Annotated in this window: 46 protein-coding genes and 1 pseudogene; 35 read left to right on the plus strand and 12 right to left on the minus strand. The window is 70.4% G+C overall.

The window, feature by feature from the left end:
* Positions 1-2,765: RNA polymerase sigma factor (locus VGS97_RS13430; protein ID WP_414641706.1), on the plus strand; the 2,765-nt coding region annotated here is incomplete at its 5' end.
* On the opposite strand, the gene VGS97_RS13435 is transcribed toward VGS97_RS13430, so the two are convergent.
* Positions 2,759-3,514 (minus strand): hypothetical protein, encoded by a 756-nt coding sequence (locus VGS97_RS13435; protein ID WP_326853754.1) that lies wholly within the window; start codon positions 3,512-3,514, stop codon positions 2,759-2,761. The genes VGS97_RS13430 and VGS97_RS13435 overlap by 7 nt on opposite strands.
* A gap of 265 nt (positions 3,515-3,779) precedes the next feature.
* Here VGS97_RS13435 and VGS97_RS13440 point away from each other — a divergent pair, with 265 nt between their 5' ends.
* The 11 genes from VGS97_RS13440 (at position 3,780) to VGS97_RS13490 (ending at position 14,444) form a co-directional block, all read left to right on the plus strand.
* Positions 3,780-4,718 (plus strand): Ppx/GppA phosphatase family protein, encoded by a 939-nt coding sequence (locus VGS97_RS13440; protein WP_326853755.1) that lies wholly within the window; start codon positions 3,780-3,782, stop codon positions 4,716-4,718.
* Positions 4,719-4,752: 34 nt separating this feature from the next.
* Positions 4,753-5,694, plus strand: coding sequence for a sugar phosphate isomerase/epimerase (locus tag VGS97_RS13445; RefSeq protein ID WP_326853756.1), 942 nt, complete (start codon positions 4,753-4,755; stop codon positions 5,692-5,694).
* An 86-nt stretch (positions 5,695-5,780) separates the two neighbouring features.
* Positions 5,781-6,632 (plus strand): pyrroline-5-carboxylate reductase, encoded by an 852-nt coding sequence (gene proC / locus VGS97_RS13450; RefSeq protein WP_326853757.1) that lies wholly within the window; start codon positions 5,781-5,783, stop codon positions 6,630-6,632.
* A gap of 329 nt (positions 6,633-6,961) precedes the next feature.
* On the plus strand, positions 6,962-8,365 hold the full coding sequence (locus tag VGS97_RS13455) for an efflux RND transporter periplasmic adaptor subunit (RefSeq protein WP_326853758.1): 1,404 nt from the start codon (positions 6,962-6,964) through the stop codon (positions 8,363-8,365).
* A complete protein-coding gene (locus VGS97_RS13460; protein ID WP_326853759.1) occupies positions 8,362-9,204 on the plus strand; it encodes an ABC transporter ATP-binding protein in 843 nt (280 codons plus the stop codon). Before VGS97_RS13455 ends, VGS97_RS13460 begins: the two co-directional genes overlap by 4 nt.
* Positions 9,201-10,385 (plus strand): ABC transporter permease, encoded by a 1,185-nt coding sequence (locus VGS97_RS13465; protein WP_326853760.1) that lies wholly within the window; start codon positions 9,201-9,203, stop codon positions 10,383-10,385. Before VGS97_RS13460 ends, VGS97_RS13465 begins: the two co-directional genes overlap by 4 nt.
* 142 nt (positions 10,386-10,527) lie before the next feature.
* Positions 10,528-11,370 carry a phosphatase gene (locus VGS97_RS13470; protein ID WP_326853761.1) on the plus strand — a complete coding sequence of 281 codons (843 nt, stop codon included), beginning with the start codon at positions 10,528-10,530 and terminating at the stop codon, positions 11,368-11,370.
* Between the two features lie 255 nt (positions 11,371-11,625).
* Positions 11,626-11,889, plus strand: coding sequence for a helix-turn-helix domain-containing protein (locus VGS97_RS13475; protein ID WP_326853763.1), 264 nt, complete (start codon positions 11,626-11,628; stop codon positions 11,887-11,889).
* A gap of 125 nt (positions 11,890-12,014) precedes the next feature.
* Positions 12,015-12,113: a 30S ribosomal protein bS22 gene (locus tag VGS97_RS13480; RefSeq protein ID WP_018654693.1), complete on the plus strand. Its 99-nt coding sequence runs from the start codon at positions 12,015-12,017 to the stop codon at positions 12,111-12,113.
* 313 nt (positions 12,114-12,426) lie between these two features.
* Positions 12,427-13,524 carry an NAD-dependent epimerase/dehydratase family protein gene (locus VGS97_RS13485; RefSeq protein ID WP_326853764.1) on the plus strand — a complete coding sequence of 366 codons (1,098 nt, stop codon included), beginning with the start codon at positions 12,427-12,429 and terminating at the stop codon, positions 13,522-13,524.
* A complete protein-coding gene (locus VGS97_RS13490; protein WP_414641709.1) occupies positions 13,506-14,444 on the plus strand; it encodes a lysophospholipid acyltransferase family protein in 939 nt (312 codons plus the stop codon). Before VGS97_RS13485 ends, VGS97_RS13490 begins: the two co-directional genes overlap by 19 nt.
* Before the next feature lie 110 nt (positions 14,445-14,554).
* Here the strand turns inward: VGS97_RS13490 and VGS97_RS13495 are convergent, their stop codons facing one another.
* From VGS97_RS13495 to VGS97_RS13505, 3 genes are all read right to left on the minus strand, one after another.
* On the minus strand, positions 14,555-15,976 hold the full coding sequence (locus VGS97_RS13495) for a DUF5667 domain-containing protein (RefSeq protein WP_326853767.1): 1,422 nt from the start codon (positions 15,974-15,976) through the stop codon (positions 14,555-14,557).
* Positions 15,977-16,367: 391 nt separating this feature from the next.
* The gene (locus tag VGS97_RS13500; RefSeq protein ID WP_326853768.1) at positions 16,368-17,180 is read right to left on the minus strand and encodes an ECF subfamily RNA polymerase sigma factor, BldN family; all 813 of its coding nucleotides are present in this window, start codon (positions 17,178-17,180) and stop codon (positions 16,368-16,370) included.
* A 659-nt stretch (positions 17,181-17,839) separates the two neighbouring features.
* The gene (locus VGS97_RS13505; RefSeq protein ID WP_326853770.1) at positions 17,840-18,835 is read right to left on the minus strand and encodes an HAD-IB family hydrolase; all 996 of its coding nucleotides are present in this window, start codon (positions 18,833-18,835) and stop codon (positions 17,840-17,842) included.
* A 152-nt stretch (positions 18,836-18,987) separates the two neighbouring features.
* Between VGS97_RS13505 and VGS97_RS13510 the strand changes: the two genes are divergently transcribed.
* The 6 genes and pseudogenes from VGS97_RS13510 (at position 18,988) to hemB (ending at position 25,946) form a co-directional block, all read left to right on the plus strand.
* Positions 18,988-19,230, plus strand: coding sequence for a glutaredoxin family protein (locus VGS97_RS13510; RefSeq protein WP_326853771.1), 243 nt, complete (start codon positions 18,988-18,990; stop codon positions 19,228-19,230).
* 414 nt (positions 19,231-19,644) lie between these two features.
* Positions 19,645-20,346 (plus strand): annotated as a pseudogene (locus VGS97_RS13515) (redox-sensing transcriptional repressor Rex); the annotation flags it as partial.
* Between the two features lie 233 nt (positions 20,347-20,579).
* Positions 20,580-21,992 (plus strand): glutamyl-tRNA reductase, encoded by a 1,413-nt coding sequence (locus tag VGS97_RS13520; protein WP_326853773.1) that lies wholly within the window; start codon positions 20,580-20,582, stop codon positions 21,990-21,992.
* On the plus strand, positions 21,989-22,936 hold the full coding sequence (hemC, locus tag VGS97_RS13525) for a hydroxymethylbilane synthase (protein WP_326853774.1): 948 nt from the start codon (positions 21,989-21,991) through the stop codon (positions 22,934-22,936). The genes VGS97_RS13520 and hemC overlap by 4 nt, the downstream gene beginning before the upstream one ends.
* Positions 22,937-23,115: 179 nt before the next feature.
* Positions 23,116-24,852 (plus strand): uroporphyrinogen-III synthase, encoded by a 1,737-nt coding sequence (locus VGS97_RS13530; protein WP_414641710.1) that lies wholly within the window; start codon positions 23,116-23,118, stop codon positions 24,850-24,852.
* Positions 24,853-24,962: 110 nt separating this feature from the next.
* A complete protein-coding gene (gene hemB, locus VGS97_RS13535; protein WP_326853776.1) occupies positions 24,963-25,946 on the plus strand; it encodes a porphobilinogen synthase in 984 nt (327 codons plus the stop codon).
* Here hemB and VGS97_RS13540 read toward each other — a convergent pair.
* Positions 25,900-26,601 (minus strand): ABC transporter ATP-binding protein, encoded by a 702-nt coding sequence (locus tag VGS97_RS13540; protein ID WP_326853777.1) that lies wholly within the window; start codon positions 26,599-26,601, stop codon positions 25,900-25,902. The two genes, hemB and VGS97_RS13540, sit on opposite strands and share 47 nt — an antisense overlap.
* A gap of 128 nt (positions 26,602-26,729) precedes the next feature.
* Here VGS97_RS13540 and VGS97_RS13545 point away from each other — a divergent pair, with 128 nt between their 5' ends.
* Positions 26,730-28,013, plus strand: coding sequence for a type II CAAX prenyl endopeptidase Rce1 family protein (locus VGS97_RS13545; RefSeq protein WP_326853778.1), 1,284 nt, complete (start codon positions 26,730-26,732; stop codon positions 28,011-28,013).
* A 164-nt stretch (positions 28,014-28,177) separates the two neighbouring features.
* On the opposite strand, the gene VGS97_RS13550 is transcribed toward VGS97_RS13545, so the two are convergent.
* Together VGS97_RS13550 and VGS97_RS13555 are read right to left on the minus strand one after the other, a co-directional pair.
* On the minus strand, positions 28,178-28,819 hold the full coding sequence (locus tag VGS97_RS13550) for a TetR family transcriptional regulator (RefSeq protein ID WP_326853780.1): 642 nt from the start codon (positions 28,817-28,819) through the stop codon (positions 28,178-28,180).
* A gap of 278 nt (positions 28,820-29,097) precedes the next feature.
* Complete coding sequence (locus VGS97_RS13555) at positions 29,098-31,404, minus strand: FdhF/YdeP family oxidoreductase (protein ID WP_326853781.1); 2,307 nt, start codon at positions 31,402-31,404, stop codon at positions 29,098-29,100.
* A 230-nt stretch (positions 31,405-31,634) separates the two neighbouring features.
* Here VGS97_RS13555 and VGS97_RS13560 point away from each other — a divergent pair, with 230 nt between their 5' ends.
* The 12 genes from VGS97_RS13560 to VGS97_RS13615 all read left to right on the plus strand — a co-directional run bounded on the left by VGS97_RS13560 (position 31,635) and on the right by VGS97_RS13615 (position 42,846).
* Positions 31,635-32,324 (plus strand): hypothetical protein, encoded by a 690-nt coding sequence (locus tag VGS97_RS13560; protein ID WP_326853782.1) that lies wholly within the window; start codon positions 31,635-31,637, stop codon positions 32,322-32,324.
* A gap of 213 nt (positions 32,325-32,537) precedes the next feature.
* On the plus strand, positions 32,538-33,080 hold the full coding sequence (locus VGS97_RS13565) for a hypothetical protein (RefSeq protein WP_326853783.1): 543 nt from the start codon (positions 32,538-32,540) through the stop codon (positions 33,078-33,080).
* Complete coding sequence (locus VGS97_RS13570) at positions 33,077-33,664, plus strand: hypothetical protein (RefSeq protein WP_326853784.1); 588 nt, start codon at positions 33,077-33,079, stop codon at positions 33,662-33,664. Before VGS97_RS13565 ends, VGS97_RS13570 begins: the two co-directional genes overlap by 4 nt.
* A 2-nt stretch (positions 33,665-33,666) precedes the next feature.
* Positions 33,667-33,981 (plus strand): hypothetical protein, encoded by a 315-nt coding sequence (locus VGS97_RS13575; RefSeq protein ID WP_326853785.1) that lies wholly within the window; start codon positions 33,667-33,669, stop codon positions 33,979-33,981.
* 206 nt (positions 33,982-34,187) lie between these two features.
* Positions 34,188-35,276 (plus strand): PLP-dependent cysteine synthase family protein, encoded by a 1,089-nt coding sequence (locus VGS97_RS13580; protein ID WP_326853786.1) that lies wholly within the window; start codon positions 34,188-34,190, stop codon positions 35,274-35,276.
* Positions 35,277-35,464: 188 nt separating this feature from the next.
* Positions 35,465-36,976 carry an efflux RND transporter periplasmic adaptor subunit gene (locus VGS97_RS13585; RefSeq protein WP_326853788.1) on the plus strand — a complete coding sequence of 504 codons (1,512 nt, stop codon included), beginning with the start codon at positions 35,465-35,467 and terminating at the stop codon, positions 36,974-36,976.
* Positions 36,977-36,978: 2 nt separating this feature from the next.
* Positions 36,979-37,854, plus strand: coding sequence for an ABC transporter ATP-binding protein (locus tag VGS97_RS13590; RefSeq protein ID WP_326853789.1), 876 nt, complete (start codon positions 36,979-36,981; stop codon positions 37,852-37,854).
* Complete coding sequence (locus tag VGS97_RS13595; RefSeq protein WP_326853790.1) at positions 37,854-39,083, plus strand: ABC transporter permease; 1,230 nt, start codon at positions 37,854-37,856, stop codon at positions 39,081-39,083. The genes VGS97_RS13590 and VGS97_RS13595 overlap by 1 nt, the downstream gene beginning before the upstream one ends.
* Positions 39,076-39,756, plus strand: a complete 681-nt coding sequence (locus VGS97_RS13600; RefSeq protein ID WP_326853791.1) for a hypothetical protein — start codon at positions 39,076-39,078, stop codon at positions 39,754-39,756. The genes VGS97_RS13595 and VGS97_RS13600 overlap by 8 nt, the downstream gene beginning before the upstream one ends.
* Positions 39,757-39,776: 20 nt before the next feature.
* A complete protein-coding gene (locus tag VGS97_RS13605) occupies positions 39,777-40,400 on the plus strand; it encodes a hypothetical protein (protein ID WP_326853792.1) in 624 nt (207 codons plus the stop codon).
* Positions 40,401-40,678: 278 nt separating this feature from the next.
* Complete coding sequence (locus VGS97_RS13610; protein WP_326853793.1) at positions 40,679-41,380, plus strand: response regulator transcription factor; 702 nt, start codon at positions 40,679-40,681, stop codon at positions 41,378-41,380.
* A 2-nt stretch (positions 41,381-41,382) separates the two neighbouring features.
* Positions 41,383-42,846 carry a HAMP domain-containing sensor histidine kinase gene (locus tag VGS97_RS13615; protein ID WP_326853794.1) on the plus strand — a complete coding sequence of 488 codons (1,464 nt, stop codon included), beginning with the start codon at positions 41,383-41,385 and terminating at the stop codon, positions 42,844-42,846.
* Here VGS97_RS13615 and VGS97_RS13620 read toward each other — a convergent pair.
* The gene (locus tag VGS97_RS13620; protein WP_414641711.1) at positions 42,754-45,009 is read right to left on the minus strand and encodes an MMPL family transporter; all 2,256 of its coding nucleotides are present in this window, start codon (positions 45,007-45,009) and stop codon (positions 42,754-42,756) included. The genes VGS97_RS13615 and VGS97_RS13620 overlap by 93 nt on opposite strands.
* 395 nt (positions 45,010-45,404) lie before the next feature.
* Here VGS97_RS13620 and VGS97_RS13625 point away from each other — a divergent pair, with 395 nt between their 5' ends.
* Together VGS97_RS13625 and VGS97_RS13630 are read left to right on the plus strand one after the other, a co-directional pair.
* Positions 45,405-46,730, plus strand: a complete 1,326-nt coding sequence (locus VGS97_RS13625) for a sensor histidine kinase (protein ID WP_326853796.1) — start codon at positions 45,405-45,407, stop codon at positions 46,728-46,730.
* On the plus strand, positions 46,694-47,338 hold the full coding sequence (locus tag VGS97_RS13630; protein ID WP_326853798.1) for a response regulator transcription factor: 645 nt from the start codon (positions 46,694-46,696) through the stop codon (positions 47,336-47,338). Before VGS97_RS13625 ends, VGS97_RS13630 begins: the two co-directional genes overlap by 37 nt.
* Here VGS97_RS13630 and VGS97_RS13635 read toward each other — a convergent pair.
* Positions 47,323-48,972: a DUF5941 domain-containing protein gene (locus VGS97_RS13635; RefSeq protein ID WP_326853799.1), complete on the minus strand. Its 1,650-nt coding sequence runs from the start codon at positions 48,970-48,972 to the stop codon at positions 47,323-47,325. The two genes, VGS97_RS13630 and VGS97_RS13635, sit on opposite strands and share 16 nt — an antisense overlap.
* A 167-nt stretch (positions 48,973-49,139) precedes the next feature.
* On the opposite strand from VGS97_RS13635, the gene galE reads away from it, so the two are divergent.
* The gene (galE, locus tag VGS97_RS13640) at positions 49,140-50,108 is read left to right on the plus strand and encodes a UDP-glucose 4-epimerase GalE (RefSeq protein WP_326853800.1); all 969 of its coding nucleotides are present in this window, start codon (positions 49,140-49,142) and stop codon (positions 50,106-50,108) included.
* Positions 50,109-50,211: 103 nt separating this feature from the next.
* The gene (locus VGS97_RS13645; RefSeq protein WP_326853801.1) at positions 50,212-51,978 is read left to right on the plus strand and encodes an NAD-binding protein; all 1,767 of its coding nucleotides are present in this window, start codon (positions 50,212-50,214) and stop codon (positions 51,976-51,978) included.
* A gap of 96 nt (positions 51,979-52,074) precedes the next feature.
* Here the strand turns inward: VGS97_RS13645 and VGS97_RS13650 are convergent, their stop codons facing one another.
* The 3 genes from VGS97_RS13650 to VGS97_RS13660 are packed head-to-tail and all read right to left on the minus strand — an operon-like array spanning position 52,075 to position 53,935.
* Entirely contained in the window at positions 52,075-52,464 is a 390-nt protein-coding gene (locus tag VGS97_RS13650) for a hypothetical protein (protein WP_326853803.1), read from the minus strand.
* The gene (locus VGS97_RS13655; RefSeq protein ID WP_326853804.1) at positions 52,458-53,225 is read right to left on the minus strand and encodes a hypothetical protein; all 768 of its coding nucleotides are present in this window, start codon (positions 53,223-53,225) and stop codon (positions 52,458-52,460) included. Before VGS97_RS13655 ends, VGS97_RS13650 begins: the two co-directional genes overlap by 7 nt.
* On the minus strand, positions 53,222-53,935 hold the full coding sequence (locus VGS97_RS13660; protein ID WP_326853806.1) for a 5'-methylthioadenosine/S-adenosylhomocysteine nucleosidase: 714 nt from the start codon (positions 53,933-53,935) through the stop codon (positions 53,222-53,224). Before VGS97_RS13660 ends, VGS97_RS13655 begins: the two co-directional genes overlap by 4 nt.
* Positions 53,936-54,098: the final 163 nt, after the last annotated feature.

Below are 54,098 nucleotides of genomic sequence, written 5' to 3' on the forward strand. Positions count from 1 at the left end.
CACCGTTCGATGATCGGCCGCTGCGTACCGAGCCGATCAGGCCCTCCGGCGATGCGGGAGATGGCTGGGGACGCGCTTCGGCGTATGACGCGTATGCGGACGGTCTGCACACGTACGCCATATGGTCGCTGCGGGATCACGACGCTGCGGCGGATGCGCTGTACTGCACGTTCGTCATCGCCGACCGCCACATCACACAGCTTCGGCAGCCTGAGCACGTCCAGCCGTGGCTCTACGCGATCATGCGGCGCGAGTGCATGACGCGGGCGGCAGATTCAGCGTCAGGGTCAGCCGTAGCCTCGGTTTCCGAGGCGTCACCGGAATCGTCGTCGCCATCCGCATCGTTGGCATCGCCGACGTCGTCCTTGGCGGCGTCTTCGCCGAATGCGGGCGGGTCGCCGAGCCCGGTCTCGGGTCGGCTGCGGCCGCCGAGCGGTTCGGCCGATCCCAGCGGATCGTTGGCCTCGCTGGAGCGGAATCTGCGCCGCGCCGAGTTCCACTCACTGGAGTGGCCCGAGTCGGAGGGCCTCGCACCGGCGCACCGGGAGATCCTGGAGCTGACGATTCGTCACGGGCTCGACAGCCAGGGGCTCGGGCTGGTGCTCGGACTCGGCCAGTCCGGTTGGGCGGGAAGGTTCGGCGGTGGTGAGGCCGGTGGAGTCATCGGCTCGGCCGGGTCGCAGGGCTTCGGCGTTCTCGCGGACGCGTGGCGGGAACTGGAGCGTTCGCTTGCCGCGGTCGCTGTCGCGAAAGCGTCGCGCGAGCACTGCGCGCAGCTGGCGGAACTCACTTTCGGCTGGTCGGGGCGGCTCGACGCGACGTTGCGCGCGCCGCTGACGGATCACGTGGACGGCTGCACGCGCTGCCAGCATTATCTGCACACTGTCATCGGCACTCCGGCGGCGCCGACGATCCTGCCGTTCGTGGCCGCTCCGCGTGCGTTGCGGGAGATCGTGCTCAGCGAGCTGCACGACCCGCGGATTGCATTACGCCTCGGGATTGACCACGACGCCATCGCGGCGCGCATTCAGCGGTTCACGCCCGACGGGTTCCCGATGGCGGCGAAGCCCGCATCGGCGCGTCGTCGCAGTGGTCGGCGGGCAGTGCCGCGGGGAACCGTCGGCGCGACGCGTACGAGCATCGGCATGGACCAGCCGATGCGGGGCGGGGATGGGCAAGCGGCGGAAACGCGGGCGCCTGTGGCGAGCGACACGTCCGTCGCTGCGGACGCAGTGTCGGAACTACCGCGCCGGACGCCGGGTGCCAACGGAATGCGTGACGACGTGTCTGCGACGGTAGGTCGATCCGACAACGACGATGTTCCCTGGGCTAGACCCACGTCCAAGCACAGAGCCAGGGTGGATGACGATACGGACGCCACCGGCGTGTATCGGTCACCGGGAAGCTGGGCGGCGCGCGTTCTTCCGCCCGATACAACGATGGCGTGGCGACCAGTGGACGGGCGGGACGCCGAGCGTTCGTTGCAATCGGTGAGGTCGGGTGAGAGGCGCCGTGCTTCGTCCGGCAGCTTCATCTCGACGCCGTCCGGTCGGTTCGCATTCCGTGCGCCGAACGTGGCTGGAGAGGCGATCGCTGGTACGGCCGCTGCGTCCACGGCTGCGGGTGCTGCGGGTGCTGCGGGTGCTGCGGGTGCTGCGGGTGCTGCGGGTGCTGCGGATCGCGGCGGCGCGCGGTTACCGCGCCTTGCTGCGCCGACGCCCGAAGCGCCTCGCGACCAGGACGGTAAACCGCGACCGCGTCCACGCCACAAGTCGCGACCGGTGCGACAGGCCGTGCTGTCCGCCACCGTCCTCGGCGCGGCGGGTGCCGCCGCCGCTGCCTCGGCGGCGCTGCTCGGGGCGGTCTCCGAGAATCACTCGCACGTGCTCCCGGGCGCCGAACCCGCGCAGCAGGACGCTGTCAACGGGCCGAATGGCGGCGGCGGGTTGTCCGTCGCGGTGAGCACTCCGTCGGCGCCCGGTGCGCGATCCGGCACGCATGGCCCGAACTCGCCCGGCTCCGGTGAGAACGGTCTGGCGCCGGGAACCGGCGGCGTGAGTGGCACGGTCGGCGATGCGACGGGTCCGGGCGCGGCTACTCCCGGCTCCGGCGTGAACGCCGCCGACTTTCGCGTCAGCGTCAACCAGCGCGACGCGGACCCGAGCAGCGTCAGCATCCTGCTGCGCAATGTCGGTGGCGCGCCGACCACGTGGAGCGCCGCGCCGCGCGACCGGTGGATCACGCTGAGTCAGAGCTCTGGCACGCTTGGCGCCGGGCAGTCCCAGGCGATCACCGCGACCGCGACGAGCGCGGCGCCATCCGGCCCGTGGACGAGCGCGGTGACGTTCTCGCCGGGCGGCTCGGTCGTCACCTTGCGCGGCGGCTACGGCCCCACCTCCGGGCCGTCCACGCCACCTTCGAGCGCTCCGCCCACCGGCGCGACGCCTGGTTCGCCCGGTCAGTCCAGCAATCCGCCGTCCTCCGGACCGTCGCCGACCCCGACGCCGAGCGCCGGTTCGTCCTCGGCGAGCGGGGTCGGGCCGTCCGCCACGGTGCGGCCGTCGCGCAGTGCCTCACCTGGCGGCGGCCCGAGCACCGCGCCAGGGTCGGGCTCCGGGCCGGGATCTGGGTCCGGAGCCGGGCCGGGGCCGGGCTCGACGCCTAGCGCATCCGCTTCATCCACAGCCTCATCCACAGCCGCAGTCGGCTCGTCGAATGGCCCTGCATCGGCCGCGCCGCGCCCTCACCGCGCGGGCGGCTACTGAGGCGACGCCGGGTGCCGGGCGACCGGGGCCTTCGTGTCGAGGTGGTCGGCGCAGAACTGCACGAGCACGTCATACGCGGGCCGTCCCATCAGCTCGACGAGTTCCGGCGCGTAGGAGACGTACACCGGATCGGCGGCGATGTGCGCCTCGGTGTTGCCGGTGCACCACCAGTTGAGGTCGTGGCCGCCCGGCCCCCAGCCGCGGCGGTCGTACTCGCTGATCGTGATCATCAGGATCTTGCTGTCGTCTAGCCGCTCCACATGGTCGTAGGTGCGGCGGATCGGCAGTTGCCAGCAGACGTCCGGCTTGGTCTCCAGCGGATGCCGGCCTTCGCGCAGCGCCAGCGCGTGCAGCGCGCAGCCGGCGCCGCCGGGGAAGCCCGGGCGGTTGAGGAAGATGCACGCGTTCTCGTGCACGCGGGTCTGCCGGTCGCCGTCCTGGTCGGTCTCGCTGATCGACAGCCGGCTGCCGCGCTTGGCCGCCTCGCCGTGGAACTGCCAGGTCTCCGGGGTCAATCGGCGCGCGGCCTGCTTCACCCGCTTTTCGTCCGCCGAGTCGGAGTAGTGCGCACCGAGCGAGCAGCAGCCGTCGTCCGGCCGTCCGGCGTGGATGCCCTGGCAGCCGGAGCCCCAGATGCATCGCCAACGCGAGCACAGCCAGGTCAGGTCCGCGCGGAACACCTGCTCGGGGTTGTCCGGATCGGGGAACTCGACCCACGCTCGGGGGAAGTCCAGCGGTACTTCAGGCACGGACAAGAGCCTAGGAGCGGCTCGGCGAACCGACCATCCGCCGCGCCGGAAAATCTTTCGCGGTCCGGCTGGAGCCCGGACCTGCGCTCGGGCGCGTCAAGTGCGTACGGTACGCGGGGTGCCCGGGGCGCCGGGCGCCGGTGGCCGTTCGAAGAGGCTCGATGGCACGGTGTCGATGGCGCTGCGCAGCGAAGTTGTGCCTCGATTCGGTGAAGATCACGGCGGCCGCCAGCGGCGCGACCCGGCGTGGTCTAGCGTCGTGAGCATGCGGCTAGGGGTTTTGGATATCGGGTCGAACACGCTGCACCTGTTGGTGGTGGACGCTTATGAGGGCGCGCGTCCGCTGCCGGCGTTCTCGCACAAGATCGAGCTGCAACTGGTCGAGCTGATCGGCGAGGACGGTGCCATAACCCCGGACGGCGCCGAGCGGCTCGAATCGTTCGCGGCCGAATGCGTCGACATCGCGGAGGACAAGGGGGTCGAGGAGTTCATCGGCTTCGCCACCTCGGCCATCCGCGACGCGACCAACGGCGAGCAGATCCTGCGCGGGATCCGTGAGCGCACCGGGCTGAACCTGGCCGTGCTCGACGGCGCGGACGAGGCCCGGATGACCTTCCTCGCGGTACGCCGCTGGTTCGGCTGGTCCGCCGGGCGGCTGCTGGTGCTGGACATCGGCGGCGGCTCGCTCGAAATGGCCTCCGGGTTCGACGAGATGCCCGAGGTGGCCCGCTCGGCGCCGTTCGGCGCGGCGCGGCTGACCAAGGACTGGCTGTCCGGCGACCCGCCGGACGAGGACTCGGTCCGTGCGCTACGCCGGCACGTGCGCAGCGGCATCGCCAAGGTCGTCGGCGAACTGGTCCGCTACGGCCGGCCGGATCGGGTGGTGGCGACCTCGAAGACCTTCCGGCAGCTGGCCCGGGTGTGCGGGGCCGCGCCGAGCACGGAGGGCTTCTACACCCCGCGCAGCCTGCGCCGCGCGGACTTGGTGGAATGGCTGCCCAAGCTGTCCCGGATGCGCACGGCGGAGCGGGCCGAACTGCCCGGGGTCTCGGCCGCGCGCGCCGGTCAGCTGCTGGCCGGAGCGATCGTGGCCGATGCGGCGCTCGACCTGTTCGGCGCCGACCACGTGGACATCTGTCCGTGGGCACTGCGCGAGGGCGTCATCCTGCGACGCCTGGACGGCTTGCAGGACCAGTGGCTGTAGGAGACCCAGCCGACTGGTATGTAGTCTCGGTCAGGTGACGTGGGCGGTCGGCAGCAGCGGCGAGGCGGCTCGGGTCAACGTGCCCAAGGTCGCGCTATCGACGATCTCGGTGTACCCGGCGAGCACGGCCACCGGCTTCGCCGCGGCGGCCCGGCTGGGCTACGACGGCGTCGAGGTGATGGTCACCAACGACCCGGTGAGCCAGTCGATCGACTCGCTGAGGCGGCTGCGTGACGGGCTCGGTCTGCCGATCCTCGCTATTCACGCGCCGTGCCTGTTCTGGCTTAACCTCCAGCGGGTCTGGGGCACCGAGCCGTGGGCGAAGCTGGTCAAGGCGCGTGAGGCGGCTGATGCCCTCGGCGCCAAGGTCGTGGTCGTGCACCCGCCCTTCGTCTGGCAGCCCAAGTACGCGGCTGACTTCGTCGCCGGGATCAGGCGGATGCAGGAGGAGACGGACATCCGGTTTGCCGTCGAGAACATGTACCCGTGGCGCACACCGCGCAACCGGATCGTGGGTGAACGCGGGGTTGAGGCGTACGCTCCGGGCTGGGATCCGACCGAGCAGGACTACCCGTACTACACCCTCGACCTGTCGCACTCGGCCACCTCGCGCATCGAGACGCTCTCAATGCTCGAACGCATGGGCCCGCGGCTCGCCCACCTGCACCTGGCCGACGGCAGCGGCTCCAACGCCGACGAGCATCTCGTGCCGGGCCGGGGCAACCAGCCCTGCGCGCAGATCCTCGGCCTGCTCGGGCGCAACGACTTCGATGGCAGTGTGGTGCTTGAGGTCAACACCCGCCGTGCGGTGAATCAGGACGAGCGGGACGTCGACCTGCAAGAGGCGCTGTTTTTCGCCCGCAGGCACCTCGCGGGCGCAGCGGTGGCGGTTGAACGGAAGGGCGATGTCGCGCAGCTCGCCGGGCCGGGCGGCGCCGGGCCGGATGGCGTCGACGTCGACGTCGATCAGACATAGGACACGCGGATACCGCGCATGGGACGGATACTGCGCATGAGACACCGTTGTGCACGGACACCGTGGACGAGATCAAGGAAAAGCGCGTGACTGGTCAGAGTGTTGGCTACGGCGATACGGAACGGCACAGCGGCAGCCGACTGGCCGTGCTGGGCGCCGGCAAGATGGGTGAGGCACTGGTCTCCGGCGTGTTGCGCGCCGGGAAGTCCGCCGACGAAGTCGTGATCACCGCACGGCGAGCCGAGCGGGCTGCGGAGCTCACCGCGCGTTACGGCGTTGCGGCGCTCTCCAACGCCGAGGCGGCCAAGAGTGCCGACACGCTCATCCTCACGGTCAAGCCGCAGGACATGGCGGCTCTGCTGGAGGAGCTTGCGCCGCACGTCCCGGCCGACCGCCTGGTGATCTCGGGCGCGGCGGGCATCACGACCGCGTTCGTCGCGGACCGGCTCGGCGTGCCGGGGCTGCCGGTGGTGCGGGTCATGACGAACACCCCAGTGCTCGTGGACGAGGCGATGTCCGCGATCTCGGCGGGCGCGCACGCGACCGACGCGCATCTGCGCCGGGCCGAGGAGATCTTCCGGCCGGTCGGCAAGACCGTCCGGGTCCCCGAATCGCAACAGGACGCCGTCACGGCGCTCTCCGGCTCCGGCCCGGCCTACTTCTATTACCTGGTCGAGGCCATGATCGACGCCGGGATCCTGCTCGGCCTGCCGCGCGCCACCGCGCACGAGCTGATCGTCCAGTCCGCGATCGGCGCGGCGGTCATGCTGCGCGACTCCGGAGAACACCCGGTCAAGCTGCGCGAGGCGGTGACTTCTCCGGCCGGCACCACTATCTCGGCGATCCGCGAACTGGAACGGCACTCGGTGCGCGCCGCCCTGCTCGCGGCGTTGGAAGCGGCCCGTGACCGCTCCCGTGAGCTGGCCTCAGGGGTGTGACGCGGGCGTTGTCGAGCCGTTGTCGAGCCAGTGTGCTGCGCATATATCGGGCATGTTCCGCGCATTAGGAGCATGATGCGTTTATTACCGGCGTGTCACGGTTGGGACACGAGGGTTCTGGTGATTCACAGGTTGGCTTAATGTAGGGCCAATCGGCGTCCCACCGGACGCGCTGGACGCTCCGGTGGGGCGGCGAAAAGTTCGAAACCTTCCGGTGGGGACCTCTGGCGGGGACCTTCAGCACAGATCTCTGGCACAGATCTCTGGCGAAGACCTGCGGCGGACCCCGGCCGTGAACCGCCGAACCCGCACTGCATACGATGTATCGCGTGAGCGGAGTATGGGCTCGGACAGGGCTCTTCCTGGCACTCGGTTGCGTCACTGTGGTCGTCACGGTGACCGGTTGCACGTCGAATGCCGATTCGGGGATCCAGGTCGCCCCGATCGGGTACGGGACCGTGGCGCAGGTCGTGCAGGCCCCCGCGAACATCGTCCCCAAGGCTCAAGTCACTCTCTCGGCGGCTTCGGACGGCACCGTCGCGAAGCTCGCGGTGCAGGACGGCCAGCGCGTCACGAAGGGCCAGCTGCTCGGCGTCATCTCCTCTCCGGCCGCGCAGCAGCAGCTCGACCAGGCCAAGCAGGCCGCCGCGCAGGCCGCTGACTCGGGCGGCGGCGCAGTGCAGCCCACTGATGATGGTTTCACTGCGGCCGCGTCGTCGGCGCGCAGTAGCGCCGACCGGGCGTTCCGGCAGGCAAGGCAGGCAGCGAATCAGATCACCGATCCGACGCTGCGTAAGGCGCTGCTCGACCAGATCTCTGCGACGCAGAGCTCATACGACTCGGCGATCAGTGCGGTCACCGGCACGATCGCGCAGTTCCAGCAGGGCCTCGCCTCCGCGTCGCAGGTGCTCGCGGCGCTCGGGCAGGCGCAGCAGACGCAGGCGCAGGCCGTGGTGGACGTCGCACAGCGCACCGTGGACGCGCTGACGGTGACCGCCCCGATCTCCGGCGTCGTCACGCTCGGCAGCGGTCAGGCGGGTGCGGGCGCGAACGGCCTCGGTTCGCTCAGCCAGTTGCTGGCCGGGGCGGCGGGTTCGAGCGGCGCGTCCGCGCTCGGCGCGGTGGCCGGCGGGAGTTCGGGCTCGGGTTCCGGCGGCTCGGCCGGATCCTCCGGCTCGGGCGGCTCGGTCATCTCCGTCGGAAGCCCCGTCTCCAGCGGCGGCGCGCTGTTCACGGTCACCGACGCGTCGAGCCTCTCGGTCACCGCGCAGGTCGACGAGACCGACGTGCTCAACGTCGCGACCGGAGTCGTCGCGCACATCCAGCTCAACGCGGTCCCCGGCGCCGATTACCAGGGCACGGTCACCGCGGTCGACCCGGACTCCACCACCTCGGCGCAGGGCGGCGTGACGTACACGGTGCGGATCAGGCTCGGCGCGGGCACGCTGTCCGACGGCTCCGCGGCGCCGACCCCGCTGCCGGGGATGAGCGCCATCGCAGACCTCGATGTCCGTACCGTGCAGCACGCGCTCTCGGTGCCCTCCGCCGCGCTGGTGACGGACGGCAACGTCACCAGCGTGTGGATCGTCACCGGCGGCGTCGCGCACAAACAGGCGATACGGCTCGGCGCGCAGGGCGACAAGTCGGTGCAGGTTCTCACCGGTCTCAGTGCGGGGGACCGGATCGTCGTCGCCGGCGCCGACAAGGTCGCCGACGGGGATCACGTCGGTTGACCGCGGAGAATGCGCAGAACGTCGTGACTACAGCCGCCGTCGCGATCGAGGCGCTCGACGTGCACCGGGTGTACCGGTTGGACGGGGTCGAGGTCGCGGCGTTGCGCGGCGTCTCGCTGCGCATCGAAGAGGGCGAATACGTCGCGATAACCGGGCCGTCAGGTTCCGGCAAGTCCACGCTGATGCACCTGCTCGGCTGCCTGGACCGGCCGAGCGCGGGCTCCCTGCTGATCGGCGGCAGCGACATCACGAAGCTCGGCGACGCCGAGCTGGCCAGGCTGCGCAACGAGTCGATCGGCTTCGTCTTCCAGTCCTTCCAGCTGCTCGCGCGCACCTCGGCGCTGGACAACGTGGCGCTGCCGCTGGTCTATCGCGGCGTGGGCCGCGGCGAACGGCGGCGGCGGGCGACCGCCGCGCTTGAGGCGGTGCACCTCGGGCACCGGCTCGGGCACCGGCCCACACAGCTGTCCGGCGGAGAGCAGCAGCGGGTGGCCATCGCGCGTGCACTGGTCGGCGAACCACGCGTGCTGCTGGCGGACGAGCCGACCGGGAACCTGGACACGGTCAACGGCGAGCAGGTCATGGCGATCCTGGAGGAGCTGAACCGGGAACGCGGCGTCGCCGTGGTCCTGGTCACTCACGAAGCGGAGATCGCCGCGCGGGCACGGAGGCTGATACGGATCCGGGACGGCCTGGTCGTCGAGGACCTGGTCGTAGAGGACACCGTCTCGGGCATCGCGCAGATCGATACAGAGATCGACAATGCGATCATCGACAATGCTGTGCTCGGCGACTCCGTGCTCGGCGAGTCCGTGACGGGGAAGGCGGAGAACGGGTGAACCCGCTGGAGTCCCTGCGCGTCGCGGGCGAGTCGCTGGCCGCGAACCGGTTGCGCTCGCTGCTGACCATGGTCGGCGTGATCATCGGCGTCGCGGCGGTGGTCGTGCTGGTCGCCATCGGCGGCGGCGCGCGCAACATGGTGGAGAACGAGGTCGAGGGCCTGGGCTCCAACATCATCCTGGTCGTGCCGGGCAAGTTCGCCTTCGGCACCGCGCCCTCGGTCTCCCGGCTCCAGCTCTCCGACCTCGACCTGGCCGCGCGGGTCGTCGGCTCCCCGGACGACGTGACCGCCAGCATCACCTCCGGCGAGGAGGTCCGGGCCGGCGGGCTCGGCTACTTCGCCACCGTCCAGGGCCTGACCCAGACCGTGCCGCAGATCTTCAACCGGCCGATGGCCGAGGGCACGTACCTCACCAAGGCCGACGTGGACACCAGCACCCGCGTCGCGGTGCTCGGCGCCGATGTCGCGTCGACGCTTTTCCCCGGCGAGGATCCGGTGGGCCGGCCGGTGACGATCGCCGGCGTGCGCTTCCGAGTCGTCGGCGTGGCCGTGCGCCGCGGCTCGGCTTTCGGGATCAGCCAGGACAGTCAGGTGGACATACCGATCACCGCGGCGCAGCGGCTGTTCGGGATGGCGGCGGTGCAGGACCTCGCGGTCAAGGCGCCCACCCCGGACCGGATCGGGCCGCTGTCCGACCAGCTGGTCGCCGAGCTGTCCGCCAAGTACCCGGGCCAGCAGTTCTCCGCGGTGACCCAGGACCAGATCCTCGGCACCATCGGCAAGATCCTCTCGCTGCTCACCCTGGTGCTCGCGGCCATCGCCGGCATCTCGCTGCTGGTCGGCGGGGTCGGAGTCTCCAACATCATGCTGGTCGGCGTCCGGGAGCGCACTCGCGAGATCGGGCTGCGCAAGGCCCTCGGCGCGCGGCAGCGCGACGTGATCCTCCAGTTCCTGGTCGAGGCGGTACTGCTGACCGCGGTCGGCGGCACGATCGGCATCCTGCTCGGCGTCGGAGTCTCGGTCGCGGTCGGCGCGTTCAGCCCGCTGCCCACGGCGATCGCCTGGTGGTCACCGGCCGTGGCCTTCGGCGTCTCGGTGGCGGTCGGCGTGATCTTCGGGGTCGTCCCGGCCCGGCGGGCGGGACGGCTCGACCCGGTCGTGGCGCTGCGGACCGACTGAGCCGCGGACCGACTCGGCTGTGAACCGGCTGCTCGGGCAAGCACCGCCGCTTCGGCGGCCGGGCTGACCAGGGTTTGCCAAACGTGCCGGGCGTCGATTCGTTTCCCGTCCCGACGCGGTGCGGCCCGCTACTCTCGGGACCATGAGCGCTCTGGTCCCGGTCGTCGGAGAACAGCTCGACCCCACCCGCGAGGAACTGGTCGAGCATCTGACGGCGACCGGAATGGCCGGCCGGGTCCGCACGCCGCGCGAGAACAACCTGCTGCACTACCGGCTGCTGGCCGATCGTGACCCCTACTACCTGCTCGGCCTCGACCCCGCCGGGCACTGGACCGGCGACTCCGTCCTGGAGTTGATGGCCCGCAAGGTCGGCGTCAGTCCTCTGCTCAACCACCGGAACGGGCAGGACACCATCGACCCCGAGCGCACCGCCGACGCGCTGGACCGCTACGCCGAGCGCTTCGCCGCCGCGCTGAGCGAACGTCAGCGGGTGCTGTTCGCCACCGGCCACCCCCGCAATCTCGGCCCGCTCTACCAGCGCTTCGCCGCCGTGCTGCGTGCGGCGGGGGGAACCGTGGTCGAGGCTGCTGACGGCTGGTCGTACGAGGCGACCTCGTCCCACGGCCGCAAGCGCCTGGAGGTCAGGTACCACCAGGGTGTCGCAATGGTCGAAGACATCGGCGGCACGGCGCACAGCCACGCGGCCCGGCCGATCCGGGCGGTGCTGGCCGAGCTGGCCGCGCGGCACGAACCGCTGCCCGACCTGGTGCTCGCCGACCACGGCTGGTGCGGCGGCGCGGCCCAGGCCGGGGTGGACGCGATCGGGTTCGCGGACTGCAACGACCCGGCGCTGTTCGTCGGCGAGGACGAGGGCACCGTGCAAGTTGCAGTCCCTCTCGACGACGGGCTCGATCCGGAGCAGTATGAGCTCCTCGGTGACTACGTGCTCGCACGCGTCGGGAGCGCGCAAATCCGGCGCGACTGAGCCGTCTGACACTACTGCGCCGTGCAGTACCTCTGTGCGACCCTACGTGCCCTTAGCGCGCAAAACGGCGCAACTTTCACTTCAGCAGCGTAAGACTGCGTAATGAGGTGGTAGGGATATCCCCATAATTCGGAATCGCTCTCCCCATTCGCATCACGGGCAACTACTGTGGGAGACGGAACGCACACGCGTATGGACTATCGGACGGAGGGGATGCCGGTGTCAACGCGTCTGCGCGAAAGGTGGTTGACCCAGATGCCCAATGCCCATTCCGCCGACACCGAACAGGTCGCAGGCGCATCTCGTCCGCAGCTGTTCGGCGACGGGACGGCGCTCGAGGACGTGAGCTTCCTCACGGTTGCCGAGGTGGCCGGGGTGATGCGGGTCTCCAAGATGACCGTCTACCGGATGGTTCACTCGGGAGAGCTGACCGCGGTACGTGTAGGTCGCTCGTTCCGGGTACCCTCGAAGGCGGTCCGCGAATACCTCTCCGGCGCGTACGTCGGCAGCACCGAGTGACCGCGTGAGCGCGCGGCGGCGCGAGTGAGTCCGAGGCGGCGATCGAGTCCGCGGTCCTGAGTTCGCCCTCCGGGCGGGTACCCTGGATCCCTGTCACATCCGTGCATAGTGAGCGAGGGTTCCAAGTGGGCTCGGTCATCAAGAAGCGCCGCAAGCGCATGGCCAAGAAGAAGCACCGCAAGCTGCTGAAGAAGACGCGCATCCAGCGTCGCAACAAGAAGTAGTCGCGCGGTCGCGTCCGAGGTCGCAGTGCTCTTGGCGGCTCTTCGAACCCAACCGGTGCCTTTGTGGCGGCTGTAGGCCCGTCCGTCGCTTTGTGTCGGACCCTGCGCCGCCGGCCCCGATTACGTTCGAAGAGGGCTCTTGGTGGCTCTTCGAACCCGACCGGTGCTTTCGTGGCGGCTGTGGGCTCGCCTGCCGCCGCGCGTCGGCCGACCCTGCGTCGCCGGCCCCGGTCATGTTCGAGGAGGGTCTTGGTCTTGGCTTGCGGGACCGGGAGGCGGTAGCGCGGGTTTGAACGACTCCGGGACCATTCTGGTGACGGGCGCGGCGCGCAGGCTCGGCGCGGCCGTGCTGCGTGACCTGCTGCGCCACGGCGTGGCCGGAGAGTTCCCGGTGGACCGGATCGTCGCGGTCGACCTGCGCGAGCCGCGGCCCGAGGACCGGGTCGAGGGCGTGGAGACGGTCCGCGCCGACCTGCGCACGCCCGAAGTCGCCTCGCTGATCGCCCGGGTGCGCCCGCACACCGTGCTGCATCTCGACGTGCTCGCCGCCCCGGCCCAGGCCGGCGGCCGCACCGCGATGAAGGAACGCAACGTCATCGGCACGATGCAGCTGCTCGCGGCCTGCCAGAAGTCGCCCAGCGTGCGGCGCCTCGTGGTGAAGTCCTCCGCGGCGGTCTACGGCTGCGCCTCGCGCGATCCCGCCCTGTTCACCGAGGAAACCGAGCCGCACCGCCCGCCCCGCTCCGGCTACGGCAAGGACGTCACCGAGGTCGAGGGTTACGTGCGCGGCTTCGCCCGCCGCCGTCCCGACGTCGCGATCACCATCCTGCGTTTCGCCAACTTCCTCGGGCCGGACGTGCAGACCGCCTTCGTCGACTACCTCTCGCTGCCCGTGCTGCCGACCGTGCTCGGCTTCGATCCGCGGCTCCAGTTCGTGCACATCGACGACGTGGTGCAGACCATCCGGGCCGCCGCGGGGGAGACCCGCCCCGGCACGTACAACGTCGCCGGGGCTGGCGTGCTGACGCTCTCCCAGATCGCCCGCCGCCTCGGCCGGCCGACCTTCCCGGTGCCCGCCTTCACGACCTCCACGCTCGGTGCCGTGCTCAAGCGCACCGGGCTCGCCGACTTCACCGCCGATCAGCTCAGCCTGCTGACCTACGGCCGGGTGCTCGACACCACGCGGCTCGGCTCCCGGCTTGGTGTGACGCTGCGTTACAGCACTGCGGAGGCGGTTACCGCACACGCCGGGGCCGCCGGACTGCGTCCGCTGATCTCACGGACTGCGGTCGCCACGGCCGAGCAGCGGCTGACCGACATGCTTGCCGATCGCGCCGTGCGCCGACAGAACGGTGTATTCGGGGAGGATGAAGGGAGTAACGGGGTCGGCGACTGGAAGGAGGACGGGTGAGCGAGCAGCCGCAGGAGCGCCGGACGGCCGTGCGGCCGCCGACGGACCCGATCGACACCGTCGGCCGACTGCTCGGCGGTGCCGACTGGGAGCGGCGCGCCGCGCGTGGCCTGGCCTTCCTGCGCCGGCGGATCACCGGTGACTACGAGGTCGACGAGTTCGGCTTCGACCCGGAGCTGACCGAGAACGTGCTGCTCGGCGTGTTCCGCCCACTGTACGAGCGGTACTTCCGGGTGGAGACCCGGGGCATCGACCAGGTGCCGGACAAGGGCGGCGTGCTGATCGTCGCCAACCACTCCGGCACCCTGCCGCTCGACGCGCTGATGACGCAGATCGCCCTCGCCGACCACCACCCGGCCCGCCGGCACCTGCGCATGCTGGCCGCCGACGTGGTGTTCAGCATGCCGTTCGTCGGTGAGCTCGCCCGTAAAGCCGGGCACACGCTGGCCTGCAACCCGGACGCCGAGCGGCTGCTGACCGGGGGCGAGGTGGTCGGCGTGTGGCCCGAGGGCTTCAAGGGCATCGGCAAGCCCTTCGCCGACCGCTACCGGCTCCAGCGCTTCGGCCGCGGCGGGTTCGTCTCGGCGGCGCTGCGCACCGGCACGCCGATCGTCCCGACCGCGATCGTCGGCGCCGAGGAGATCTACCCGAAGATCGGCGACATCAGGCCGCTGGCCCGGCTGCTCAACCTGCCGTACATCCCGGTGACCCCGACCTTCCCGTGGTTCGGGCCGCTCGGGCTGATCCCGCTGCCGTCCAAGTGGTACATCGCCTTCGGCGAGCCGATCGACACCTCCGGCTACGACCCGGGCGCCGCGGACGACCCGATGCTCGTGTTCAACCTGACCGACCAGGTCCGCGAGACGATTCAGGACACGCTGTACCGGCTGCTGTTGCAGCGCCGCTCGGTCTTCTTCTGAGCCGCCCTCTTCTGAGCCGCCCTCTTCTGAGCCGCCTTTTTCCGAGCCGCCTTTTTCGCCCGAGCGGCGCTGCTTCTCTGTCGAGGCCCTGCTCGCGCTGCGCGGAGCCGTCAGTGGCCGGGTGTGGCGCTCGGATTCGAGCCGGAGCCGCCGAGCCCGAGGTTGATTCCGGGCAGGATGAGCAGCGGCGGCAGGTCGATGCTTATCGACGGCAGTATCGGCAGCGGCAGGTGCACGTTTATCGGCGGCGGCGTCGACGCGGACGGCGAGGCGCTGGGGCTTGCCCCCGGGCTGCCCGAGGCTCCGGCGGACCGCTGCCCGGACGGGCTGACGCCGTGTGAATCACCAGGCCGCCCGCCACGGGCGTGCGAGGCCGACGTGCTGCCGCCCTGGCCGGCGCCGGCGCTCGAATTCGTGCCGTCGTCCGGCTGCGGGCCGGTGGACGGCGTCGGCGTCGCGCTGCCGGGAGGCGGTAGCGCGGCCACCGCCGCCTGGAGCTGGAGGTAGAGGGTGTCCATCGTGGCCACGATGTGCGTCGGACGGTTCTGCAACGTCAGCGGCAACTGCCAGGCCAGGTCGGCGACCCGCTGGCGTTCGGTGAGCAGGAAGTCGGACAGCAGATGTACCGCCTGCTGGTCGCCTTGCGTGCGTACCTGGCCGAGCAGGACGTTCCCGCCGTCGGCGATCATGGTCTGTAGATCGGTGAGGTCCTGGTCGAGGTAGGCCGTGGTCGGCGAGCCGGGCACGTCGGCGTCCCGGCGGGAGAGCAGTGCCTCGATCTCGGACAGCCGGGTGTCGGCCAGCTTCAGGTACTCGCCGCCGCGGTCGGTCGGCGAACCGGAGAGCGAGAGCTGGATGTTCTCGAACATCTTCTTCGCGCTGTACAGCGGGTCGCCCGGCACCGCCCCGGCCGAGGCGATCGCGATGCCGCCGACGGAGCCGGTGGCCACCGCCACGCCGACTCCCGCCGCCAGCAGCCGTCGCCGCCAGGACGCCGAGATGCCGCCACCGCTGTGCGACGGGCGTGCCGTGACCGGCTTGCGCAGTCCGGCGTGCCGTCCGCCGCGCTGGGCCGGGACCTGACCCTTGGCCGGGGCGGCGGCCAGTTCCGGGGTGAGCCGGACCAGTCGCGCGCGCAGCTGGGCCCGGAAGGCTTCGTCCATGCCGGACAGCGCCGTCCCGGCGTCCTCGACCCGGCGGGTCAACGCCACCAGGGAGTTGATCGGATCGGCGGGCGTGGCCGACGAAGACTCCCGCGACTCCCGCCGCGCCCTCGCGTCGTATCCGTCGTGCGCGGCCCCGTTCAACCGGCCATCGTCCAACGGGCCGTTGCTCGGCCCGCCGTTGTAAGACGCTTCGTCGTATGACGGCTCGTCATACGAGCGTCGACGCGACTGCGGACTGCCTTTGCCGGAACCGCCGCGTCCCGAACCGTCGGCTGTCGCCGCGCTCAGTGCGAGGTCGAACTCCTCCGCGAGTCGGCGCTCATTGGACGGGGACGGCCATGGGCCACCACTGCGGCGCTGTGCCATTCGCCTGCCACCTCCCATCCCTTCCAGGGCAGCCATTTCGCCGCCGACGCAAGTTTGACTCGTCCCGACTGGGCAAGGTTGTGCCCGGGTCGGCCTTGGGCACGCGGTCGTGCCGCAATTTCACCCGGACGAGTGGATCGTGCAATTGCCCCTGCACATCCGGTGTTTTCGCGTATCCACACGGTTACCCGGTGTAACGACTGTGATACGGACGGAGTTACGCCACCGCACCCCTCCGGGGGTCGGTACGCGGAGCGCGCCATCCGGTATATCAGGCTCTTCGAACCTGACCGATGCTTTTGTGCGGCCGTGCGCTCGCCCGCCGCTGTGCGTCGGCCGACCCTGCGCCGCGGCCCCGGCGAAGTTCGAAGAGTGCGTATCGCGGCCTCGGTCACCGGAGGGCGTCCGCCGGGAGCAGCCTGGCCAGGGTGCGGATCGCGCGGTACTGGAGCGTCTTGATCGCGCCGTCGTTCTTGCCCATGATCTTCGCGGTCTCGGCCACCGAAAGGCCGTGCAGGAACCGCAGCGTGACGCACTCCTGCTGCTGGGAGTTGAGCTGGCAGACCGCGTCGAGCAGCGCTTTGTTGGACAGGTATGCCAGCACGCTGTCCTCGGGGCTCGACTCTGTCTGGTCGGAGTCGAGCATCTCCCCGGTGGGCACTTCGAGGCGGTAGCGGCTGGACTTGAAATGGTCGGCGACCAGGTTGCGGGCGATGGTCACCAGCCAGGCGCCGAAGTCGCGGCCCTGCCAGGTGAAGGTGGAGATGCGGCGCAGCGCGCGCAGGAAGGTCTCGCTGGTCAGGTCCTCGGCCAGCGGCTTGTTGGAGACGCGGTAGTAGATGTAGCGGTAGACGGTGTCCGAGTAGGCGTCGTAGAGCTGGCCGAAGGCCTCGCCGTCGCCGTCCTGCGCCAGCCGGACCAGGGCCAGCATCCGCATCGACTCGGCGTCCTGGCCGCGTTCGTCGTGACGGCCGTTGTTGTGCTGGCCGTTGTTGCGTCGGCCACCGTCCTGCTGCCGTGGCCGGTACGGCTCGGCGGCGGGCTCGTGCCGCGGCGCGGGCAGCTCCCCGGGCGGTGAGGCCGGGGATTCGAGCGAACGCGGCGTGGCCGTCGGCCGGTCCGGGACCGCCGAGGCCGCCATCGCGACCACGGCCATCCGCAGACCGGTCAAGCCGACGGCGTCGGCCCTGACGTCTCGATGCACGGGACTCCAGCTGTTCGGGGGCTGCGTCAGCCCGCCGCGTGAGGGTGCTGCACGAATCCTCTCGGGCAGGTCTGCCTAACCATGGCCACGCCGCCGTGGAGGACGACGTAGCAGTGCGGCGCCGTTGCACCGGTCCGCGTGGGATGCGGGCCGCCGGTCGTGATCGGAGGGCCGATCATGACCGAGCGTGCGGAGGCGATCACCGCTCGTGGGCCGTTCCCACATCGTAGGGAAAATCGCTCCCCTCGTGTGTGGGTTTGGCACGACAGGCCCGGACTGACCGAGGTCCGCCGAGGATATCGCTTCGTGTCGGCGACGTTACTGCACGTGTCGGAGGGCAGTGAAAGCGCACGGTCTAAGCATGGACGAACGTTTGATGGCGTGTCATCCGCCAGTCAGACCAATGCGGTCGGATCAACTACGGTCATATCAACACTGGCTGACCCGATTGTCGACTCCGGACCCGTTTCGCGAATGCCGAACGGCTCGAATGCCCGACGACCAAAGATTCGACGTCGGTACGCAAAAGCTCGACGATGGGGAGTGGCGTGCCGTGGCGCGGCTCAACTGGCGGCCGAGGCAGTGTCTTCGTGTATCAGCGAATGGCTGAAGCAGTGTCTTTGTGGCTCGGCCGACGGCCGAGGCAGCAGCTTTGGGACTCAGCCGATGGCGGAGTCGGTGGCTTCGCGCCGCCGCTGGGAGCGGCGCAGTGCGGCACCGGCCGCCATGGCGCCCGCCGTCGCGCCGATCGCGGCTGAGCTCGGGATGCCGGCCCGCATCAGGCGCACCCCGGCGCGGTACTCGACGACCGGCCAGCCACGTTGCAACGCGTAGTGCCGCAGCTTGCGGTCCGGGTTGACCGCGTGGGGGTAACCGACCGAGGTAAGCATCGGCAGGTCATTGGCCGAGTCCGAATACGCGTGGCAGGCGTGCAACGTGTATCCCTCGCGCTCGGCGAGTTCACGCATCGCGGCGCCCTTCGCTGGTCCGTGCAGCACCTGGCCGCAGATGCGGCCTGAGTAGACGCCGTCGACGGACTCGGCGACGGTGCCCAGCGCCCCGGTGAAGCCGAGCCGGTGCGCGATGATGTTCGCCAACTCGTCGGGAGCGGCGGTCAGCAGCCAGACCGGTTCGCCCCGGTTGAGGTGCGCCTGGGCCAGCGCCCTGGTGCCCGGCCAGATCTTGCGCTCAAGGTAGTCGTCGAAGATCGCATGGCAGATCGCGATGATCTCGCTGACGGTGTGCCCGGCGGCGAAGGACAGCGCCCGGTCGCGCGTCGACTCCATCGTCCCGGCTCGCTCGCCGCGGAACCGGAAGGTCAACTGGCCCCAGCCGAACCTGGCGATGTCCCGGCCGCTGAGTATCCGGTGCGCGGCCATCCCGCGGGCCACGTGGAACAGCGAGGCGCCCTGGATCAGGGTATTGTCCAGGTCGAAGAACGCGGCCGGTCCGCCGCCCCGGGGCCCGGTGAAGCCGGTGAACGGCGTGACCGTGCTGACGGTCCCGGGCCGGCGCGGTTCGAGCTGCGCCGACGGTCCGGCGACTCTGGGCCCGGCTGCGGCGGGCACACCGGACAGGGCTGCGCCGTCGGCCTGCGCCGCGGCGGTCTGGGCGGCCTGACCGGTCGTGAGCTGCGCGACTGTTCGGGGTGCCATGGGAGTAGACCATACTCGCCGCTAGGTAACTCCACGTCCGGCTTTGATGCCCGCTTGGTTACGGCCCGGCGACTAGTGAACTCGGGTACGTATCCGGATATGTATCCGGGTCCGGTGCGCCGGCCCCGGCGCGAGTCGTTACTGTGTTCGGCATGGAGACCACCCGGATCACCTTGATCGGCAAGCCCGGCTGCCACCTGTGCGACGACGCCCGCGCCGTGGTCGTCCGCGTCGCCGAGGATCTGGGCGTCGGCTGGACCGAACTGGACATCACGCAGGACCGAGAGCTGGCCGAACAGTACTGGGAGCAGATCCCGGTGACCCTCGTCGACGGGCACAGGCACGACTTCTGGCGAGTGGACGAGGCGCGGCTGCGCGCTGCGCTGAGCGTCTGACGACACCAGCCTTTGGCGCTTGACTCATGCGACGCAGTCCTCCTGTGGCACTGCGCTCATCTGAGATCGACACTGATCCGGCCGGCACTGCACCGGCGCCGCTGTGGATTGCCTGGCATCGCGCTGGCAGGCTGCTGGCAGCACACTGTGACTTCGGTTGAGGCCTAACGTCGGCCGTTGTGACTTCGGTCGCATCCAGCGGCCCGCCGGGCGAGGGCTGGTTCGTCCAGCGCTGGTCAACGCCGCAGCCGGATGACAAAGGGAAGATAGTAGTCTTTCCGGACAATTCGGATGTGCACTTTGTGCGCGCGTTCACAAAGTCCTACGCTGTCGGGCAGGTGCTGAGGCAGGCCCACCATTCGTGGGGCGCGCTCCGGCAACAAGTCCCACCGCGACAGCGCCTACAGGAGCACGATGGCCACATTGCGTACCCCAGGCCCCCCGGGCCGTGGCGGCGAGGGGCCCTCGGGCCGTGCCGCCTCGGCGATCCCTGAGGCGACGGTGGCCCGGCTCCCGGTGTACCTGCGTGCACTGCGCGCACTGGAGGAGCGCGGCATAGCGACCGCGTCCTCCGAGGAACTCGCGGTCATCGCCGGGGTCAACTCCGCGAAGCTGCGCAAGGACCTGTCGTATCTGGGCTCTTACGGGACACGCGGCGTCGGCTACGACGTCGAGTACCTCGTGTACCAGATCTCCCGCGAGCTCGGACTGTCCCAGGACTGGCCGGTCGCGATCATAGGCATCGGCAATCTCGGCCACGCCCTGGCGAACTACGGCGGCTTTGTCAGCCGCGGCTTCCGCATCGCGGCCCTGCTCGACGCCGACCCGCGGCTGTCCGGCAACCGGGTGGCCGGGCTGGTGATCCGGCACATCGACGAGCTCGACGAGGTCATCGTGGAGAACGGCATCTCCATCGCCGTGCTCGCGGTGCCGCCGACCGCCGCCCAGGAGGTGGCGGACCGGCTTGTCGCGGCGGGCGTCACCTCCATCCTCAACTTCGCCCCCGCCGTGGTGTCCGTGCCGCCCGGAGTGGACCTGCGCAAGGTGGACCTTTCCATCGAGCTCCAGATCCTCGCGTTCCACGAGCAGCGCAAGACCGCCAACAACCACGCCGCACCCGGCGTCGTGCGGACCCGTCGCGTGCGGCGGCTGCGCGAGGATCCGGTGAACCCCGGCGAGTTCGACGACGCGAGCGTCGCAGGCGCCGCCGACGCGTACGCAGAGATCGACACGAACGCAGAGAACACGTTCCCGGAAGCCGCCCGGTACTCGGAGGCGGCGCAGTACGCGGACTCGGCGGCTGACAGCGAGCCGATGCCGCGCTACGGCTATGACGAAGTGAGGCCGGCATGAGCCTTCTCGTGATCGGGCTGTCCCACCGTTCCGCACCCATCCCGCTGCTGGAGCGGGCCGCGCTGCCGCCGGAGCAGGTGGCCAAGCTGGTCGGCGACGCTGTCGGCACCGAGCATGTCGTCGAGGCGATCGCGGTCGTGACCTGCAACAGGCTTGAGGTCTACGCCGACGTGACCCGGTTCCACGGCGCGCTCACCGACCTGTCCGCGCTGATCAGCGCGTACACCGAGGTGCCGGCCGAGGAGCTGAACGAGCACCTGTACGTCCACTACGACAACCGCGCCGCGCAGCACCTGTTCAACGTCGCCTGCGGCCTGGATTCGATGGTCGTCGGCGAGCCGCAAGTGCTCGGCCAGCTGCGCGGCGCCCTCGCCAACGGGCAGGCGGAGGGCACCGTCGGACGGGTGCTCAATGACCTGGCGCAGACGGCGCTGCGGGTCGGCAAGCGGGCGCACAGCGAGACGGGCCTCGACCGTGCGGGCCAGTCCCTGGTGACCGCGGCGCTCGACCTGGCCCTGCCGCTGCTGGACGGCGGACGCCCGCAGCACGCGGTGGTCGTCGGCGCGGGCTCGATGTCCTCGCTGGCCGCCACGACGCTTTCCCGGATGTACCCGGGCCTCGACTTGACCGTGGTCAACCGCACACCAGACCGTGCGGGCCGGCTCGCCGAGGCGGTGGGCGGCCGCGCGCTCGGACTGGACCGGCTGGCCGAGAGCCTGGCCGGCGCCGACCTGATCGTCTCGTGCACCGGCGCCATCGGCACGATGATCACAACCGACACGCTGTCGGCAACTGACGCCGCGTCGAGTGACACTGGGTTGAGTAACACTGCGTCGTTGAGTGACACAGTGTCATTGAGTAACACTGCGTCGAGTAACACCGCACCGGATACTGCTCGGCGCCGGGTCGTGGTCGACCTCGCGCTGCCGCGTGATGTGGCCCCCGAGGTCGGAGCCCTGCCCGGCGTCAGTCTGATCGACCTGGAGCGGATCGCCGACGCCGAGCGCGTTGGCGCGGCCCGGGCGGAGCAGGGCAGCGTCGAGGCGGTGCGGCGGATAGTCGCCGAGGAGGTCGCCGCCTACGACTCCGCACAGCGGGCCGCGACCGTCGGGCCCACCGTGACCGCGCTGCGCGGCATGGCCGCGGAGGTCGTCGAGGCCGAACTCGCCCGCTTCGACGGCCGGGTGCCCGAGCTCGACGCCAAGACTCGCGCCGAGGTGGCCAACACGGTGCGGCGCGTCGTGGACAAGCTGCTGCACGAGCCGACCGTGCGGGTCAAGCAGCTGGCGTCCGACCCCGGCGGCACTTCCTACGCGGTCGCGCTGCGGGAACTTTTCAACCTCGATCCGGCCGCGCCCGCTGCGGTCAGCCGGGCCGAGGTCGTCACCGGAGGAGAAGACGGCGCATGACGAACCGACCACTCAGGCTGGGAACAAGGCGCTCCGCGCTCGCGCTCGTGCAGTCCGGGCTGGTCGCCGCGGCGGTGACCGAAGCCACCGGCCGGCCGGTCGAACTGGTGGAGATCACCACCTTCGGCGACGTCTCCAGGGAGGCGCTGAGCCAGATCGGCGGCACCGGCGTTTTCGTCAACGCACTGCGTGACGCGCTGCTCGCGCACGAGGTGGACCTCGCGGTGCACTCGCTCAAGGATCTGCCCACGGCTGCGGCCGTGGGACTCGCGCTGGCCGCCGTGCCTGAACGCGAGGACGTGCGCGACGTGCTGGTCGCCCGCGATCAGCTCAAGTTCGCCGACCTGCCGTCCGGCGCGCGGGTGGGCACCGGCTCCGCGCGCCGCGCCGCGCAGCTGCGGCTGCTGCGCCAGGATGTGGAGGTCGTGCCGGTCCGCGGGAACGTCGACACTCGGGTCGGCTACGTGGTCAAGGGCGAGTTGGACGCCGTCGTCCTCGCCTACGCGGGCCTGAGCCGGCTTGGACGGATCGGCGAGGCGACCGACTGCTTCGACCCGTCGGAGATGCTCCCGTCTCCCGGTCAGGGCGCCCTCGCGGTCGAGTGCCGGGCCGCCGACGCCGGGCTCGTGGCCGAACTGGCAGCCCTGGACCACGCGCCCACCCGGGCCGCGGTCCAGGCCGAGCGCGCACTGCTCGCCGCGCTCGAAGCGGGGTGTTCAGCGCCCGTGGGCGGCTACGCCGTCGCGGTCGGGCGCGAACTGCAATTGACCGGGACCGTCGCCGAGGTCGAGATCGCGACCGAGGATGTCACACCGGGCACGGTCCCCCGGTCGATCAGGATGTCCGCCACCGGAACCGTGGACGAGGCCGAGCGGCTCGGGCGTGAGCTCGCCGCGCGGATGCTCGACCAGGGCGCCGCCGGCTTGATGGGGAAGCAGCCGTGACTCTCACGACCGGATCCGTTTCCGCACAGAACCTCATTGCACACACGAACGGGCACGCGACTACTGCCACTGCGCTCCCCGACGCTCTGCGTTCGGACGACCAGGGGCGTACCGCGGCGAACGCTATGGATACGCGGATAGCGGTGGCGGACGAAGCGATCGTCGAGCACTCCGCGTCTATCGCCGACACGGAGTCCGAGGCCACCGAGTCGCAGAGGCCGAACAACGCCGCGCGTGCGCGAGTCAGTTTCGTGGGCGCCGGTCCCGGCGACCCGGATCTGCTGACCGTGCGCGCCGCCGCATTGCTTGCCGACGCCGACGTGCTCGTCGTCGACCCGGTTCTGCTCGACCGCTTCGCGCCGCGCTGCCGGCACGGCATCGAGGTGATCGAGATCGAGCCCGCCTCGTTCGACGACGCTCTCCCGCCGACGAACGGCCATTCAGGCAACGGCGACGGCGCCAGGTTCGGCGCGGCGTCCGCGCCGCCGCTGGTCTGCTTCGACCAGATCAGCGCGGCGGTGCGGGCAGGCAAGTCGGTGGTGCGCCTGCTCGACGGCGACCCCGGGCTCTTCGGCTCGTTCGAGGCGGAGGCCGCGGCCTGCGCGCAGGCGGGACTGCCCTTCGAGGTCGTGCCCGGACTGGCCCGCGCCACCGCGGTCCCGGTGTTCGCCGGGATCCCGCTGACCAAGGGCTCGATCGGCGACGTGCGGCTGCTGTCCGCGCCGCGCCTGGACGACCACGCCGACTTCACCGCCTGGTCCGACTGGCACCGGCAGCTCGGCGAGGCGGGCACGACCACCTCGACGCTCGTGCTGATGGGCATCGGCGACCGGATCGACGAGGTCGCCGCCGAGTTGCTCGCGGCCGGCCGGTCGGCCGACACCCCGGTGGCCGTGACCGTCGACGGCTCGCTCACCTCGCAGCGCACCATCACCGGCACGCTCGACCGGATCGCGGCCGGGCTCAAGGCCGAACACATGATCAAGCCGTCCCCGGATACCGTGGTGGTCGTGGGTTCGGTAGTGGAACGCCGCTCCGAACTGTCCTGGTACGAGACCAGGCCGCTGTTCGGCTGGCGGGTGCTGGTCCCGCGCACCAAGGAGCAGGCCGGGGCGCTCAGCGAGCAGTTGCAGTCCTACGGCGCGGTGCCGCACGAGGTGCCGACCATCGCCGTGGAGCCGCCGCGCACTCCGCAGCAGATGGAGCGTGCGGTCAAGGGACTGGTCACCGGCCGGTACGAGTGGGTCGCCTTCACTTCGGCCAACGCGGTCAAGGCGGTCGCCGAGAAGTTCGGCGAGTACGGCCTCGACGCGCGCGCGTTCGCCGGGATCAAGGTGGCGGCGGTCGGCGAGCAGACCGCGAGGGCGCTGCGGGCCTTCGGGGTCGTGCCGGATCTGGTCCCCTCGGGCGAGCAGTCGGCGGCGGGCCTGCTGGAGGACTTCCCCGCGTACGACCCGGCCTTCGACCCGATCGAGCGGGTGTTCCTGCCGCGCGCCGACATCGCGACGGAGACGCTGGTCGCGGGGCTGGTCGAACTCGGCTGGGAGGTGGACGACGTGACCGCGTACCGCACGGTGCGCGCGGCGCCTCCGCCCGCCGAGGTGCGTGAGGCGATCAAGGGCGGCGGCTTCGACGCGGTGCTGTTCACCTCCTCGTCTACGGTCAAGAACCTCGTTGGCATCGCGGGCAAGCCGCACGCCTCCACGGTGATCGCGTGCATCGGCCCGCAGACCGCGAAGACGGCCGAGGAGCACGGGCTGCGCGTGGACGTGCTCGCGCCGGAGCCGAGCGCCGCGGTGCTGGCCGAGGCGCTGGCCGCGTTCGGCAGGGCGCGGCGTGAGGCGGCGATCGCGGCCGGAGAGCCGGTGCTGCGGCCCTCTGAGCGGCGCTCCTCGCGTGCCCGCCGCGCGAAGTAACGCTGTGTTGGATTGACGCTGTGTTGAATTGACGGCGCGAACATGTGATGAGGTGAGCGGCTGTCCAAAGCCGCCACCTGGGTTCACCCGATTGGAATAGGCTGGTCGTCATGACTGCGGCTCAGTTCCCGAACGTCAGGCCGCGCCGGCTGCGGCGTACCCCGGCGCTGCGCCGGATGGTGGCTGAGACTCGCCTGCACCCGGCCGAGTTCGTGCTGCCGATGTTCGTGAAGGAGGGCTTGCTGGAGCCCGCGCCGATCGCGTCGATGCCCGGCGTCGTGCAGCACTCGCTCTCCAGCCTGCGTAAGGCGGCGCACGAGGCGGTGACCGCCGGAGTCGGCGGCCTGATGCTGTTCGCGGTGCCCGAGGAGCGCGACGCCATCGGCTCGGCCGGGGTCGATCCGGACGGCATCCTTCAGCGGGCGATCCGTGAAGTTGCCGGCGAGGTCGGCGACTCGACCGTGATCATGAGCGATCTGTGCCTCGACGAGTTTACCGACCACGGGCACTGCGGCGTCCTGCGCGCCGACGGCACCGTCGACAACGACGCGACGCTGGAGATCTACGGCGAGATGGCGCTCGCTCAGGCCGGGGCCGGGGCGCACATGCTCGGCGCCAGCGGGATGATGGACGGTCAGGTCGGCTTCGTGCGGCGGGCGCTGGACGCGGCCGGGTACCAGGACACCGCGATATTGGCGTACGCGGCGAAGTACTCGTCGGCGTTCTTCGGCCCGTTCCGCCAAGCGGTGGAGTCGCAGCTGACCGGCGACCGCAAGACCTATCAGCAGAACCCGGCGAACGCGGTCGAGTCGCTGCGCGAGGTGCGGCTCGACGTGGCCGAGGGCGCTGACCTGGTGATGGTCAAGCCGGCGATGTCGTACCTGGACATCGTGCGGCAGGTTGCCGACGCGGTGGAGGTCCCGGTGGCGGCCTACCAGATCTCCGGCGAGTACGCGATGGTCGAGGCGGCCGCGGCGAACGGCTGGATCGACCGGGAGCAGGCGATCCTGGAGACGCTGACCTCGATCCGCCGCGCCGGTGCCTCCGTCATCCTGACGTACTGGGCGCTGGACGCGATCCGGCTGCTCGGCTGAGCACGCCTCGCTGAAGGCCGAGTTCGTACACCTCGTCGCACACCGCGCCGACCAGCTCGGGATCGTGCTCGACCAGCACCACGGAAAGCCCGTCGCCGCGCAGTGCGCGCACGGTGCCGGCGAACTCGCGTACCTGCTGCTCGCTCATGCCCGAGGACGGCTCGTCCAGCAGCAGCATCCGCGCCCCGGCCGCCAGTGCCCGCGCGATCTCCACGATCCGGGCCACTGCGGTCGGCACAGCGGCCAGCGGCTGCCCGGCGAAGTCCACCAGGCCGAAGCGGCGCAGCAGCGCGTGCACGGCCTGCTTCGCCTGCTCTTCGCCGCCCCCGGCCTGTTCCGCCGCGACCAGCAGGTTGTCGGCGATGCTCAGCGAGCTGAACGGTTCGAGCCGCTGGAACGTGCGCCCGAGCCCCAGGCGCGCGCGCCGATGTACCGGGAGCTTCGTGACGTCCCGGCCGAACAGCCATACTCGCCCGGTGGTCGGCCGCAACGAACCGCAGATCACGTCCAGCAGCGTCGATTTACCCGCGCCGTTCGGGCCGACCAGGCCCACGACCTGCCCGGTTTCGACGGTCAACGTGACGTCGCGCAGTACCGGCACCCCGCGATATCCCGCGGTGACGCCCTCAACGCGCAGCGGCTCCAGCTGAGCCAACTCTCATCTCCCTGAACGCCTTGTCCCAGCGTCTCGGCATAGGCTCGACGTGATACAAAGGCAGACTCTCGCCTATTCGGGGTAGTTGTCACGCCGACGAGCGATGACGATCAGAGCTTGGAGCGCCGGTGGACCAGACTCAGGAACAGGGCCCGCAGCCGGGCCCGGTCGACGGCGCCGCGACGCCCTTCCCGGCGCCCGCCGTGCCGGCTGCGCCGCCGCCGCTCCCTCCGGGCCCGGACGCCGTCCCGCCGCAGCAGCCTCCGGCCGAGGCGCGCAGCGCGCAGCCCGGGCCGATCTCCCCGCTGCGCGCGTTCGGCGAGATCGGCGCGGTCTACTTCGTCGCCTTCGGGCTCGGCGTGATCAGCGCGGTCGGCCTGCTCACGAATCCCGACCTGAGCGACAACCAGCAGATCCGCAACTGGCTCGAAGCCGGCAGCGAGATGATGCAGTACATCATGCAGGCCTCGACGGTCGTCTTCGGCGTGGCGTATTTCAGCCTGCGCCGCGGCGTCACGCTGCGCTCGGTCTTCGGTCGCTTCGCCAGGCCGACCCCGCCGCCCATGCACTATCAGGGCTACGCCGCCTACCAGGGCTATGCCGCATACCCTGCACCGACGTACCAGAGCTCCACAGCCCAGTACCCGAATCAGTACCCGGCCCAGTACCCGCACTCAGCCCAGTACCCGCACACGGCCCAATATCAGCCGACAGCGCAGTACCCGTATCCGACGCAGACTCAGCTGTACGCGCCGCCTTACTCCGCGCCGCCGCAGCCCGGTTACCCCGTCTACGCTCCGTACCCGCAGATGGGTTACCTCCCGAACCGGCCGCGCGATCGCGGTCCGGGCTGGCAGTTCGTCCGGGCGTTCTTCCTCTCGATGGCCGGCGTGCTCGGATTCCTGCTGGCCGTGGTCGTGTACGTGAACGTCACCGGCCGCAACACCGGCGCGCCGGACCAGGGCAGCAGCCTGTGGATGATCCCGGTCGGGATCGTGGTCGCGCTGGCGGCCGGATTCGGCGAGGAAGTGCTGATCACCGGGATGGTGGTCACCACGCTGGAGCAGGCCGGGTTCGCCAGGCGAGCGTGGGTGATATACCTCGTCGCCATCGCGCTGCGCATCCCGTTCCATCTGTACTACGGATGGGCCTCGCTCGCGGTGATCTTCTTCACCGTCGGCAACATCTGGGTCTACCGGCGCTGGCGGCTGCTCTGGCCGATCGTGCTCGCACACGCGGCCTACGACGCGACCGAGTTCGCCGGCTCGCTCTCGCCGAAGCTGGCCGGGCTTGGGCTGCTCGTGCTGGGACTCGGCACCTTCGTCATGGTCATCGTGATCGCCAGCATCGAACTGTCCGACCGGTCGGCCCGCCGCCGGTTCGACCAGTGGCGGGCGGCTGTCGGGGTCTGATGTGCGCGCTGCTCAATGCGGACGCGGTTCAACGCGCACGGGCCCCGATGGACACGGCTCTGCTGAGCACGGCTCTGATCGACGCAGCGCCGATGCACGCAGCTCTGATGCGCACAGCCTGACCCGCGTGAGGTAGCTGCTCAGCCGCTGCACCGCGGCTCGGCTCAGCTCGGCTTGCGGCCGGTCACGCCCCAGGCGACCAGCCGGGTCAGCCCGGAGCGCAGTTCGCCGTCCTTGACCGACCAGCTGTCGAAGGCCTTGGTGTGCGCCGCGCTGGCCGCCAGCATGGTCACCAGCGCCCCCGCGGTCGCCGCCGCGTGCACCTCTGGGTCGACCTTTCCACTGCGCTGGAGCTGCGAAATCGCCTCGGTGAGCGCCTGGACCACCGAGTTGAGCAGCTTCATGCGTATCCGGGAGAACCGCCGGTCGCCCTCCGCGGCCGCCAGGTCGACGACCCGCAGGATCGCGTCGTGCTGCCGCCAGAAGTCCAGGAAGCCGTCCACCAGGGCCGCGGCCGCGGCCGAGCCGCCGCGGCCGGTCCAGCTCTGTTCGGAGGCCAGGTCCTTGAGCGTCCCGGCCTCCTTCAGCACCTCGTTCGCCAGCTCGACGACCGCGGTCTGGATGTCCGGGAAGTACTGGTAGAAGGTCGCCGGGGAGGTGCCCGCCTGCCGCGCCACGTCGATGACCGTTACGTCCCGGTACGAGGTGGAAGCGATCAGCTCGCCGAGGCATTCGAGCAGCCGGGTCCGGGTGGCCTGTCCTCGGCGGCCGGCGATCCGCCCGTCAACGGTACGTACTTGTGTCATACCGTCAGTTTATATATGGCTGGATAGTTTGCATTTGTGACGGTGCATCGGTTGCGCCATCTGGTGGAGAATCACCTCAAGAAACGGTTCCGGCCATCGGCGCCGACTGCGGTGCGTGCACCTGCGCTCGCTCTAGGGCGTGTTTGAGACGTAGGGCCGGGGTCGTGGCGCCTGGCGTGCATGCTCGCCGCGTTGTCGGGTCGCGCCCGTACCGCCAGCATGGACACGACCCGACGCCTTGCGATCGCACGCGCCAGGCACCGCGCCCTGATCCGGCCCTACTTCTCAACACGCTCTAGTCGCACCACGATCGACTTGGACGTGGGCGTGTTCGACACCTGCGCGGTCGAGTCGAGCGGGACCAGCACGTTGGTCTCCGGGAAGTACGCGGCCGCACATCCACGCGCGGTCGGGTAACTGACGACGCGGAACCGCTCGGCGCGCCGTTCGACCCCGTCCCGCCACACCGAGACCAGGTCCACGTGGTCGCCGTCGGCGAACCCGAGCACGGCCAGGTCGTCGGGATTCACGAAAACCACCCGTCGTCCCTGCTTGATGCCGCGATAGCGATCGTCGAGCCCGTAGATGGTCGTGTTGTACTGGTCGTGCGAGCGGACGGTCTGCAACAGCAGGTGCCCGTCGGGGACGCGCAGGACTTCGAGCTCGTTGACGGTGAAGTTGGCCTTTCCGGTAGCGGTGGGGAAGGTGCGCGAGTCGCGCGGGCCGTGCGGCAGCCGGAAGCCGTCCGGCGTTCGCACGCGCGCGTTGAAGTCCGCGAAACCGGGCACCACCCGGGCGATCCGGTCCCTGATCCGGTCGTAGTCCGCGGCCAACCCCTCCCAGTCGATGCCCTCGTAGTCGTCGTCGAGGCTCGGGCCGAACAGTTCCCGCGCCAGCGCGGCGATGATCGCGACCTCGCTCTTGAGCTGCGGCGAGGCCGGGGCCAGCCGGCCGCGTGAGGCGTGCACCATCGACATCGAGTCCTCGACGGTGACGAACTGCTCGCCGCCGCCCTGCACGTCGCGCTCGGTGCGGCCGAGGCAGGGCAGGATCAGCGCGGCCTGGCCGGTCACCGCGTGCGAGCGGTTCAGCTTCGTCGAGACGTGCACGGTCAGCGCGCAGCGGCGCATCGCCGCCTCGGTCACGGCCGAGTCCGGCGTGGCCGTGACGAAGTTGCCGCCGACCGCGAAGAAGACCGAAACCTTCCCGTCGCGCATGGCCCGGATCGCGTCGACCGTGTCGTAGCCCGGCTCGCGCGGCGGTTCGAACCCGAACTCCGCGGCGAGCGCGTCCAGGAAGCGCGCCGGGGGCTTCTCGTAAATGCCCATGGTGCGGTCGCCCTGGACGTTCGAGTGCCCGCGCACCGGGCAGACTCCGGCGCCGGGGCGGCCGACGTTCCCGCGCAGCAGCAGGAAGTTGACGAGCTCGCGGATGGTGGGCACCGAGTTGCGGTGCTGAGTCAGCCCCATCGCCCAGCAGACGATGACGCGCTTCGACGCGATCACCCGTTCGGCCAGCGACTCGATCCGCTCGCGCGAAAGGCCGGTCGCGTCCCGTACCTCGTCCCAGGACGTCTGACGGACGTCCTTCTCGTACGCGGAGAAACCGTGCGTGTATTCGTCGATGAAAGCGCGGTCCAATACGGTGCCGGGCGCGCCGTCCTCGGCCTCCAGCAGCAGTCTGCCGAGCGCGCGGAACAGCGCCAGGTCGCCGTTGACGCGGATCTGTAGGAAGTCGTCCGCGAGCGCGGTGCCCGAACCGATCAGGCCCCTGGCGTGCTGCGGGTTCTTGAAGCGGATCAGCCCGGCTTCCGGCAGCGGGTTGACCGCCACGATCGAGGCTCCCGCGCGCTTGGCCTTTTCGAGCGCGGTGAGCATCCGAGGGTGGTTCGTGCCCGGGTTCTGCCCGAGGACGACGATCAGATCGGCCTGGTACAGGTCGTCGAGCGAGACCGAGCCCTTGCCCACGCCGAGCGTCTCGGTCAGCGCGGAGCCGCTCGACTCGTGGCACATGTTCGAGCAGTCCGGCAGGTTGTTGGTGCCGTAGCGGCGCACCATCAGCTGGTAGAGGAAGGCCGCCTCATTCGACGTGCGACCGGAGGTGTAGAAGACGGCCTCGTCCGGTTCGCACGAGCGCAGCGCCTCGGCGGCGATCCGGATGGCCTCGGGCCAGCCGACCGGACGGTAGTGGTCCGCGTCCGGCGCCTTGTACATCGGCTCGGTGAGGCGGCCCTGCTGGCCGAGCCAGTAGTCGGACTTCGCGGCCAGCTCGCCGGCCGGGTGCTCGGCGAAGAACCCGGGACCGACCCTGCGCAGCGTCGCCTCCTCGGCCACCGCCTTCGCGCCGTTCTCGCAGAACTCGAAGTGGCTGCGCTCACCGGGCTCCGGCCAGGCGCAGCCGGGACAGTCGAAGCCGCCCGGCTGGTTGACCCGCAAGAGGGTCAGTGCGGTACGCCTGGTCCCCATCTGCCGCTCGGCGACCCGCAGCGACTCGGCCACCGCGGGCGCCCCGGCGGCCCAGGTCTTCCGGCTGCTGACGGAAAGGTCCTCGTCGGAGGGATCCTGGCGGGGTGCTGGAGTGGCCATCGACGTCTCCTAGCCCGGTGCGGTGCTGCCTGCGTCGTCCTTCGGTCTTCTGTCTGCACTGTACCGCTCCGCACGGATCACCCCATTGAGTGAATTGTCTGTTATTCGACCTACGTCCTTTCCTGGCTCTCACTGGAATGGAAGCTCCATTGGGCGGCCGGGCGCGGGTGTCCTCGGCGGCGCAAGCGGCCGTCCGGACCGCGTCGAGCCTGGCCAGAAGGGACTTTCTGATGGGAAGCCATGCCAAACCCAGGACACGGGTCCGCTCGGCCGCGCTCGGTACCCTCGCCGTCGGAGCGACCCTGACCGGGGTGGGCCTGACCGCGGCGGCGCTCGACCCGGGCGACGCCACTCTGGCCGACGGGACGATCGGCACCGATCCGGTCGACTTCGCGGCCAGCGGCCTCGGCGCCCCGGTGCCGGTGGTCGGCGTCAACTCGTCGGACGGCGTTGCCGCGAGCAACGGCACAGTCAGCAGTTCGGCCGGCACCAAGAGCGGAGCCAACGACGAGGTCTCATCCGCCACCCCGGGAGATGGTCATGTCTCTGGTGGCGGTGGCACGGGCTCGTATACCGCGGAGCGGATGGCGCTTCCCGTCGGCGCGAGCGCGCAGCAGTTGAAGCGTGCCGAGGCGGCTGGCGCTGCGGTCGTCCGCAGTTCCCGCACCGGCGCATCGTCAGGCAGCGCGTCGGCGGGCTTTGCCGCGCAGGGCGCGCGGTCCGCTCTCGTGCCTTCGGGCGCCGGCGCCTCCTCCGGCGGCACGGCGCCGCTGGGGCTTCCGCCCTTCGACACGAGCCTGCCGATCGACACCGCCCTGCCGGTGCCGAGCCTGACCTCGGCCTCCAGCCTGTCGACCACGGTGGGTCAGACCAAGTCGACCGTGGCGAGGCTGCTCGACGAACTCGCCCGGCTGGTCTGATCAGCGAACCAGCGCCACGGCTCGAACACCTCCTCGTTCGCTGATCGCCTGGTTCGGTCAGTAGTCGATGCACACCGCCGGGGGACGGCTGTCACTCTCGGGAATGAAGATCGCTGAAGACGGTCACCCCACTTGGCAGGATGGTCGCCGCCCGTGGCCTTGAACACGGCTTACGGGCAGCGGCCAGTCCCGGAAGGCGGTGGATCCCGACCCTTGTCCGCACTCGCGCTCCTGCCCGGCTTCTCGACCACGCTGCCGACCACCGGCCTGCTCGGCGTCCTGGACGTCGCGGGCATCGACTCGTTCGTGCACCGCGACTATTCGGCGCTGTTCGCCTCGGTTCCCGTGATCGCCGTGGGATCGATCGCGTATTTCATGCTGAAGGACTATTGCGCAAGCGGGAGATCGAAGGGTGTCCGCGCCGCCGCGCCCACAGGCGGCATCGAGGAGGTCCTCGGGTCGTGGCTTCGTGCGGGTGCGGCGTCGCTGCGTCCTGACGAGGAACTCGCGCTGACGGGAATCGTGCTCGCGGCCATGGCGGAGTGCCTGGAGCACGACCCTGCCGCGTATCCGCTGCTGGCCTGTGCTGCGGCGCGCCTTGTACCCGCATTCACGGATGCGTCGGGTTGGCGTGGCTGGACGGGTCTGACCGAGCGGGCACGGCGAGCGGCCGTCGACGTGTTGCGGCCGACCGCGCTCTGCGTCCTGGTACGGGCCGCCACCTGGGGACTGGTGTCGACGGGGGATGAGCCGTGACGACTTCTGACACGAATGCGACCGCCGAGCCGGAGCCGTGGACGAACAAGACGCAGTCCGCGCCGGCGCCGATCCCAGTGTCGATCCCAGCGCCGATCCCGGTGCTCGCGCCATACCTGGGGCTTGTCGCGTCGGTGTTGTGCACGTTTGGCGGCGCCTGGCTGCTGCTCGCGCCTTATGCGCTCGACTTCCGGCACGGCGCCGCACACCTCCCGCGCACCGCGGTCGTCGATCTCGGCAGCGGTGCCGCGATCGCCGTCGCGGGGATCGCCACAGCCTTGCTCTTCTCGACGAATCTGGTGAAGCGTCTGCGGGCCGATTCGAGCGCGGCCCCGGAGAGCAGGCCGGCGAAGTCGGCGGGCGCGGCGGCCGAACGCCAGTCTGAGTCCGAGTCCGAGCCAGAGTCCGAACTCGAACCTGAACCAGCGCCCGGATCCGAACCAGCGCCCGAACCCGCGCCGAGCGCGAGCACGCAGGAGACCGATCCGGGTGGCGCGTTGCGCGAGTTGCTCACCCCGCTCGTCGCCGCGCTGGCAGCGGATCTGCGCAGCCACGACGAAGAGCGCCGACGACAGGAGCCGTGACGATGTCCGCAACCGTTCCCGCCCAGCGAAGCGAGCGGATCGAACCGAGCCGCGCCGAACTGCCGATGATCCCGCCCCCGGTGTCCCGGCCGAAGGCTCCTGTCGCCGCGCTCACCGGCCTGACGCTGGTCGCCCTGCTCGGCGGCTGGCTCGTCGCCGCTCCGTTCATCGTCGGCGATCAAGCGCGCGGTGGCGCCTGGACCGCTTCCACGCGAGTCGACGTCGCGACCGGCACGGCCGTCGCCGGGCTGGCCGTCCTCGGCCTGCTCTGTTATCTCGCCGCCGCGATCAGCTGGCTGGCGCGGTACGGTCGATGACCCTTTTCGAATCCAACCGTGGCTGGCGGCGCAGGGTCGGCCGACACGCCGCGGCGGACGAACCTACAGCCGCTTATTAGATAGGCCACGGTTAAGCTCGAAGAGCCTCGATGACGGAGCCGGATGGCGCGACCGGGTGACAGCATGGCAAGTGGGGGATGGCAGTGTCCGATCAAGTGGAGTCCGGTCGAGTAGGGTCGGACCAAATGGATCGCACCGACCCCGCCTGTGAGAACGGCCGCGACTGGGTCCACGACGCCGTCGCGAAGGTCGAGGCTGACGCGAACCGTTCCGCCGACACCCACCTGCTGGTGGTCCCGCTGCCCGGAGAATGGGGCATCGACCTCTACCTCAAGGACGAGTCGACCCACCCGACCGGCTCGCTCAAGCACCGGCTGGCCCGCTCGCTCTTCCTCTACGCGCTCTGCAACGGCTGGGTCCGCGAGGGGCGGCCGGTCGTCGAGGCCTCCTCGGGGTCGACGGCGGTCTCCGAGGCCTACTTCGCCCGGATGCTCGGCCTGCCGTTCGTCGCGGTGATGCCCGCCTCGACCAGCAGGGAGAAGATCGCGCTGATCGAGTTCTACGGCGGCGGCTGCCACCTGGTGGCCGATCCGACGCAGGTCGTCGCCGAGTCCCGGCGGCTCGCGGCGCGTACCGGCGGGCACTTCATGGACCAGTTCACCTACGCCGCACAGGCCACCGACTGGCGCGGGAACAACAACATCGCCGAGTCGATCTACGGGCAGCTGGCCCGGGAGCGCCATCCGGTGCCGTCCTGGATCGTGGTCGGCGCGGGCACCGGCGGGACCAGCGCGACGATCGGCCGCTACGTGCGCTACCGGCGGCTGCGCACCAGGCTGTGCGTCGTGGACCCGGAGAACTCCGCCTTCTTCGACGGCTGGGTGAACCAGGACCCGGATCGCACCACCACGCACGGCTCGCGGATCGAGGGGATCGGCCGGCCGCGGGTCGAGCCGTCGTTCCTGCCCGACATCGTGGACCGGATGATGCGGGTGCCCGACGCCGCCTCGGTCGCCGCGATCCGAATACTCGCCGAACGCACCGGCCGCCGGGCCGGCGGCTCGACCGGGACCAACCTGTGGGGCACGCTGCGGATCGTCTCCGAAATGCGCGCCGCCGGGATCGGGGGATCCGTCGTGAGCCTGCTGTGCGACGGCGGTGAACGTTACATGAATACGTACTACGACGACGGCTGGCTGGCGACGCAGGGCATCGACATCGCGCCCTACGAGCAGGCGCTGCGCGACTTCTTCGTCACGGGCATGCTGGCCTGACCTGCGGCTGCGTACTGCGCGAAACAGAGCGTGGCGATACTCGCCGATCTCGGGACGGGCTCGGCCGCGTTACGCGCTCTTACGTTTTGTCATAGCCGGGTAACAGTTCGCTGAGCACTCAATGAGAATCTCTTGCAAACCTCCCATACTTCACGTTGGCTTCAGCCTGTCCGCCAACACTCCGGGCCATGACGCCGCTCAACTCCTCCCGCCGCCGACTCGTGCTCAACGGGTCGCTCGCCGCGCTCGTGCTGGCGGGCGCGGGCGTCGCGTACGCGATGGTCGGCCCGGCCACGACCGCGAGCGCGACCAACACGCGGACCTCCGCTGTGCAGCGCGGCACCGTGATCGCCTCGGTCTCCGCCTCGGGCAACCTCGCGCTCGCCTCGACCTCGTCTCTCGCCTTCGGTGCCTCGGGGAAGGTCACCGAGATCGACGTGAAGGTCGGTCAGACGGTCACCAAGGGCCAGGTGCTCGCCAAGATCGACCCGACCCAGGCCAACCTCCAGCTGACCCAGGCCCAGCAGCAGCTGACGGTCGCTCAGGACAACCTGGCCAAGGCGCAGAACGGGCCGAGTTCCGCCCAGCAGGCGGTCAACAACGCGCAGCTCGCCCAGGATGAGCAGTCGCTCACCAACGCGCAGAGCACGCTGTCCACCGACCAGGCGCTGCCGGCCTGCACCACCAGCACCCCGACGGCGTCGTCCGGCAAGGGCGGCACCACCGGCGGCACCGGGAACTCGGCCACCTGCCAGAGCCCGTCCATGATCACCCAGGACCAGCAGGCGGTCACCAACGCCCAGAACGCGCTGACGCTGCTCAAGGCCCAGCAGGCGAACTCCGCCTATGTCGATCCCGCCACGATCGCGCAGGACCAGGAGTCGGTGACCTCGGCGCAGGCGTCCGTGAACAATGCGCAGACCGCGCTCGCCGGCACCTCGATCACCGCGCCGAGCGACGGCACCATCCTGACCGTCGCAGGGCTCGTCGGCACCTCGGTCAGCGCCGGGAGCACGACCACCGGCGCCGCCGGTTCTCCGTCGTCCTCGTCGGGCGGTTCCGGCGCAGGTGGCGGAGGCGGTGGCTCGTCCTCCGGCAGCGGATCGTCGAGTTCGTCGTCCTCCTCGTCGAGTTCGGGGGCGTTCATCACGATGGCCGACCTGAGCCAGCTTCAAGTCACCGCCAACGTGTCCGAGACCGACGTCTCCTCGGTGCAGATCAGCCAGAGCGCCACGGTCACCCTCAACGCCACGAGCAAGTCGTACGCCGCGCAGGTCCAGGCCATCGCGCCGACCTCGACGCTGGTGTCGAACGTCGTCGAGTTCGCCGTCACCCTGAACCTGACCGACCCGGTCCCGCCGAGCGTGCGTCCTGGCCAGTCCGTCTCGATCTCCATCGTGACGGGAGAGGCGAGCGACGCGCTGTACGTGCCCAACACGGCGATCACCACGGCCGGCGGCCGCTCGATCGTCACCGTGGTCGGCGCGGACGGCAAGGAGACCATCACGCCGGTCACCACCGGGATCGTCGGCACCACCAACACCCAGATCGTCAGCGGCCTGACCCAGGGCCAGAACGTGCTGATCACCCTGGCCACCTCGAACAGCGGCCTCGGCGGCCGAGGCTTCGGCGGTCTGGGCGGCGGCGGCTTCGGCGGGGGTCTCGGCGGCGGCGGCAACCTCGTCACCCGGGGAGGCTGACGATGACCGAGGCGCAGACCGTCACCGCGTACGCCCCGCCCCGGCCCAGCGCCGTGTGGATCAGCGCGCTGTGGAAGGTGTACGGGTCCGGCGACGCGGCTGTGCACGCCCTGCGTGGCGTGGACGTCGACATCCCGCACGGCGATTACGTGGCGGTCATGGGTGCGTCCGGCTCCGGCAAGTCCACCCTGATGAACATCGTCGGCTGCCTGGACGTGCCCAGCTCGGGCGAATACCGGCTCGACGGCATCTCCATCGCCGAACTCGACGAGAAGCAGCTGTCCCTGGTGCGCAACCGGAAGATCGGCTTCGTGTTCCAGTCCTTCAACCTGCTCGCCCGCACCACCGCCTTCGCGAACGTCGAGCTGCCGCTGGTCTACGGCGGGGTGCGCGGTCCCGAGCGGCGGCGCAGGGCGCTGGCCGCGCTGAACCTGGTCGGGCTCGGCGACCGGATCGACCACCACCCCAACCAGCTCTCCGGCGGCCAGCAGCAGCGCGTCGCGGTGGCCCGCGCGCTGGTCACCGCCCCGTCGCTGGTGCTGGCCGACGAGCCGACCGGCAACCTCGACACCCGGTCGAGCTCCGAGGTGATGGCGCTGTTCGACCAGCTGAACTACACCGGTCGGACCATCGTGCTGATCACCCACGAGGAGGACATCGCGGCGCATGCCAAACGCATCATCCGCCTCGTCGACGGGCTGATCGTGGAGGACACCCGGGTCTCCCCGCTAGACGGCCTTCCGCCGCGGATGGCCACGAACGAGAGCGGACGGCACGCCGCGCCACGCGCCCACGCCGCGATAACCACCGGTTCCGGCTACGCGGACGGCGACGGCGCACCCAACGGATTCGCGTCCGGCGAGTGGGCAGGTGCCTGATGCGCATGGTCGAGGTGTTCCGCTTCGCCCTGCGCGGGCTGAAGGCGAACAAGCTGCGCTCAGGGCTGACCACGCTCGGCATCCTGATCGGTGTCGGCGCGGTGATCCTGCTGATCGCGGTGGGCCAGGGCAGCGGCGCGGCCGTTCAGGCGCGCATCAACGCCCTGGGCTCGAACCTGCTGACCGTCACCCGGCAGGCCAACGGCTTCGGCCGCGCGGCGGCCACCCGGACCGGCACGCAGAGCCAGGGGTCGAACCTGACGGTGTCCGACGCGCAGCTGCTGGCCAGCTCGGATCAGGACCCGGACGTGGGGGAGGTCGCGCCGGTCGCCTCGACCTCGTCCACCGCGACCTACTCGGGCGCCAGCACCACGATCAACCAGATCGTCGGCACCTATCCGGCCTACCTGCCGGTCTCCAACGACGTCATCGCCAGCGGCTCGTCCTTCACCGCCGACGACGTCAACCAGCACCGCAAGGTCGTCGTCATCGGGCAGACCGTGGTCACCAACCTGTTCGGCACCATCAACCCGATCGGCCAGACGATCCAGCTCGGCGGCGTCCCGTACTCGGTGATCGGCACGCTGACGGCCAAGGGCGGCGCGAGCACGTTCAACGACCCGGACAACATCGCGATCGCCCCGTTGACCACGGTGCAGGACAGCCTCACCGGCTTCGGCTCGCTCAGCGAGATCGCGGTGCAGGCGGTGAACTCCAACGCGTCGGACGCAGCTCAATCCGAGGTCACCAGCCTGCTCCAGGAGGCGCACCACGTGACCGCGACCACCCAGGACTTCACGGTCACCAACCAGGCCGCGCTGCTGTCCACCGCGCAGAGCACGACGCAGACCTTCACCGTGCTGCTCGCCGCGGTCGCCGCGATCTCGCTGCTGGTCGGCGGGATCGGCGTGACGAACATCATGCTGGTCACGGTCACCGAGCGCACCCGCGAAATCGGCATCCGCAAGGCGCTCGGCGCGCCGCGCGGCGCGATCCTCGGCCAGTTCCTGATCGAGGCGGTGCTGCTGTCGATCGTCGGCGGTGCGCTCGGCGTGATCGCCGGGGTGGTCGGCTCCCGCTTCACCATCGACGGCATCAAGCCGCAGCTGGTGCCGACCTCGATCCTGCTCGCCTTCGGCGTGTCCGCAGTGATCGGCCTGGTCTTCGGCTCGCTGCCGGCAAACCGGGCCGCCAAACTCCATCCGATTGAGGCGCTACGTCATGAGTGAGCTTGAGACCAGGCAATCCTCCGCCGCGTCGCCGGAATTCGGGTCGGCCGAGGCGCAGACCGCCGAGATCGCTCCCGTCACCGAGTACGACGGCGCAGAGGTGGAACTCGGCGACGCGGACGCGGACCTGCTGGCGATCCCGCCGCGGGCCGACGACCTCGGCGCGGCGCTGGCCGCCCGGCCGCCGCGGGTCAAGCTGCCGAAGATCACCACGTCGCTGGTCGCCGCGGCGCTCGTCTGCGCCGGCTTCATCGGCGGCGTGCTGGTCCAGAAGCACCTGGGCGGCAACTCGTCGTCCGGCGGCAGGAACTTCTCCTTCCCGGGCGCCTCTACCGGATCGCGGGGTGGTGGAGGTGGCGCCGGCGGCGGCTTCGGCGGATTCACCGGCCGCGGGGGCACCGGAGGCGGCGCGGGCGGCGGACTCGGCGGCAGCGCGATCACCGGGACGGTGACCGTCGTCAGCGGCGACAAGCTCTACGTCACCGCGGCGGACGGCAGCGTCTACACGGTCACCACGACCGGCTCGACGAGCGTCAACGTGACCCAGGCCGGCAGCCTCTCCCAGCTCAAGCCCGGCCAGTCGGTCGTCATCTCGGGCAGCAACGACGGCAACGGAGATGTGACGGCCAACTCGATCACGGCCGGCAGCGCTTCCTCATCCAAGGGCAACTAGACCACGGGCGGTCACCGACCATGAGAAACCTGATACAGATCACGACGGCCGTCGGCGTGGCGACCGCGACGGCGGCCGTGCTGGCCGCGTGCGGCGGCGGCAGCGGTGGAACGACGACGGCCGCCGCGGCCTCGACGCCGACCGCCGCCGCGTCCGGCGCCGCCGGGGTGCAGGCCTACTTCGCCTGCCTCCGGCAGCACGGAGTGAACATCCCGACCGCGCGCGCCACCGATCGGCCCACGGCCCGCCCCTCCGGTGGCTTCTTCGGTGGCGGTGGTGGCGGTGGCGGCGGGTTCTTCGGCGGCCAGAGCGCGAACCCGCAGATGCAGGCGGCGCAGCAGGCCTGCGCGTCGCTGCGGCCGACTGGAGGCTTCGGCGGTTTCGGTGGTGGGTTCGGCGGCCGCGGCGGTACGCAACTCGTCGCGTTCCGCAACTGCATGACGCAGCAGGGCGTCACCCTCCCGACGACCCGGCCGACCGCGTTCCCGACGGTCAGGCCGACCGACCCCGCCGTGCGTTACCTCAACGGGCTCGACCCCAACGACCCGAAGGTGGCCGCGGCGCTCAAGGTCTGCTCGCCACTGCTGCCGTCGCCCGGAGCCCGGCCGAGCGCTTCCGCAAATGGTTCAGCCGCGAGCGGCTGAACCGCCTACCATCGCCGCGCGCGGCCTGAGCCTCTGCGCGCGGTAACAGCACGGCGGCGCCCGCAGGGATCCACATCTCCCACGCAGCGGGCGCCGCCGTGTCGCATCGTCGACGCATCTCGACTCTCAAGTCTCTCAACTTTCATCTGCCCTCCTCTAAGGCAGTTTTCAGCAACTTCATCCACGCTGGCTTGACGGGAGAGCCACGCCGACGTGATGGCGTCGAACGCCTCCTCACTTCATCCGATGGGGCACCGCATCCGAGGGGGTAGGTCCCGATGGTCAACGGCGCAGCGAGGTTGCTCGTCGTCGACGACGACAGCGAAGTGCGTGAGGCTCTGGGCCGCGCGCTCAAGCTCGAAGGCTTCGCGGTCACCCTCGCCGCCGACGGCGCCGCCGCGCTCGAAGCGGTGCGCGACGCGCCGCACGACGCGCTCGTGCTCGACGTGGCCATGCCGGGCGTCGACGGCCTCGCCGTCGCCCGCGCGCTGCGCGCCGCCGAGGACCGCACCCCGATCCTGATGCTCACCGCCCGCGACGCGATCGCCGACCGCGTCTTCGGCCTCAACGCCGGGGCGGACGACTACCTGGTCAAGCCGTTCGCCCTGGTCGAGCTGGTCGCCCGGGTCAACGCGCTGCTGCGCCGGGCGGCGGCGCAGTCCCCGCCCCCGCCGCCGGTGCTCGAATGCGGCGACCTCGCCCTCGACCTGGCCGCGCGTCAGGTCGTGCGGGCCGGCCGCCGGGCGGACCTGACCAAGACCGAGTTCGAACTGCTCGAACTGCTGCTGCGCAACGCCGGCCGGGTGGTCACCCGTGAGCTGATCATCGACCGGATCTGGGGCTACGACTTCGGCCCCGGCTCCAACTCGCTCGAAGTCTTCGTCTCCACGCTGCGCCGCAAGACCGAGATCGGCGACCGGCCCCGGGTGATCCACACCATCCGCGGCGTCGGCTATAGCCTGCGGGAATGCAAGGAATGACCGTGACGCGCCGCGCGGCCGCCGTGGGCACCGCGTGGCGGCGTCTGCGGCGTCTGAAGCTGCGCACTCGGATAACCCTCGCCGCCACGTTCGCAGTCGCCATCGGCATCGGTGCGGGCGTCACGTTCGCCTACCTGGTGGTCCGTTCGGAGCTGTACGGCAACATCGATCGGCAGCTGGACCGGCAGGTGACGAACATGCAGCGCATGGCGCACAACGCGAACACCAACCTGGAGAAGATCTTCTCGCAGCGCGGCCCGATCATCGCCCCGACCAAGGGCGGCACGCTGATAGGCATCAAGCGCTTCGGCGACTCGGTGAACTATCTTCAGATCCTGCGCCCGAGCGGCCCCCCGCAGCGCCCGCCGGACCAGACCGCGGCGCTGCCGGTGGACGCGCGGGATCTGGCCGTGGCCGCGGGCACGGCCCCCGAGCTGCGCCGCACGATCAGCTTCGAGGGCGCCGACGTCCGCCTGGTCACCGCCTCGCTCGGCAACGGCTATGCGGTGCAGGAGGCCCTGCCGATGACGGACGCCGAGAACCAGCTCGGCCATGTCGCCGCCGAACTGCTCGCCGCCGGCCTGATCGGGATCCTGCTGGCCGCGGGCCTCGGCTGGTGGGTGACCAGGACCGCGCTGCGCCCGGTCGGCCAGCTGACCGAGGCGGCCGAGCGGGTCGCGGCGACCCGTGACCTCGCGCACCGGATCGACCCGGGCGACCGGGCCGACCGGGACGAACTCGGCCGGCTGGCCGTCAGCTTCAACGCGATGCTCAGCGCCGTGCAGGACTCCACCGACCGGCAGCGCCAGCTGGTCGCCGACGCCTCGCACGAGCTGCGCACCCCGCTGACCTCGCTGCGCACCAACGTCGAGGTGCTCGGCAAGATCGAGCTGCTCGACCAGGACGACCGGGAGCGGCTGATCGCCTCGGTGCTGGCCGGCATCGACGACCTGACCGCCCTGGTCGCCGACACCGTCGAGCTGGCCCGCGGCGAGGAGCCCGTCGCCGCCGTCGAGCTGCTGAGCTGGGACTCGCTCACCGCGCACGTCGTCGAGCGGGCCCGGCTGCACTGGCCCGGCGTCGAGTTCGCCGCGGACCTCGCGCCGGCCCTGCTGGCCGGGGTCCCGGACCGGATCCAGCGCGCCGTGGCCAACCTGCTCGACAACGCCGCCAAGTTCTCCGGCGGCGCCGGCCGGGTGGAGGTCACCCTGGCCGGCGACACGCTCATGGTCCGGGACCACGGTCCGGGCATCCCCGAGGGCGATCTGCCGCACGTCTTCGACCGTTTCTACCGGGCCGCCTCGATGCGCGACCGCCCCGGCTCGGGCCTGGGCCTGGCCATCGTGGCCCAGGTCGCCGAGTCGCACGGCGGCTCAGTGTCCGCCGCCAACCACCCCGACGGCGGTGCGGTCCTCAGCCTGCGGCTGCCCGGAGTCCGGCCGGCCGACGACGATCCGGCGGCGTAGCGCGCGGGACCAGTTGCGCTCGCCGAGCAGGACCATCACCGCCGGCAGCAGCAGCACCCTGATCACGGTGGCGTCCAGCGCGACCGCGACCGCGAGGCCGACGCCGAGCTGCTTGAAGTCCTGCATCGACAGGGTGCCGAAGACCCCGAACACCGCGACCATGATGACCGCCGCGCTGGTCACCGCCCCGGCGGCGCAGCGCAGTCCGTGCATGACCGCGCTCGTGGTGTCCATGCCGCGCTCACGTGCCTCCTTGATCCGGGAGACCACGAACACGTGGTAGTCCATCGACAGCCCGAACAACACGACGAACACGAACAGCGGCAGCCAGGACTCGATCGCCCCCACCGGGTGCGTCGCGACCAGGGCGGCGCCCCAGCCGTGCTGGAAGATCGCCGTCATCACGCCGTACGCGGCGCCGACCGAGAGCAGGTTCAGCCCGATCGCGGTGGCCGCGATCACCGGTGAGCGGAAGGCGCCCAGCATCAGCAGGAAGGTGACCGCGAGTACGAACACGAACACCGGCGCGATCGAGTGGCCGAGTTGGTGGTTGAAGTCGAGGCCGAAGGCCAGCTCGCCGCCGACCGCGACCTGCGCGCCCGGCAGCTTGCCGAGCGTCTGCGGCACGACCTCGGTGCGCAGGGTGTCCAGCGCGTGCACCGAGGCCGCGTCGGTACCGTTCCCGGCCAGCGGAACGTTGATCTGCGCGACGCCGGCCGCCTGATCCACCATCACCTTGACCGGGTCGCTCTGCGGGTTGCCGAGCTCCCCGGTGCGCGCCGCGGCCTGTTCGAACGCGGTGATCGCCGCCTGCGCGGCCGGACCCTGGATGTCGGCGTCCTTCACCACCACGACCGCCGGCGAGGCGCCGCCCGGGAACGCCGCCGCGATTCGCTGGTACGTCTGCACCAGCGGAACGTTCTGCGGCACCTGCTGGTCGATGGTCAGCTTCGCGGTGTGCATCCCGAACGCCGGGGCCGCCAGCAGGATCAGGAACCCGGCCGCGCCCAGCAGGGCGGTGCGCGGATGCGCGGCGACCTTGGCGAGCGTCGCGTTCCACAGCAGGCCGCCGCCGGCCTCGGCACGCTTGGCCCGCCGCGCCGCGCGGCGCTTCGCCCCCGGCAGCCGGCCGAGCTCGACCTTGTCGCCGAGCATGGACAGCAGCGCGGGCAGCACGGTGACCGAGCCGAGCATCGCGATCGCCACCACCAGGATGGTGGCCAGCGCGAAGCCCTCGAAGATGTGCATGCCGGACAGGAACATCCCGGCCATCGCCACCATCACGGTCAGCCCGGACACCAGTACCGAGCGGCCGGAGGTGGCGGCGGCGACCGCCAGCGCCGTCTCTCTGTCTCGCCCCGCGGCCCGCTCCTCGCGCTCGCGGCGCAGGTAGAACAGGCAGTAGTCGACGCCGACCGCCAGGCCCATCAGCAGCATCACCGAGCTGGCCGAGGAGTCCACCGGGTTGAGGTGGCTAAGGGCGCCGAGCAGCCCGAGCGCCGCCATGAACGCGGTCAGCGCCAGCAGCACCGGCAGGATCGCGGCCAGCAGCGCGCCGAAGGCCACCAGCAGGATGCCGAGCGCGAGCGGCACGGCGGTCCACTCGGCGTGCTTGAAGTCCCTACCGAGGGTGTTGTTGAACCAGCGGTTCCCCGAGGCGTCGCCGAACTCGTCCACCGAGATCCCCGGATGCGCGGCGTCGACCCGCGCCACCGCGTCGAGTATCGGCTGCACCCGGTCGGCGGCGGTCTTCTCGTCGCCGGTCATGTCGAACTCGACCAGCGCGCTGTGCTTGTCCGCCGAGATCAGCCCGGCGGCGTACGGGTCGTGCAGGTTCTGGACCAGCTTCGTGCCCTGCATCGCCGTGAGCAGGTCTTGCACGGTGGCGTGGAACTGCGCGGCGTCCGCAGTCTGCGTGGCACTGTGTACGAGCACCATCTCGCTCGCGGGCCGCGTGATGTTCGCGTCCTGCAAGATCTGGAGCGCGCGCGCCGAGTCGCCGACGCCCTCCTGCGCGGTGGTCAGCTGCTTCTGCCCGGCCGCACCGCCGATCACCGTGGCGAGCACGACGAACAGCAGCCAGCCGAACACGGCCGTCTTGCGGTGCCGCGCGCTCCAACCGCCCAGCGCGGCGGCGAGGTTGCGTCTGCCCTGGTCTTGCATCGAGTGTTGCACCGAAGTCTCCTCACTCGGACTCCCGTGCCGGTGCGGTCCACCGGCCCCCGATCCACGCTAGGGACCGGCGGCATGCCTCTGACATGCGGTTGAACACCCAATTAGGGTGTACGTAGGTACACCCCCGCACCCGCCGCGTAGGTCCAGTGCGCGGCCCGCCGGCCGTCGCGCACACTGGCGGCACCGCGTTCGGACGATGGGTCCGGTCGGTGGGGGCACACAGGAGGTACGAGACGATGGCCAGCCGAGCCGACAGCGGGGGATCCGACTCTGCGCGATTCGACACGGCGCGATCCGCTACTGAGCGATTCGACACCGGGTCAACAGGCGCTGAGTCAATAGGCGCTGGGTCAATAGAAACCGGGCCAATGGACACCGGGCCAATGGACACCGGTCGAGCCGACGCGCCCGCCGTGCCCAAGCCGCCCGGCTCGTGGCTGCGGCGCGCGGTGCGCGCACCATGGCAGAGCCTGGTGTTCACGCTGGTCACCGGCCTCAACATCGGCGTCGTCGTCCTTCAGTACGACATCCTCGGGTTCATCGGCCTCGGCGTCGGCCTGCTGATACTGCCGATCTCCACCCCGATCCACCGGGCGGTGGCGAACCTCGCGCGGTCGCTGGCCGGGCGGTGGCAGGGCGTTCACATCCCGCGCCCCTATCGGCCGAGGCCCAAGTTCCAGCGCGGATTCATGGGCGTCGCGGAACGCTGCCGGTGGATCCTCACCGACCCGGCGACCTGGCGCGATCTCGTGTGGAGCACGCTCGACACGGTCGTCGGCTTCGTCCTCGCGTTTCTGCCCGTCGGCCTGCTGGTCTACGGCATCCAGGGCATCGTCTACACGGCGCTGTGGGACACGCTCGTGCGCCACGGGTTCAATGACTGGTACACCTTCGTGCACGTCACGCAGGGCGGCAAGCAGTGGCACTGGGCGCCGGCTTTGGTCGGCTCGTTTCTCATCGTGCTGGGCTTCGTCACCGGTCCGGCACTGCTGCGGGCGCACGCACTGTGGACGCGCGTCCTGCTCAAGCCGACCCGCGCCGCCGAACTCGCGCTCCGCGTCCAGCGGCTGACCGAGACGCGCGCGGACGCCGTGGACGCCTCCGCCGCCGAGCTGCGCCGCATCGAGCGCGACCTGCACGACGGCGCGCAGGCCCGGATCGTCGCGATGGGCATGAACCTCAGTGCCGCTGAGGCGCTGCTCGACAAGCATCCGGAAGAGGCCCGCGCGCTGCTCGTGGAGGCGCGTGACGCGTCCGTCAAGGCCCTGATGGAGCTGCGCGGGCTGGTGCGCGGCATCCATCCGCCGGTCCTCGCGGACCGCGGCCTGGTCGATGCCGTGCGCGCGCTCGCGCTGGACAGCGCGCTGCGCGTCGAGGTTTCCGCGGACGTGCCCGGACGCGCCCAGGCCCCCGTCGAGTCCGCGATGTACTTCGTGGCGAGCGAGTTGCTGACCAACGTCGCCAAGCACGCGCACGCGGGCCGGGCGTGGATCGACCTCACGTACGCCTCCGGCCTGCTGCGGATGACCGTGACCGATGACGGGCACGGCGGCGCCGATCCGGCCGCCGGCACCGGACTGCGCGGCGTGGAGCGCCGGATCGCTACATTCGACGGACTGATGACCGTGACGAGCCCGCCGGGCGGGCCGACCGTAGTCACCCTGGAGATTCCGTGCGCGTTGTCCTCGCCGAAGACCTCTTCCTCCTGAGAGAGGGGCTCTCGCGGCTGCTCGGCGCCCACGGCTTCGAGATCGTCGCCGCCGTGGACGACGGGCCGAGCCTGCTCAGAGCACTGATCGAGCACCGTCCGGACGTCGCGGTGGTCGACGTGCGCATGCCGCCGACCTTCACCGACGAGGGGCTGCAAGCCGCGCTGGCCGCGCGGCGGCGGGTCCCCGGCCTGCCGGTGCTGGTGCTCTCGCAGTACGTCGAGCAGCTCTACGCCCGCGAACTGCTCGCGGACGGCACCGGCGCGGTCGGCTATCTGCTCAAGGACCGGGTCTTCGACGCGGACCAGTTCGTCGACGCGGTCAGACGAGTCGCTGCGGGAGGTACCGCGATGGATCCCGAGGTCATCGCCAAGCTCCTCGCGCGTGGTGGCAGCCGTGAGCCGCTCGGCCGGCTCAGCCCGCGCGAGCTGGAAGTACTGGCCCTGATGGCGGAAGGCCGCTCCAACGCGGCTATCGCCCAGCGTCTGGTGATCACCGAGCGGGCAGTGACGAAGCACACGTCGAACATCTTCACCAAGCTCGACCTGCCACTCTCGGACGACGACAACCGCAGGGTCCTCGCCGTGCTGGCCTACCTCGACCGCTGAGCGAAGAGGGATTCGGCGAGGAACAACGTCCACAGGTATCCCGCGAGAGCCGCGAATGTGTACGTCAGTACATGATGCGCAGGCGTGGCCGGAAGGAAGCTCGCGAGCACGATGATCACGACGCGCCCCTCGAAGCCACCCGCGCCGGCGACAGTGAGCCAGCGTGGCACCGGAGCCGCGGCCCGAACGCGGTACACGATGTCGTAGTGGTGATACATGACCGCCGTGAGGTAAAGGAACGCCAGCGGCGTCGCGCCGTGCACTTCAGCCGCGAACGCGATCGCGATGCCGTACTCGAACGCGTGGTAGACCGCCGGCACCAGCCACCCGAGCCGTGAGCCGAGCCTGCTGATCTCCGCCGTCGGGCGCGCCAGGATGTCGGACATCGCATAGAGCGTGTCGATCGCCTGCGAGCTGCGCGGCTCCGCCGAGGCGAGCGAACGCCGGACTTGGCCCGTCGTCGTGTACGCCGCCGCGACCAGACCCCAGAGCAGCAGTGTGACGAAGGTCGCGCGCGGCGTGGTCAGCGCCGTGAGAAGAGCCAGCAGAACCCACCGCCCACCGGCCGGCTGAACGACGACCTCACGCGCCACATAGCCGAACCAGTAACCGATCGTCTTTGCAGACTCTTGCCCCGCAGGCTGCTCTCCCCGCCTGTGATTGCCTTCCCGGTACGAGAAGCCGAGGTGGTGCCGGACCGTCTGCAACGCCATCGCCAGCGCCGCGAGGCGCCAGACGTCGTCACCGGCGTGCACCGCGCCGAACGCCAGGCCCGCGTATACCGCGTACTCCTTGGCCCGGTCGAGGGTCGCGTCGAGCCACGAGCCGACGCTGGAGAAGTTCAGCGAATAACGCGCGAGCTGGCCGACCGTGCAATCCAGCATGAAGGACACGTACATCGCCACGGCGGCGGTCACGTAGCCGGGCCGGGTGCCCGTCGCGGCGGTCGACGCCGCGGCCGCCGCCATGAGCACCGACAGCATCCTGATGACGGTCGGCGTCACCGCGCGGTGTGCGCCCCACCGCGCGAGGTAGCGCGAGTATGAGGACACGAAGAGCCGTGTGAACAGGTCTTCGTCGCTCTTGACGGCTCGCCGCAGGCGGATTGCCTCGCCGTCCGTGTTCGCCACCCGCTCGTACGCCTCCTTGCGGGCGGCCAACGGGGCGTCGACGAGCGTCGCGACCAGTCCGGGCGGCAGCGCCACCTCGTGGATGGCCATCGATTCGGCCAACTGGACGGCCAGCGCGTCCGGGACGAGCGGCCGTGGCGCGGTCAGCCGCGCGGCGGGGGAGACGCCCTCGACCCGGTGCGCGGTGAGGTCGGGCAGCGTGCGCAGCTGAGTCGCCAACTGGTCGCGCGCGGGGCCGGAGACCGTCAGCACGCCGATCGAGTGCGCCGCCTGCCAGCGCGGGTCGTCGATCGCCAGCCGCAGCGCGTGCCGGTGCGCCACCAGCCGCCGGTCGACCAGCGCCACCCGGCCCGCGGCCGAGGCGCTGGCCACGGCGCGCGCGGCGGACGCGGGGCCGTCCGCGTCGACCACGGTCGCCCCGATGGCCGCGAGGTCGGTACGCAGCAGGCCGTCCCCGTCGACCGGCTGCGGACCGGTCAGCACCGCGATCGTGGGAATGCGCACTAGGCGACCTTCCTGCTCTTATTCGTTTAACCTCGGCCGCAACCGTAACCCCTCGGACCCGTCGGCGACCATCTCCCCCTGGTCTCGGTCCGACGGGGACGTATAAGTATTATGCGATTGCTGTCGGGACGACCGACCGACCGTGCGTGCACGGATAGTGTTGTCCCATGAGGTGGCTGGTAACCGGCGGCGCCGGTTTCATCGGATCGCACGTGGTACGCGCGCTGCTCGCGGACGGCCGCGAGGTCGTCGTGCTCGATGATCTGTCGACCGGTGACAAGAGCCGGGTGCCCGACGGCGTTCCGCTGGAACTCGCCTCCGTGCGCGACCGCGCCGCGCTCGACCGTGTCCTCGCCGAGCACGAGATCGGCGCCGTCGTGCACATCGCGGCCAAGAAGCAGGTCGGCGAGTCGGTGGAGAAGCCGCTCTGGTACTTCGAGCAGAACGTCGACGGCCTTCGCGTACTGCTCGAAGCGATGGTCGCGGCCGACATCCGCCGCCTGGTCTTCTCGTCCTCCGCAGCGGTCTACGGCTCGCCCGACGTGCCCGAGATCACCGAGGAGACGCCCTGTGTGCCGCAGTCCCCTTACGGCCAGACGAAGCTGGTCGGCGAGTGGCTGGTCCAGGACGCCGCCGCGGCGCACCGCCTCGCCTACGCGAATCTGCGCTACTTCAACGTGGCGGGCGCCGGCGCCCCGGAACTCGGCGACCCCACGGCGCTCAACCTCATCCCCATGGTCTTCGAACGCATCGAGGCCGGTCTGCCGCCGCGCATCTTCGGCGCCGACTACGACACCCCGGACGGCACCGCGATCCGCGACTTCATCCACGTCGGCGACGTGGCCGCCGCGCACGTCGAGGCGGCGCGGCGGCTCGAATCGGACGACCGGGCCGCGCTCACGCTGAACATCGGCCGCGGCGAGGGGGTCACGGTGCGGCGGCTCGTGGAGCGCATCCTCGAACTCACCGGCAGCGACCTGGTCGCCGAGGTCACCGCCCGGCGCCCCGGAGACGCGGCGCGCTCGGTCGCCTCGGCCGCACGGATCAAAGCAGAGCTCGGCTGGTCCGCGACGCACGACATCGACGACATGGTGACGTCCGCGTGGGCCGGCTGGCGCCTGCGACACGACATCTGACAACCCGTCGGCCACCTCCTGACCGATACCACCTCGACCGTGTGACACAACCTTGTCATCGTGCTCGACCATTGTTCGCTTGAACGCTCTACCATCAGGCGCTATGGCGCATCCAAGGTGGGGCGAGGCAGCGAACGATCGCAACGCGTCCGCCGAGTCGGCGGACCGACACCGCGCCGACCACTACGTCATCTGCGGTGGTAACACGCTCGCGCACCGCTTGGTCGTCGAGCTCACCGAGCAGTACGACGTGCCCGTGGTCGCCGTCGTGCCGAGCCGCGACGGCGACCACGCGCCGCAGATCATGAAGATCCTCGGCGACTCCGCGGTCGTGATCGCTCCGACGATCACCGAGGAGGCGCTGCTCGCCGCCGGCACCGCGGCCGCGCGCGGTATCGCGCTCGTGGACGGCGACGATCAGAGCAACATCCACACCGCGCTGCGCGCTCAGTCGCTGAACCAGGACCTCCGCGTCGTGTTGCGGATCTACAACCAGCGGCTCGGCGACCACATCGAGCGGCTGCTGAAGAACTGCTCCGCGCTCTCGCGTTCCGCGACCGCGTCTCCCGCGTTCGTCAACGCCGCGCTGGTACGGCGCAACTCGGTGCACGTCGGCAGTCAGGCGGTGCACGTCGAGATCGAGACGGACAGCGCGCGCGAGGACTTCCTGTGCACGATCGCCGACAGCATCGACAAGCAGGATTTCACCCGGATGCGGATGCTGCCGGACTCCCCGGGCCCCGCGGCCGTCTGGATCGGCAGAACGCAGCGGCAACGGCTCGTCGAGCCGGGATCCCGCGCCGTGCTGCGTTTCGACGACAACGAGCCGCCGATGCGGCCCTCACTCTTCTCGCGCGCACTCTGGCGCTTGGTGGACCTGCGCCGTTACCTCGGCACCACCGAGCTGAGCCGGGTCTTCCTCGGCGCGTTCATCGCCGTGCTGGCGTCCTTCTTCACGGTCTGGGCCCTCAACCACCGCTTCGCCTGGGCGTTGTACTACACGCTGCTCGACATGGCCGGCGCGGCGCAGCCCGACACGTTCGGCCAGCCGAGCGGGACCGGCGGGTCGTGGCAGCGTGTCGCGCAGGTCGTGGTGACGTTCTGCGGCATCATGTTCATCCCGGTGATCACCGCGATCGTGCTGGACAACATCGCCCGCGGCCGAGCCGGCGCGAGTCGCCAGCCGAGCAGGGGAGTGCGCGGCCATGTCGTGGTCTTCGGCCTCGGCAACGTCGGCACGCGTGTCGCGACGCTGATCCACCAGCTCGGCATCCCCGTGGTCTGCATAGAGCGCGACGTCAACGCGCGGGGCATCCTGGCGATGCGGTCGATGGACATCCCCGTGCTCACCGGCGAGGCGCCGCTGGAAGCCCAACTGCGCCAGGCCCGCGTGCACACCAGCCGCGCGGTGATCGCCCTGACCGGCGACGACGCGGCCAACCTTGAGGCGTGCCTGGAAGCGCGGGCCATCGCCCCCGACGTCCGCATCGTCCTGCGCCTGTTCGACGACGACTTCGCGACCCAGGTCTACCGTTCCTTCACGAACGCCGCCTCACGCTCCGTCTCCTACCTGGCCGCCCCGGCGTTCGCGGCGGCGCTGATGGGCCGTGAGGTGCTCGGCACGCTCTCCGTCTACCGGCACGTCGTGCTCATCGCCGAGTTCGTCGCGGAAGAGGGTTCGGACCTGGTAGGCCGCACACTGCGCGACATCGAGATCCCCGGCGAGGTCCGAGTCATCGCAGTGCGCTCACCCCAAGCGCGCGACTACCTCTGGCGCCCCGACCACGGCCGCCACATCAGCGCCGGCGACAGATACGTCCTGCTCACGACCCGGTCCGGCCTAGGCCGCCACACCAGCCGCGTCTCCTGATCCCAGCCCACCCATCGACCCACCGCCCACCCACCCATCGGCCCGGCCCACGGCCTACCACCCACCCATCGGCCGCCTACGACCCACGGCCCACGCCTACCGACGCTCCGCCCCATCCGCCTCCGCCTGGTCCCAGTCCCATACCCCGCCCCCATGCCGCCGAATGTGCTCCCCCGCGAATCGCGCGTCATCCGCGACCGCCCTGCCTAACGCATCATCACCGTCGTACCGCGCGAGCTTAATCAACGTCCTGGCCACAGCAACGTGCGCATCCCGCAACAGTGCTTCGCGCGCCATCCCACCCGGATTGCCGACCATCAAATACTCGCCGGTGCTGCACCCGAAGTTCCCAGCCGTGACAGTCCCCGCCTGCGCACCCGCCAGGAACTTCCACGCCTCCCGCTCGACCGCCTGCGAAATGACGTGCCCGCCGAGCACGTCAAGCACGCGCTGATCGAACGCCTCCGGCAGACGCGGTTTCACCAACCGCAGATCGCAGACGTAAAGCTCGCGTGCCCCACCGAGACAACGCCGCTACCCCCGCCACTCCCACCGCCCGCTGGCGCCCCGTCGATCAACTCCACTGCCGCCGAGGCCGAATGCAGGTTGTACTGCCCACACTCCGCCGGTGTGGAGAACGGCACCACGCCCCCGCCCACGAACAACTCGCGGATAACCCGCAAGCTCTGCGCGTACGCCGCCTCGACGACGTCACGCGGCCACAAACCCCCATCCCCCACGAACGTAGCCCGGAACCCGATGACGAACTCGCCACCAACACCCACACCATCACCACCGTCAACACCACCACCAACGTCGCCAATGCCCGTCCCCACGCCACCGACGCCCACATCCAACAATCCCGCACCCAACAGCCCCGGCACGTACGGCGACATGTCAATCAGCCGCTTGCCGACCAACTCCCCGCCGTCACTCCCGCCATCCCCGTCACCCCAGCCATCCTCGTCGCTCCCACCCGCAGCCTCATCCAGCCGCGCCCGCAGATCTCCACCCTCCGGCGACGCCAGCGCGTGCTCGATCGAATGAATCCCCGAATAAAGCCTGGTAAGCGCCTCCGGTTCGGCATCCGTGCGCACCACCGCAACGGGAAAGAACTCGTGTTGCAGCAGCAGCGGGCCCGGGCCGTCTGTCTGCACGAACTTGTCAGCGCTCAGCGTTCCCCCGGTCATCACCAGGTGATCCTTCGCGCTGGAATGCTTCGCGAGAAGTTCCACCGAGACGCTCACGCGTGCCTCCCGCTCCCATCGTCGCCCTCGCCCCGCAGCACCGCGTCCGCCACGACCGCAAGACTCGCCAACGCCTTCGGCATGTTCAGGTCGAAGGCGTCGGTCGACGCGTCGTTGCAGTAGTCCGATGGCGACTTGTAGCTCTCCAGCAACCCCAGCGCCTCGTTGCGGTACAGCGTGTGCGCGATGGCCGCCAGTTCCATGTCGACGAGTTCCGCCGCGAACCCGGCCAGGTCGGGATGGAAGGCACTTGAGTCGGTGATGAACGTGTCGCCTGAGATCAGCCGTGCCAGAGGGACCCCCGGCACCCCCACCCCCGGCACGCGCCCGGCGAGCTCGTACTCGGTCACCGACGTGCGCGGAATCTGCCCGATCTTGTACCCGAAGACGGTCGCGTCCACGTCGAAGAACGCGCATCGCTCCACGCGGTGCACCGTGCCGATGCCGATCGCCGTGTCCAGGCACCCGACAAGTCCGAGGTTCACGATCCGGTGCGGACGGAACTGGTCGAGCGTGAACTGCGCAGCCGCAGCGGCGTTGGTCGTGCCGATCCCCGTATGCACGATCACGCTGCGTACGCCCCGCGTCCCCGCCGAATACTCGTACACGTCGAACGGCTTGGCCCCCGCCGCCGTCCACTCGCCGAGATCGAAGCTGCCCTCGATCTCCTCGTCCATCGCCACCAGAAACGCCACATCAACCCGCTGCACGTCGCGAGCCTATCGTGACGTCCCTCAGCCCAGCCCAGTCCCCACCCGCCCCCAGCCCGCTCCCCCCCACACCCACACCCAACCTCCCCATCCCCCCCGCATCCCCATCCTCGCTTCCACCCGCCACCCCCACCCTCCGCCTCTCCACTCCCATACCTACGCT

It is taken from the genome of Actinocrinis sp., from assembly GCF_035946395.1.
In the GTDB taxonomy this organism is placed as follows: domain Bacteria; phylum Actinomycetota; class Actinomycetes; order Streptomycetales; family Catenulisporaceae; genus Actinocrinis.

What these genes read in the sequence shown, in the direction of transcription:
- VGS97_RS13440 (WP_326853755.1), top strand. Translation starts at nt 3,780, where the DNA reads ATGCGGCTAGGGGTTTTGGATATCGGGTCGAACACGCTGCACCTGTTG.
- VGS97_RS13470 (WP_326853761.1), top strand. Translation starts at nt 10,528, where the DNA reads ATGAGCGCTCTGGTCCCGGTCGTCGGAGAACAGCTCGACCCCACCCGC.
- VGS97_RS13475 (WP_326853763.1), top strand. Translation starts at nt 11,626, where the DNA reads ATGCCCAATGCCCATTCCGCCGACACCGAACAGGTCGCAGGCGCATCT.
- VGS97_RS13495 (WP_326853767.1), bottom strand. Translation starts at nt 15,976, where the DNA reads ATGGCACAGCGCCGCAGTGGTGGCCCATGGCCGTCCCCGTCCAATGAG.
- VGS97_RS13505 (WP_326853770.1), bottom strand. Translation starts at nt 18,835, where the DNA reads ATGGCACCCCGAACAGTCGCGCAGCTCACGACCGGTCAGGCCGCCCAG.
- VGS97_RS13510 (WP_326853771.1), top strand. Translation starts at nt 18,988, where the DNA reads ATGGAGACCACCCGGATCACCTTGATCGGCAAGCCCGGCTGCCACCTG.
- VGS97_RS13520 (WP_326853773.1), top strand. Translation starts at nt 20,580, where the DNA reads ATGAGCCTTCTCGTGATCGGGCTGTCCCACCGTTCCGCACCCATCCCG.
- hemC (WP_326853774.1), top strand. Translation starts at nt 21,989, where the DNA reads ATGACGAACCGACCACTCAGGCTGGGAACAAGGCGCTCCGCGCTCGCG.
- hemB (WP_326853776.1), top strand. Translation starts at nt 24,963, where the DNA reads ATGACTGCGGCTCAGTTCCCGAACGTCAGGCCGCGCCGGCTGCGGCGT.
- VGS97_RS13550 (WP_326853780.1), bottom strand. Translation starts at nt 28,819, where the DNA reads ATGACACAAGTACGTACCGTTGACGGGCGGATCGCCGGCCGCCGAGGA.
- VGS97_RS13555 (WP_326853781.1), bottom strand. Translation starts at nt 31,404, where the DNA reads ATGGCCACTCCAGCACCCCGCCAGGATCCCTCCGACGAGGACCTTTCC.
- VGS97_RS13560 (WP_326853782.1), top strand. Translation starts at nt 31,635, where the DNA reads ATGGGAAGCCATGCCAAACCCAGGACACGGGTCCGCTCGGCCGCGCTC.
- VGS97_RS13575 (WP_326853785.1), top strand. Translation starts at nt 33,667, where the DNA reads ATGTCCGCAACCGTTCCCGCCCAGCGAAGCGAGCGGATCGAACCGAGC.
- VGS97_RS13580 (WP_326853786.1), top strand. Translation starts at nt 34,188, where the DNA reads ATGGATCGCACCGACCCCGCCTGTGAGAACGGCCGCGACTGGGTCCAC.
- VGS97_RS13585 (WP_326853788.1), top strand. Translation starts at nt 35,465, where the DNA reads ATGACGCCGCTCAACTCCTCCCGCCGCCGACTCGTGCTCAACGGGTCG.
- VGS97_RS13590 (WP_326853789.1), top strand. Translation starts at nt 36,979, where the DNA reads ATGACCGAGGCGCAGACCGTCACCGCGTACGCCCCGCCCCGGCCCAGC.
- VGS97_RS13595 (WP_326853790.1), top strand. Translation starts at nt 37,854, where the DNA reads ATGCGCATGGTCGAGGTGTTCCGCTTCGCCCTGCGCGGGCTGAAGGCG.
- VGS97_RS13600 (WP_326853791.1), top strand. Translation starts at nt 39,076, where the DNA reads ATGAGTGAGCTTGAGACCAGGCAATCCTCCGCCGCGTCGCCGGAATTC.
- VGS97_RS13605 (WP_326853792.1), top strand. Translation starts at nt 39,777, where the DNA reads ATGAGAAACCTGATACAGATCACGACGGCCGTCGGCGTGGCGACCGCG.
- VGS97_RS13610 (WP_326853793.1), top strand. Translation starts at nt 40,679, where the DNA reads ATGGTCAACGGCGCAGCGAGGTTGCTCGTCGTCGACGACGACAGCGAA.
- VGS97_RS13620 (WP_414641711.1), bottom strand. Translation starts at nt 45,009, where the DNA reads ATGCAAGACCAGGGCAGACGCAACCTCGCCGCCGCGCTGGGCGGTTGG.
- VGS97_RS13625 (WP_326853796.1), top strand. Translation starts at nt 45,405, where the DNA reads ATGGACACCGGTCGAGCCGACGCGCCCGCCGTGCCCAAGCCGCCCGGC.
- galE (WP_326853800.1), top strand. Translation starts at nt 49,140, where the DNA reads ATGAGGTGGCTGGTAACCGGCGGCGCCGGTTTCATCGGATCGCACGTG.
- VGS97_RS13645 (WP_326853801.1), top strand. Translation starts at nt 50,212, where the DNA reads ATGGCGCATCCAAGGTGGGGCGAGGCAGCGAACGATCGCAACGCGTCC.